A 56,837-nucleotide genomic window follows, 5' to 3' on the forward strand; every position below is an offset into this window, starting at 1 on the left:
GGTTGGTTAAGATCTTTCGTCTCAACCGAGGCGCGCATTCTACAGCAGCCTCATTTGCTGTCAAGTGATTATTTTCATTTAAATTCAATCACTTGCGCTAGAAGCAACTCAAGTTGCTCGCTAGCGGGAGGCGAATAATACAGGATCAAAACAGGTGGTCAACCCCCGCGTGAAAATTCTTTTGGTCGCGCCTGCGAAAACTACCAAGCTCTGTACCGGCTATATAAAGAAGCAATCACCCAATCACCCCCGCATAGATCGCTCGATCAACATTCCCCCCAGACAGAATCACGCCGACCGTTTCCCCCTCCCTCCCTTCACGCTCCTGCATCAACGCCGCCAGCGCGGACGCGCCCGCGCCTTCAGCAAGGTTATGGGTATCGGTGTAATACACGCGCATGGCTTCGGCGATTTCGCTTTCGCTGACCGAGACAATCCTCGCCGCACCCTCCTTATAGATGTCGAACGCCTCGGCAATCGGCTTGCGCACGGCCAGGCCGTCGGCAAAGGTATTGGCTGACGCAGTTTCACAGATCGCTTTTGCTTCGAACGACAGCTTGGCGGCCATCGCTTCCGTGGACACCACTCCCACCACCTCGGTGCTCAGGCCCAACGCATCACGGGCAGCGATCACGCCGCAGATCCCTGAACCACAGCCGATGGGAACGTAGACGGTGTCCAGATCCGGCACTGCACTGAACAGTTCCAGCGCATAGGTCGCAACCCCCTTGACCAGCTCGGTATGGAACGGCGGCACCAGGTACAGGTCATGTTCATGCGCCAGACGAGCCGCCTCCTCACGAGCTTCATCGAAATCACGCCCGAACTCGACCACCTCACCGCCAAACCCGCGCATGGCGTTGTTCTTTTCCAGCGAGTTGCCCTGCGGCACCACGATCAATGCCCTCAGCCCCACTGCACTGGCTGCCAGCGCAAGACTTTGGCCATGATTGCCACGCGTTGCAGAAACGATGCCTTTGACATTCGGGTGCTCACGGCGCAGCCAGTGCATGAAGGTAATGCCACCGCGCACTTTGAACGCTCCGGTCGGTGTGTGATTTTCGTGTTTGACCCAAACCGTGCATCCCAACCGCTCGGCCAGCAAAGGCCAGCGATACTGGGCGGTGGCCGGCATCACCTGGTAAACCTGGCGGGCTGCGTGTTCGATATCATCGCGACTGAGTGTATGCATGAGCGTCTCCTTGGCTTTGTCCCAGTCTAGGCACGCAGGCGTCACGTCGGCTTTCAAAAAACCGACCTGACTTTTATGCCACCCCTTCACTACTATGACGCCCATGAGCCATCGAAACCGTCAGCACACCACACCCCTTGCGGAACCGGTCCGTCGTATCCAGGCAGGTTCGTGGACGATCGAGCTGCTGCCCGGCGCAGCTTACTCGGCACGCTACGTGGCGCCCCAGTCAGCCATTGGCTTTGCCTTCGACAGCCAACGCGGGCTGCATGCCATCGGCACTGACCGGATACGTCCCTTCGACGCGATGCCCAATGGCCTGGCGTTCGTCCCGGCCGGCTGTGATGTGTTGTCCGAGTCCCCCTTGGGCGGTGAATACCTGCGATTAATCCGTACCAAAGGTGTTGCGCTGGCCGGTGATCGGCCATTCAACAATCGCATCGACCCGCAAGCCATTCTCCTCGCCCAGCGAATGCGCAGCGCGCTCTTGCAGCCCAAATGGGACGATGACTGGGAAACCTGGGCGATGGCGCTGGCTGAACGAGCGGAAGTTCAAGATGTGCCAGTGACCTGCGGCTCGATCACCGACAGCCGAATGCGACGGCTGGATGAGTTCATTGACGCAAGTCTCAACGGCCCGCTCGATGTTCTGTCGATGGCACAACTACTCGAATTGTCCGAAGGCTATTTCACTCGTGCCTTCAAACAAGCCACAGGCAAAAGCCCCCATAGCTATCTGATCGACCGGCGCCTGTCCAAGGCTCGGGCGATGATATGCGATGGAAAAACGGCCTTGTCGCAGGTCGCCCTGGCCTGCGGCTTCAACTCACAGGCGCACATGACCAGTGCTTTCAAACAGCGTATTGGCGTAAGCCCGGCGCAATTGCGCACAGCCACGCACCAAAGCGCCAATGCCGACAACCAGCATTCGATGCAATGACTTACGTCCCCTCTTGCCCCTGATCCAGAGAACCCTACTCAAACCATCGGCCGTGTTCTGCATTACCGATTGCACGCCACTCATGCAGGCTGCACGAGCCCCCTCGCCTCTGCAATTTTCATCCGCCCGCCAGTGGCATTCAAACGCCTTTCTATGGTGTCCTTTCAGTCAGGAGCCCGTTGCTCCCTCACAGGCTCACAACATTCCAGCCATTAACCGAAGAGGTTCGTTTCATGAGCAATCCGTCTTACGTACCACCCAAGGTCTGGAAACACAGTGCACCTTCCGGTGGCCAGTTCGCCAGTATCAATCGCCCGATTGCCGGGCCGACCCATGAAAAAGAACTGCCCGTCGGCAAGCACCCGCTGCAGCTTTACTCGCTGGCCACGCCCAATGGTGTGAAGGTAACCATTCTGCTCGAAGAGTTACTGGCGCTTGGCTACACCGACGCTGAATACGATGCCTGGCTGATCCGCATCAACGAAGGAGACCAGTTCTCCAGCGGTTTTGTCGGGATCAACCCCAACTCGAAAATTCCGGCGCTGGTGGACCGCAGCGTGGAGCCGGGCATTCGCGTGTTCGAATCCGGATCGATCCTGCTGTATCTGGCGCAAAAATTCGGCGCCTTCCTGCCCTCCGATCCGGCGGGTCGCACCGAAACCCTGAATTGGCTGTTCTGGCAAATGGGTGCAGCGCCCTACCTGGGCGGCGGTTTCGGGCACTTCTATGCGTATGCGCCGGAAAAACTTGAATACCCGATCAACCGATTCACCATGGAAACCAAGCGTCAGCTGGATGTACTCGATCGCCGCCTGAGCGAAAGCCCCTACCTTGCAGGCAACGACTACACCATCGCCGACATCGCGGTCTGGCCGTGGTACGGACAACTGGTGCGCGACAACGTGTACTCCGCCGCCGAGTTTCTTTCCGCCCATGAATACACCCACGTGCAGCGCTGGGCGCAAGAGATTGCCGAACGTCCTGCGGTGATGCGTGGCCAGCGCGTCAACCGGACGTGGGGCGATGAGGCGAGCCAGGTTGCGGAGCGACATCAGGCGAGCGATCTCGATTGACATTGGCCTGATCCGATTCAGCGCCTGTAGCCTTCGGCATCAGGCGCTGTGTCTGATAAATCGCTCCCACCGCCCCACGGACCGCTACGCTTTATTTCCAGGTGTCAGCGGCCCAATGATGCAAGTGCGACACCCGACCTCGAACAACAACGGAGGGTCGTCCACCCGCATGAACATTCTTTACGACGAACAGGTCGACGGCGCCTTGCCAGGCGTTGACAAGGCCGCGCTTCTGCAAGCCCTGCAGCACCAGTGGCCAGACCTGGAAGTGCTGCATCAGTGCGAAGAATTGAAACCGTACGAGTGCGATGGCCTCTCGGCCTACCGCACCACCCCGCTGCTGGTGGTGCTGCCACGGCACATCGATGAAGTTCAGGGTGTGTTGCGGATCTGCCACGAACGGCGGGTGCCGGTGGTCGCCCGAGGCGCCGGGACCGGTTTGTCCGGCGGTGCCCTGCCGCTGGAGAAAGGCGTGTTGCTGGTGATGGCGCGTTTTAACAACGTCCTGCACATCGATCCCGCCGCCCGTACAGCAAGGGTTCAGCCTGGCGTGCGCAATCTGGCGATCTCCCAGGCTGCCGCGCCGTTCGGGCTGTATTACGCGCCTGACCCTTCCTCGCAAATCGCCTGCTCGATCGGCGGCAACGTGGCGGAGAACGCCGGCGGCGTGCACTGCCTCAAGTACGGCCTGACCGTGCACAACCTGCTCGAGGTCGAGATTCTCACTGTCGATGGCGAACGCCTGACGCTGGGCTCGCAGGCACTGGATTCGCCCGGTTTCGACCTGCTGGCGCTGTTCACCGGTTCCGAAGGCCTGCTCGGGGTCATCACCGAAGTCACGGTCAAACTCTTGCCCAAACCGCAGACGGCCAAAGTGCTGCTGGCGGCGTTCGACTCCGTGGAAAAGGCCGGCCGCGCAGTGGCCGACATCATCGCGGCCGGCATCATTCCCGGTGGCCTGGAGATGATGGACAACCTGGCAATCCGCGCCGCCGAAGACTTCATCCACGCCGGTTATCCGGTGGACGCTGAGGCGATTCTGCTCTGCGAGCTCGATGGCGTTGAAGCCGATGTGCACGATGACTGCGCGCGGGTCCGACAAGTGCTCGAACACGCCGGCGCCACCGAACTGCGTCAGGCCCGGGACGAAGCCGAACGCGTGCGATTCTGGGCCGGGCGCAAGAATGCCTTCCCCGCCGTGGGGCGGTTGTCGCCGGACTATTACTGCATGGACGGCACCATCCCGCGCCGCGAGTTGCCCGGCGTTCTGCATGCGATCGCACAGCTTTCAGCCGAATACGGCTTGCGGGTCGCCAACGTATTCCATGCCGGCGACGGCAACATGCATCCGCTAATACTGTTCGACGCCAACCGACCCGGCGAGCTGGAGCGTGCCGAAGCGCTGGGCGGCAAGATCCTCGAGCTGTGCGTGAAGGTCGGCGGCAGCATCACCGGCGAACATGGCGTGGGTCGGGAAAAAATCAACCAGATGTGCGCACAGTTCAACAGCGATGAGCTGACCCTGTTCCATGCCGTCAAGGCCGCGTTCGATCCCGGCGGCTTGCTCAACCCCGGCAAGAATATTCCGACCCTGCATCGCTGCGCCGAATTCGGCGCCCTGCACGTGCACCACGGGCAATTGCCCTTCCCCGAGCTGGAGCGGTTCTGATGGGTGAAACGAAGGATTTCGATGACAGCGCCGCGCTGCTCGAACAGGTCAACCGGGCACTGGAAAACGCCACGCCGCTGCGCATTCAAGGAGCCAACAGCAAGGCGTTTCTCGGACGCATCGTCGGTGGGGAAATTCTCGACACCCGCGCCCATCGGGGCATCGTCAGCTACGACCCGACAGAGCTGGTGATCACCGCGCGCTGCGGCACTCCACTGGTAGAACTGTTGGCCGTGCTGGACGCCTCACAACAGATGCTGGCGTGCGAACCACCGGCCTTCGCCGACGATGCCACGGTCGGCGGCATGGTCGCCAGTGGCCTGTCCGGGCCACGTCGGCCCTGGTCGGGATCGGTGCGCGACTTCGTGCTGGGTACGCGGATCATCACCGGCCATGGCAAACACCTGCGCTTCGGCGGCGAAGTCATGAAGAACGTCGCCGGCTACGACTTGTCGCGTCTGATGGCCGGCAGTTATGGCTCGCTGGGTGTCATCACCGAAGTCTCGCTCAAGGTGCTGCCCAAACCGCGAGCGTGCCAGAGCATCGGCCTGGAAATGACCGGCGAACAAGCCCTGCTGCGTCTGGCCGAATGGGGCCAGCAGCCGTTGCCGATCAGTGCTGCGTGTCACACTGGCCGGCAACTGCACTTGCGTCTTGAGGGTGGCGAAGGCTCAGTGGCGGCCGCCCATGATCGCCTGGGTGGCGAGCTGATCGACCGTTCGTTCTGGGCCGATCTCAACGAGCAGCGCCTGGGCTTCTTCGATGACGATCAACCGCTCTGGCGCCTGTCCGTGCCGCTGAACACCCCGCCGCTGAACCTGCCCGGCCAGCAGTGGCTCGACTGGGGCGGAGCGCAACGCTGGCTCAAGTCCACGGCCGAAGCTGCGGTCATTCGCAAAGCGGTCGGCGACGTCGGCGGGCATGCGACCTGTTACAGCCACGGCCTGATCGACCAGCCATTCCAGCCACTGGCGCCCGCCCTGCTTCACTATCACCGCCAACTCAAACGACAACTCGACCCCCGGGGCATTTTCAACCCCGGGCGTCTGTACGCGGAGCTTTGAGCCATGCAGACCACCCTCAGCCCGCAAGCCCGACAACTGCCCCGCGCCGAAGAGGCCGAAAGCATCCTGCGCACGTGCGTGCATTGCGGATTCTGCAATGCGACCTGCCCGACTTATCAATTGCTCGGCGATGAACTGGACGGCCCGCGCGGGCGCATCTACTTGATCAAGCAAGTGCTCGAAGGCAACGAAGTCACGGCAAAAACCCAGCAGCATCTGGATCGCTGCCTGTCGTGTCGCAACTGTGAAACCACCTGCCCTTCCGGCGTGGACTATCACAACCTGCTCGACATCGGCCGGGCGGTGGTGGACGCCGCCGTCCCGCGGCCGCTCGGGCAGCGTCTGTTGCGTGAAGGACTTCGACGCGTCGTGCCCGATCCACGGTTGTTCAAAGGGCTGATCAACGCCGGCCAGACGTTTCGGGCGCTACTGCCCCATACCCTGCAAGACAAACTGCCACGCAACGTGGCGCTACCTGCCCCGCGCCCCGCCATCCGTCATGCGCGGCAAGTGCTGATGCTCGAGGGTTGCGTGCAGCCGGGATTGTCCCCCAACACCAATGCCGCAGCGGCGCGGGTGCTGGCTCGTCTGGGCATCAGCGTGATTCCTGCCCGCGAGGCTGGCTGTTGCGGCGCGGTGGATTATCACCTCGACGCCCAGATCACCGGCCTTGAGCGCGCCCGCCACAACATTGATGCGTGGTGGCCGGCCATCGAACAGGGTGCCGAGGCGATCGTGCAGACCGCCAGCGGTTGTGGGGCGTTCATCAAGGATTACGGGCATTTGCTTCGCGCGGACCCGGCCTATGCCGAAAAGGCCAAAGCCGTCAGCGCGCTGGCAAAAGATCTGGTTGAGGTGCTGCGCGAAGAGCCGCTCGAATCCTTCGGCATCCGCGCCAATCAACGTGTGGCTTTCCATTGCCCCTGCACCTTGCAACACGCGCAGAAACTCGGCGGTGCGGTGGAGTCGGTGCTGACACGACTGGGCTTCGACCTGACTGCCGTCCCCGACGCTCATCTGTGCTGCGGCTCGGCGGGTACTTACTCGATCACCCAACCGGCGCTGGCCAGGTCACTGCGCGACAACAAACTCGATGCGCTGGAGAGTGGTCATCCCGAGATCATCGTCACCGCCAACATCGGCTGCCAGATACACCTCGACGGCGCCGGCCGTACGCCCGTCAGGCACTGGATCGAGCTGGTGGGACTCACCGGGGCACCCGGTCGGTGATGCGGTCCTGCAGGAAGTCGACAGGCTCTGCACACGCCTGATCGGCAGCCTGCATCAACCGGTGATGTTCGACAAGGCGGCTTTCGCGCGTCGCTTGCAGGCCACGGGGCGCCTTTGACAAGTCAATCGGCGCCCGTTTTCGCTTCATCCGCTCACCCTCGTCTCGTTGCGGGTAAACATGTTGCCCGCATCGCGCACCAACTGTCGCCACTCGGTGTTGCTGATGAGCCCCTGTTCCAGCATGTCGTCGGCCCCCTTGAGCAAATCATCGTAGTGGTCCTGCGGATCGAACTGTCCCTGCGGTTGTGTCGCCAGCTTGCGCCAGGCCGACAGTGACTCTTTCTTGCGCTGATCGTACATTTCGAATGTCTCGCGAAGATGACATCCGGTAGAGCCGTCATTCCTCTGCGTCGTTCTACGCACTCGACGAATGGAAGCCGACCGGGTGGCACAAGTGAACCTGTACACCGCGCTGGGCGGTGGCTGGAGCCCGGTCGAGTCGCCACCGCCAGCACCTTGAGTCATGTTTTCTTACACCTTTTGTCGCCTGTTCCGACATTGACAGGTGATCAAAAACCGACCTGCCGGATCATTTTGGTATCATGCGCCGCTTTTACGGTTAACCCGCCCGCCTGTCCTGCCGACTGGCGGGCTCCAAAGGGCGGTATGAAATGACGGCTTTGTTGACTCGCCGCAAGGTGCTTGCGGGAATGGGCGTACTCGGTCTCGGCCTGCTCGCCGGCTGCGACACCCGCGGCGAACTGTCGTACAAGTACGGCAAGGATCTGAGCGACAAGATCCTCGGACGCACCTTCAAACTGAAGGACACCGAAGGCAACACCGTGACGTTGTCGAGCTTTCGCGGCCTGATGCCGATGATCTTCTTCGGGTTCACCCAGTGTCCGGCGATCTGCCCGACGACCCTGGCCCGCGCCGCAAAAATCAAGAAGCTGATGGGCAAGGACGGTGACATCCTGCAAGTGGTGTTCATCACCCTCGACCCGGAACGCGACACACCGGAAATCCTCGACGCCTACGTCAAGACCTTCGATCCAAGCTTCGTCGCGCTGTACGGCACCCTCGAAGAAACCAAGGCCACCGCCAAGGAATTCGACGTGTTCTACGAAAAAGTCCCGGCCGGCGACACCTATACCCTTTCCCACACCGCCACCAGCTATGTCTACGACACCCGGGGCACGTTGCGTGTGGGTCTGTCTCAATCGCTTTCTGCACAAGAGTGCACGGAAGATTTGCTTACCGTCATGGAGGTCTGCTGATGAACCCTTTTCTGAACCACATCAAACGCGCCGCACTGGGCCTGTCCCTGCTGGGCCTGGCGTTCCAGGCATCGGCGCAGACCAAGGTCGACGACGCCTGGGTGCGCGCGACCGTGCCGAACCAGTCGGCCAGCGGCGCGTTCATGACCGTTACCGCCGACAGCGACAGCAAGTTGCTCAGCGTTGCCTCGCCGGCGGCCAAGGACGTGCAGATTCACGAAATGACCATGAAGAATGACGTGATGAGCATGGGTCCGGTGAAGTCGGTCGACCTGCCGGCGGGCAAAGCCGTTCACTTCGATCCGAATGGCTACCACGTGATGCTGATGGGCCTGACCGCTCAGTTGAAGGAAGGCGACAGCGTGCCGCTGACCCTGACCGTCGAAAACGCCAAGGGCGAAAAGGAAACCGTTGAAGTAAAGGCGCCGGTCAAGGCGCTGACCATGGAAGGCCACGATCACAGCAAGATGCATTGATCGACTGATCGAGCCGGCCTGCCCGCACCATGCGGGCAGGCCGGCGCTGTTTCAAACCAGCTTCACCTCAGCCTGGATGTTATTGCGCGTCGCCTTCGAGTACGGGCACACCTGATGCGCCGCTTCCACCAGTTTCTGCGCCGCTGCGCGCTCCATCCCCGGCAGACTCACATTGAGTCGGGCCTGTAGCAGATACCCGCCCGCATTGGTGCCCAGGTCCACCTCGGCATCCACCGCCACGTCGGCGGGCAGACTGATTTTCTCCTGCGCCGCCACCGCTTTCATCGCGCCGATGAAACACGCCGACCAGCCTGCCGCAAACAATTGTTCCGGATTGGTCCCGCCGCCACTGGAGCCGGGCGACGACAGTTTTACATCGAGGATCCCGTCGGAACTGCGCGATGCACCGTCACGCCCACCGGTGGTGTGGGTCTTCGCGGTATAGAGGACTTTTTCGATCTGACTCATGGCGTTCTCCTGAATGAAATACAGCAGATTGTCCACTCGGCGCCTCCCGTCGCAGCTTGAGGTGCGCCACCCGTTTCACACAGCCCTCTCACTATAGACGCGGGTTTGCCGGTCACCCGGCCGACGGACGTGCGGGCACTTAGACCGTCGACGGCCTCAGCAAAAAGCCGTTTCTGGAATCCAGCGTCCACACCTCGACTCCATGGAAAGCACGCTTTACACCAGCAAAGGCTTCAACGAATATGTAAAGCGTCTTTTACATAGGAGTTTAGACATGAACCGATTCAACCGAGAGATGGCAGCGGCCATGGTCCTGTACGCAGTGGTGCTGCTGGCATCGCAATTCGCGCTGATTTATCTGGCGGATGCCAACGCTTACCTGCGCGGCGTCATCGTCCTGATGCCGATGATTCCGGTCGGCTTGTTCTGCTGGACAGTCGTACGCGACATGCGACGTCTCGACGAAATGTATCTGCGTATCCAGTTCGAAGCCCTCGGCTTTGCATTCGCCGCATCGGCCCTGCTGACCTTCACTTACGGCTTTCTGGAAACGGTGGGTGCCCCGCACATCCCGTGGCTTTGGGTCTGGCCGGTGATGGGCGCGATGTGGATGATCGGCCTGCGCATCGCGCGGCGCCGCTACCAATGAAGAACCGCCTCAAGGAACTGCGCGCCGAACGTAAATGGTCCCAGGTGGATCTGGCCGAACGTCTGAACGTTTCGCGCCAGACCATCAATGCGATTGAAAACGAACGCTACGATCCGAGTCTGCCTCTGGCGTTCCAGATTGCCCGGGCGTTCGAGATGCCGATTGAAGACATCTTTGATGATGGTATGGGTTAAGCAACACCTTCGCCCACCGCATCGACGCACTCGGCGCAGATTACGATCGCGCCAGTGCTCTTTTGACCATGCGATGACTTTGATACTGCTTATCGAGTTTGTGTAAATGAGCCTCGATTCGGGCAGCGAAGAGCTTGCGACGTCGCCTTCCGTCCATGTGCAGAGCGCCGAAAAGGACGATGGCGGAAATCAATCCACCCTCTCCAGCGATCCAGGTCGCGATCGCGCCATACACCAACGAAATCAGGAAGATGGTGAGCTTGGGTAGTTTTATACCCAGCTCCTTGAAAAGGAATTCGCCATCAACCAGCAATGCGGACTGAGACAAGCAGTCATTACGCAACAAGGCAAAGACGCTGTAGTCGATGGCCGCCGTGGTGGCATTGAAGACGCTGACGCGATGGTTTCGTTTCAGGTCGAACTCAAGGCCGGAAACATCGACTTCCTCGATCTCGCCATTATCGTTTTCGATTCGCACGACCGTTTCGACATACCCGTCGTCATCAGTGAGCTTTTGGATTTTACGTACCGTGCCACTCCAGACAATAAAATCGACATTCATTTTGCGGTACAGAAAATCGAGCATGGCCGTCCTTGTAGATTCAGAGCATTGCGCGATGGAGTCAGAGCGCGCTGCCAGCAAATGCTACTAAGAGGCCACCACGCTGTCCAGAACGCCCCGGGATTCAACTCCGCGCCCCACCATGCGCCTCTTCAAAGAAATAAACCTTCCAGTTGTCCGCCTTGTTCTTCAGCACGCCCAGTTGCTGCAATTTCTCTGCATAGATAAAGGTGCGTTGCGGCACCACGGTGAAATCGATTTCCGGATCGATGACGATTTTCTCGACCAGCGCCAGCGGCAGCTTTGACTGTTCAACCCGAATGTAGGCCTGAGCCGCCGCAGGCTTGTCGGCCTTGATAATCTGCTCAGCCTCGGCCAGCGCATCGTAGAACGCCTTGTAGGTTTTCGGGTTTTCGTCGTGGAATTTTTCCGAGGTGTAGAGCACGTTGAACGTGGCCTGCCCGCCGAGCACGTCGTAGGAACTCAGCACTTTATGCACGTTGGGATTCTGCAACCCCTGATACTGGAACGGCGGGCTGGAGAAATGCGTGTTGATTTCCGAGCCGCTGGCAATCAACGCGGCCGTGGCATCCGGGTGCGGCAGGCTGACCGAGATATCGTCGAATTTCTTGTATTGGTCGTTGCCGAATTCCCTGGCCGTTTCGATCTGCAACGTGCGTGACTGGAAGCCCACACCGGCCGCCGGTACGGCGATGCGATCCTTGTCGCTGAAGTCCTTGAGGGTTTTCACGTTCGGGTTATTGGTCAACAGGTCGTTGGGCATCGAGCCCAGCGAAGCGATGGCCTTGACGTTCTGCTTGCCTTTGGTGCGATCCCACACGGTAAGCATCGGCGGCACGCCCGCCGAGACCACGTCCAGCGCTCCGGTGAGCAACGCTTCGTTCATCGCGGTGGCGCCGGAACCGATATTGCATATTGATATCACCTGAATTCCAGTCCTCCAGCAACGTCTGCAAGTCCGCCCCCGCGTCATCGAACACAGCTGATGAAACCCGCTGCCCGCCGATGCCCTGCCGCTTTGTAAACCGCACAGGTACGCCAATGCCAAACGAGCGATCAAATGTCGTTTTAACAGCCTGAAACAATAAAACCGTCGCCTCCCTCAAGCCGGAAAACCGCCAGGAAGTACGCCGGTCAAGGTTCAGCCCCTTGCGGATGGATCACAGCGTTCTTCGGGACCGGATGACCCAACCGTTTAAAAAGGCGATCAGACAGCCGACGCTTGGTATCATCGCCCACACTTTTATGACGATTTAATGGCTGGAAGGTCTTTTTTTGTGAGTGCTCTTTTTCAACGGGTTCGGCGCCTGGATGCCCGCCTTCTTTCTCTGGTTTTTCTGGTACTGATCGTGCCGGTCTGTCTGCGGACGGCACTCGGCTGGTCGAGCCTGTTCGGCTATCTGTCGGATCTGGCCATCGGCAGTCTGCTGGTGGTGGTGTTGCACCGCCGTCCCTGGTGGCTGGCGCTGCCGGTGCTGCTGTTTTGGGGATTGCTGGCGGTGGCGACTGCGGAACTGGTCAGCGCGGTCGGTCGCCTGCCGACCGTGGCAGACCTGCATTACCTGATCGACCCGCAGTTCGTGGAAAACTCCACCGGCGGCGGCTTCGCCCATCCCGGCGTGGCTGCTGCATTGCTGATGGCTCTGGTCCTGTGGCTGCTGAGTCACTGGACTCGACGCGCGAAGACGGCCCCCGCTCTGCCCCGTGCAGCCTGGGCGACGCCGGTGCTGCTGTTCTCCGCGTACTGGGGCGCGCAACACCTGGACCCGAGCGATGCCGATCCGTGGCGCCTGTACAACCTGCCGCATCAGTTGTTGGCCGCGCAGTTCGCCGACGCACAGATGCAGGCTGAAGAATGGCTGGAAGGCGATACTCCGGTGGCTCCCCCACCGATGGCCGGTCTCACCGATCTGGATCTGAACGGGCGTCCGTTGCTGGCAGCCAAGGGCCAGGCGCGCAATGTGCTGATCGTCGCCCTCGAAGGCATTCCCGGCGCCTACATCGCCGCCAATCGCCGGGCCATCGGCAGCCATTATCAGGAAGACCTGATGCCCCACCTCAGTCGCTGGGCCGAGCGCGGCATGAACACCCCGGATTACGTGCTGCACACCCACCAGACCATTCGCGGTCTGTACGCCATGCTCTGCGGCGATTACGACAAGCTCGACAACGGCACGCCCAAAGGCGTGGAAATGCTGACCCAGCACGAGCGCAATCAGGCCTGCCTGCCGGCCCAGTTGCGCCAGCACGGTTTTGCCACTCATTACCTGCAAGGCGCAGGGCTGCGGTTCATGGCCAAAGACAAGATCATGCCGCACATCGGTTTTGACGCGACCCATGGCCTGGAATGGTTCACCAACGCCAATTACCTGGAATTCCCGTGGGGCAAGGACGACAAGGCGTTCTTCGAAGGTGCGCTGAAATACGTCGGCGAACTGAAAAAACAGAAGCAGCCGTGGATGCTGACCCTGCTGACCGTCGGCACCCACCAGCCCTACTCCGCGCCAGAGGACTACCTGCAACGCTACGACACGCCGAAGCAGGCCGCCGTCGGCTATCTGGACGATGCACTGGAACAGTTTCTCAGCGGCCTCGAACGCCAGGGCGTGCTGAAAGACACGCTGGTGGTGATCACCTCGGACGAATCCCACGGCATCGACGGCGTACGCCTCGCGTCGTCGTGGGGCTTCAACCTGACCCTCGCGCCGGAGCAGGCGCAACTGCCGCGCCTGAACGCCGGGGTCTATGGTCACGTCGATCTGAGCGCGTCGATTCTGGATTACTTCGACTTTCCGGTGCCCTCCGCCCTCAGCGGTCGCTCGCTGTTTCGCGATTACGATTCGGGCCGTGAAATCATGTCATTCACCAACGGCAAGCTGCGCTATCACGACGGTCGCGGCCTCCTGACCGAGTGCGACATGCCACGCCGCTGCCGCAATTACGCCAGCAATGGATTCATCGCCGAAAGCGCCACGTTCAAGGGCAACACCAGCGGCCAGAATGCCCGGGACATCGCCGCCCGCGCTTCGGCCCTGGACCTGTCGCTGCTGCGTACCCCGCTCAATCAGCGCTATCAGTTCGGCAGTACCAACGTCATCCCGCTCCAGGCGCAGATCAAGGACGACTGGGCCGACAACCTGATCGGCGCGCAATACCTGGAAATGCCCAAGGGCTCCCACACCCGCGTACGCCTGACCGTACGTTCGGTCGATCCGCAGCAGGCGGCGTACATTCAGCTCAAGGCCAAGGAGTTCGAACAGGACGTGCAACTGGGCCTGCCGACCGAGATGGTCGCCACGGCGGATCAGCCGCTGGAGATGGATTTCAGTTTCGACAACCCGCAACCGCGCAAGGCGTTCTCGTTCCACTTGTTGGGGTACGGCCTGGGCGCGGTGGAAGTCAGTGACTTCAGCGTGATCACCGAACTGCCGGGGCAACAGGATCTGCTGGACGAGATCCCGGAAGAAGACACCGCTCAATCGAGTTGAGGTCGACGCCAGCGTCGCAACGACGCTGGCGTCCATCCGGCGTCAGCGATCAGAACGTGGTGCGCAGTCCGACCTGAATGCTGCGCCCTTGTGCCGGCGCAATATCCCGCAGGATCGAGCTGGCGTAACGCACGGTCTGGTTGGTCAGGTTCTCGGCATTGACGAAGGCCAGCCATTTGCTCTGGCCAACATCAAAGTGATAACCCACATTGGCCCCCAGCGTGGTGTAGCCGTCGGTGCTGCTTTCGTTGTCCGGCACTCGATGCTGGGAACTGGCGTGTTCCACATCGATCCGCGCCTGCCAGCGATCCAGCTCCCACAACAACCCCGTGTTCAACCGCAGCGGTGCGATGCGCGGCAAGTCCTGGCCGTTGTCGAGGTTCTTGGCCCGGGTGTAATCGCCCGACAGCTCCAGCGCAAACTTGCCGTAGGCGTTTTCGCCGAGGGTCCAGCGATCCTGCGCTTCGATGCCACTGAAGCGCGCCCGCACGCCGGAGTAGGTGTATTCAGGAATGCCGTCGGCGTCCTCCTCGCCTTCGTCGTTGAGCGTGCGCCCGGTCCCGAGCAGGCCGATGTAGTTGGAGAAATGGCTATAGAAGACGCCGACGCTGCCCTTGTGGGTGCCGTTGTCAAAACGCAGCGCCAGGTCACTGGAGACGGCTTTTTCTTTCGACAGCCCCGCGTCCCCGACTTCATAAGTGCCGGTGGCGACGTGGGTGCCGTTGGCGTAAAGCTCATAGAACGTCGGCGCCCGTTCGGTGTAGCCCAGCGTAGCGGCGACCGACCAGACCGGCGTCAGCGTGTACACCGCGCCGGATGACAGGCTACCAGCGGTGAAGCTGCTGGAGCGATCGGCATTGGCGAAGCGCTCGTTGCCTTTGGCGTCCGGGTCGACCGTGGTGTGCTCGAGGCGTCCACCGAGGGTGAACAGCAGACGATCCGTGGCTTGCAGCTCTTCGAGAATAAACAGTGCGCCGGCGTCGGTATCGGTGTGCGGCACGAACGCTTCCTCGCCCAGCGCCGAGAACTCGTTGCGACTGACCTGCGCGCCAATCACCCCGTTGAACGGGCCCAGCGGCTGATGCCGGGCTTCAACCCGCGCCTCGTAGCCCTTGTTCTTGAACGTGGTGCCGACCTCGCCGCCCTCGATTTCGCGGTGCTGGTAATCGGTGTAGCCAGCGTCGAACTTCATCGAGCTGAACGGGCCGTCGAGGTTGCGGATTTCCGAGGCGAACGCGTAGTGCTCCTGCTCCATGCGGATGCGCACATCGTCTTCGGCCGGCGAGCCGTAGTTGGAATCGTAATTGCTGTACGACAGCCCCGCGTACCCGTCATCCCAGGTGTACGACCCGCCCACCGCACCGCCGTCCTGGCGACCGTCGCTGTTGGCCAGCCGATGCTTCTTCGAATCACCTTCGTCGTTCGCCCGCTCACGGCCGGTTTTGGCGTAGCCCGGAATCTTCAGGTCATTGAACTCACGGGCGCTGGCGTCCAGGTGCAAGGCGAACTGGCCGTTACCGGCTTCAAGCTTGCCAGCGCTGCTGCGGGTGGTGTCGGCGCCGCCGTAGCGCAACTCGCCGGCACCGTGAATACCTTCGATGGCTTCGGTCGGGATGCGGTTGTCGAAGGTGTTGACCACCCCGCCGATGGCGCTGCCGCCGTACAGCAAGGCCGCCGGACCACGGACGATTTCAATGCGTTCGACGTTGACCGGATCCAGCGGCACCGCGTGATCGTAGGACAGCGACGAGGCGTCCAGCGCGCCAACACCGTTGCGCAGAATGCGGATGCGATCGCCGTCCTGCCCGCGAATGATCGGGCGACTGGCACCCGGGCCGAAGTAGGACGACGACACACCCGGCTGCTTGTTCAGGGTTTCGCCGAGGCTGCCCTTTTGCTGCAGCGTCAGGCTGTCGCCGCTCAACACGGTCGAGGGCGAGGCCAGGGTCTGACTGCCCAGCGGATTGCCGGTGATGACTTGCGGTTGCAGTTCCAGCGGGTCGGCGGCAAATGCGGGCGAAGCGATCAGCAGCGCCGAGGCCATGAGTGTCAGGCGGGGTTGGAAGGCGGGGAAACGGGAAGGCATTTCAGGAATCCGTCAGGCAGAAAAGTGAGGATCGATGCCAGCGCTACACAGGGTGTATTACCGGCACCGATCAGATGAAATCATTTTTATGTTATACAATAACATTTCTAATGACCATCACGTTTCTTCCACAAAATTGCAAACCATCGCTCAAGCACGGGCGTTTCAGCGCCCTGCCCGGCGCCGGCACCCAACACTTCGCGTAAGAGACTGCGCCTATCAGGCACCAATAGTCGGCCTATTAGCTGACTCGCCAAGTCGGGTCTAGCCTTACTATTCCGAAGTCGGCACGCGCCGGCCGCAGAAGACCTGATAAGGACCCGAACATGGCAAATGAATCGAAATGCCCGTTCAATCACGCCGCCGGCGGTGGCACGACGAACCGCGATTGGTGGCCGAATCAACTGAACCTGAAAATCCTGAGTCAGCACTCGCCCGCATCCGATCCGATGGGCAAGGACTTCGACTACGCCAAGGCTTTCAAAAGCCTGGATTTCCAGGCCCTCAAACAAGATCTGACGGCGCTGATGACCGACTCCCAGGAGTGGTGGCCAGCGGACTTCGGCCACTACGGCCCGCTCTTCATCCGCATGGCCTGGCACAGCGCCGGCACCTATCGCACCGCTGACGGCCGTGGTGGCGCAGGCTCCGGCCAGCAACGCTTCGCCCCGCTCAACAGCTGGCCGGACAACGTCAGCCTCGACAAGGCCCGTCGCCTGCTGTGGCCGATCAAACAGAAATACGGCCGCAACATTTCCTGGGCCGACCTGATCGTGCTCACCGGCAACGTCGCGCTGGAATCGATGGGTTTCAAAACCTTCGGTTTCTCCGGCGGACGCGCGGATGTCTGGGAACCGGACGAAGACGTGTACTGGGGCTCGGAAAACAAATGGCTGGGCGGCGATAACCGCTACGGCAAGGATCCGGAATCCATGCAGCCGCCGGGCGACGGCACCCTGGTGGCCGAACCCGCCGAGCACGGCAATGAGGAAAGCCGTACCAATCAGGGCGAACGCAATCTCGAGAACCCGCTGGCCGCGGTGCAGATGGGCCTGATCTACGTGAACCCGGAAGGCCCCGAAGGCAATCCCGACCCGGTGGCCTCAGCCAAGGATATCCGCGAAACCTTCGGCCGCATGGCCATGAACGACGAGGAAACCGTCGCCCTGATCGCCGGTGGACATGCCTTCGGCAAGACTCACGGCGCAGGCCCCGCCGATAACGTCGGCCCGGAACCGGAAGCCGCCGGCCTCGAAGAACAAGGCCTGGGCTGGAAAAACAGCTTCGGCACCGGCAAGGGTGCCGACACCATCACCAGCGGCCTGGAAGTGACCTGGACCACCACTCCTACGAAGTGGAGCAACAACTATCTGGAAAATCTGTTCGGCTTCGAATGGGAACTGACCAAGAGCCCGGCCGGTGCCCATCAGTGGAAACCGAAAAACGGCGCGGGTGCCGGCACCATTCCCCACGCCCACGACCCGAACAAACGCATCGACCCGACCATGCTCACCTCCGACCTGGCCCTGCGTTTCGACCCGGCCTACGAGAAGATTTCGCGGCGCTTCCTGGCCAATCCCGATCAACTGGCCGATGCCTTCGCTCGGGCCTGGTACAAGCTGATCCACCGCGACATGGGCCCGTTGTCACGCTACCTCGGCCCGGAATTGCCCCAGGAAGAATTGCTCTGGCAAGACCCGATTCCCGAGGTCACACATCCACTGGTGGACGACAGCGATATCAGGGCGCTGAAAGGAAAAGTGCTGGCGTCCGGGCTGTCCGTCTCGGAACTGGTCTCCACCGCCTGGGCGGCCGCATCGACCTTCCGGGGTTCGGACAAGCGCGGCGGCGCCAATGGCGGGCGTCTGCGTCTGGCGCCGCAGAAATTCTGGCAGGCCAACCAGCCTGAGCAACTGGACAAGGTGCTGAAAGTTCTTGAAGGCATTCAGAACGAGTTCAACGCCGGTGCGACAGGCAAGCAAGTCTCGCTGGCGGATCTGATCGTGCTGGCCGGTAATGCCGGGGTCGAGCAAGCGGCGCAAAATGCCGGGCACACAGTGACCGTTCCGTTCAATCCGGGGCGCACCGATGCAACTCAGGAGCAAACCGACGTCGAATCGTTTGGCTTCCTCGAGCCGCACACCGACGGCTTCCGCAATTACGCCGCCAACACGTACCGCGTGCCGGCCGAAGCGTTACTGATCGACAAGGCGCAACTGCTGACCCTTTCCGCCCCGGAAATGACCGTACTGATCGGCGGCCTGCGTGTGCTGGACACCAACGTCGGCAAAACCCGACACGGGGTATTCACCGACAAACCCGGCACCCTGACCAACGACTTCTTCCGCAACCTGCTGGACATGGGCGTGGAATGGAAACCAACGTCCAAGACCGAGTTCGAAGGTCGCGACCGTAAAACCGGCAGCGTGAAATGGACGGCGACCCGGGTCGATCTGGTGTTCGGCTCCAACGCGGTACTACGGGCGCTGGCCGAGGTGTATGCCAGCTCCGATGCGAAGGAACAGTTCGTCAACGACTTCGTTGCGGCGTGGGCGAAGGTGATGGATCTGGACCGGTTTGATCTGCGCCAATAAGCCTTTTTCATCCCCCCACAAAAACGCCGCTCATCGAGCGGCGTTTTCTATTGCCCTGAAACAGCGTCAGGCAAGGCTTTTGCTGACCACTTCATACACATCGCTGGACAACTGACCGGACGCGAGAATCCGCTCCAGCTCCGCCTTCATCAGCGCCTGACGAGCGCTGTCGTACTTGCGCCAGCGGGTCAGCGGCGCCAGTTGGCGCGAAGCAATCTGCGGGTTGAAGCCGTTCAGCTCGATCACCAGATCCGCGAGGAAACGATAGCCCGAGCCATCCGCCGCGTGGAAGTTGATCAGGTTCTGCCCGGCAAAGGCGCCGACCAGGGCACGCACCTTGTTCGGGTTCTTGATGTTGAACGCCGGGTGCTGCATCAGCGCTTTCACGCGCTCCAGTCCGCCCGGCAAGGTGCTGCCGGCCTGCACGCTGAACCACTGATCCATGACCAGCGGATTGTCCTTGAAGTGCTCGGCGAAACTGGCCAGAGCCTTGGCTTTCTGCTCGTCGAACGGCGAGTTGACCAGCACCGCCAGCGCGGTCAGGCGCTCGGTCATGTTGTCGCAGGTGTCGAACTGTTCCAGCGTTGCCGCCAGCACTTGCGGCTTGCCGCTGAGCATCAGGTACGACAGCGCGATGTTCTGCAACGCGCGACGGGCGAAGTGCTCGGCTTCGGCCACGTACGGGGTTTGCTTCGACAGGTCGCGGTTGGCCTGATAACGCAGCCACAGCGCCTCGAACAGGTTGTCCGCCAGTTGCTGACGGGCGAACTCGCGGGCGGTGTGGATCGCGTCCACGTCAGCGATTTCGCTGATTTCGGTCAGGTACGCCTCACTTGGCAGCGAGAGCATTTCCGCGACCATCGCCTGATCCAGCGTCTCGTCCGACAGCACAGTGCGCAGGGCCGAAACCAGACGCGGATCGAGCACCAGGCTTTCGCCCTTCTGCTGCTGGCCGATCAACTCTTGCAGCACCTGCACCGACAGTTGCTGGCCGGCATCCCAACGATTGAAACCGTCGGTGTCGTGCTGCATCAGGAACATCAGCTGATCGCGGTTGTACGGGAAGCTCAGTTTCACCGGCGCCGAGAAGCCGCGCAGCAAGGACGGCAGCGGCTGTTCGGCGATGTCGACGAAGGTAAAGGTCTGCTCGGCTTCGGTTACCGAGATCACTCGAGTGGTGCCTTGAGCTGCGCTTTCACCGGCCAGACGCAGGGCGATTTCGTTGCCTTGGCTGTCGAGCAGGCCCAGTTCCACCGGGATCACGAATGGCAGCTTTTCAACCTTGTCCGGAGTTTCCGGGCAGCTCTGGCGGAAGGTCAGGCTGTAGGTTTTCGCAGCGGCGTCGTAAGACTCGCTCACCGCCAGACGCGGCGTGCCGGCCTGACTGTACCAGCGCTTGAACTGGGTCAGGTCGACGCCGTTGGCATCTTCCATGGCCTTGATGAAGTCATCGCAGGTCACGGCCTGACCGTCATGGCGTTCGAAGTACAGGTCGCTGCCCTTGCGGAAGCCTTCGGCGCCCAACAGGGTGTGGATCATGCCGACCACTTCCGAGCCCTTTTCGTACACGGTCAGGGTGTAGAAGTTGGAAATCTCGATGAAGCTGTCCGGGCGCACGGCGTGGGCCATGGGACCGGCATCTTCGGCGAACTGGTGGGTACGCAGGTACGCCACGTCTTGAATGCGCTTGACCGTGGCCGAGTTCATGTCAGCGGAGAAACCGGCATCGCGGAACACCGTGAAGCCTTCCTTGAGCGACAGCTGGAACCAGTCGCGGCAGGTCACGCGGTTGCCCGACCAGTTGTGGAAGTACTCGTGGGCGACGATCGCTTCGACCCGCTGGTGCGCGGCGTCGGTGGCGGTTTCGGCGCGGGCCAGCACGGCGCTGGAGTTGAAGATGTTGAGGCCCTTGTTCTCCATCGCACCCATGTTGAAGTCGTTCACGGCAACGATCATGAAGATGTCCAGATCGTACTCGCGACCATAGACCTCTTCGTCCCAGCGCATCGATTTCTTCAGGCTGTTCATGGCGTGCTGGCACTTGTCGATGTTTTCCGGCTCGACGTAGATGCGCAGCGCCACATTGCGGTTGGTCATGGTGGTGAAGGAGTCTTCAACGCACCACAAGTCACCGGCCACCAGCGCGAACAGGTACGCCGGCTTCATGAACGGGTCTTCCCAGGTCGCCCAGTGCCGGCCGTCTTCGCCGGGGCCGCTGGCGATCGGGTTGCCGTTGGACAGCAGCACCGGATAGCTGTGCTGCTCGGCGACCACGGTGGTGGTGAACTTGCTCATCACGTCCGGGCGGTCGAGGTAATAGGTGATCTTGCGAAAGCCTTCGGCCTCGCACTGGGTGCAGAACATCGTGCCGGACTTGTACAGGCCTTCCAGCGCGGTGTTGGTTTCCGGATGAATCTTGACGCTGGTGTCGACCGTGAAGGTTTCGCTGGCCGGTTGCAGGGTCAGGTGATTCTCCGTCAGCTGGTAGTCGGCGGCGCTCAGTTCCTGGTCGGCCAGGGTCACCGAAAGCAGCTCCAACTGCTGGCCATCGAGCACCAGCGGCGGCAGGCCCGGGCCACGGGCCGGGTTGCGGCGCATCACCAGTTGCGCGTGGACCAGACTGTGGTCCTCGAACAACTCGAAGGTCAGGTGTGTTTCGTCGATCAGGTACTCGGGCGCCTGATAGTCCTTCAGGTAAATCATCTTCGGTTGTTCGGTGCGCATGCTGAAGTCCTTATTGATGCACGGCGAGCTGATAGGCCGTGTATTTGCGAATGTTGATCACGCCGGTGTCGAAGATCAGGTACTGGCCCTTGATCCCCAGCAGCGTGCCTTCGGCAATCGGGTTCTTGTCCAGGTTGAAGCTGACGATCTTGGCCGGGTACTGCTCGACCGGGTAGCGGATTTCCAGCGGCTCGACATCGGCGATGGTCTGAATGGCCTGCAGGCCGAATCGCTCCTGCAAACCCTGCAGACCTTCGGCGCAGCTTTCGAACAATTGATCGCGCACCTGCGCCAGGTCCACCGCCGCCGCGTCGCCCTTGAGCAAGGCGCGCCAGTTGGTCTTGTCCGCCACTTGGCTGCGGAACAGGTCTTCGACGAAGCCCGACTGTTGGCGCGTGGACACGCGAATGATCGGCAAGGCCTGACTGGCGCCCTGATCGAGCCAGCGGGTAGGCAACTGGGTCGCGCGAGTGATGCCGACCTTGATCCCGGACGAATTGGCCAGATAGACGATGTGGTCGGTCATGCAGAACGTCTCGCCCCACTCCGGCTCACGGCAGGTGCCGGCCTCGAAATGGCAGCGCTCCGGGCTCATGATGCACACGTCGCACTGGGCCAGTTTGGTCATGCACGGGTAGCAGTAACCCTGACTGAAACTGGTCTTGGTCTTGCGCCCGCAATGGGTGCAGTGGATCGCCCCCAGGTATTCCAGACGCACCGTGCTGCCGATCAACGGGTTGACCGGCACCTCGACGTCATCCAGACGAAACGCATATTGCACGTTCGGCCCGTCCAGGCGCGCCGACATTTTGCTGATTGCACCGCGGCCGATCTCGATCAATGGAGGGCGTCCGACTTGAACAGGATGTTCGGCACTTCGATCGACTTCGACGCACATTCCTGCGGGCCCATGTAACCGGTGCGCTCTTCCTCGGGCAGGTTCTGCATTTCCCAGGCGATCATCGCCTGCAACGACAGCTCGCGCTGTTCGGCGGTGAGCTTGCCACCGTCGGACCATTTGCCGATCTCTACGGCCAGTTTCAGGCTCTGGTAGATGTCCGGTGTGATGTTTTTGATCAATTCGTTAAAAGAGGACATCAGGGTCTCCGTGCTCTTCAATTCAAAAAATTCAGGCAGCCAGTTTACGGCGGTTGTACAAACCGCCCAACAAACCGGTCAAGCATCCGATGAGTAACCCGCTGACGTGAGCGGCGTTGGCGATTTCGCCGAAGCCGATCATCGAGATCAGTCCCGACATGCAGATCACCAGCCACACCAGCATCATCACCAGCACGCCGCGCGGCAGGCGATAGGCCGGGTTCGGCGCCAGCAGCTGGAAGATCCAGCAGTGGCCGAGCAGGCCATAGAGCACGCCGGACAAACCGCCGAACAGGCTCGGGCCGCTCCACGCGAATTGCGCATAGTTGGAAACCAGGCCGAACAGCAATGTCAGGCCGATCAGGTTGATGCTGCCCTGGCGCGACTCGATGCGCCGCCCCAGTTCCCAGTACCACATGCCGTTCATGGCCAGGTGCAGGATGCCGAAATGAATCAGCATCGGCGTGAACAGGCGCCACCACTGCCCCGCCGCCAGGCTGTCGGCCAGTGGTGTGAAGTGGATGTAGTCGCCGACCACCCGGAAATCGAGGAAGGTCAGCCAGCGCATCGTCTCGAGGTTATCGCCAAGGAAGGTCAACCCGCCGACGATCAGGCTCAACAGCAGAATGAACCCGGTGGCCCTGGCGTGTTTCAGTTGCTCGGCGAAGCTCGGACGCTTGAACGTCGGCGCCGCTGGAATTTCCAGTTGCTGATCGGGATCGCCCGCCGGGAAACGCTCGTACAGCGAGCGCACGTCATCACTGATTTCCGACGGCACCCACAACACCTGCTCGCCCGCCTCTTCACTGACGCGATGGGGCACTTGCATGCGTTGCAGCAGTTTGACGAAACCACTCAGGTCCGCCGCCAACGGCACGCGCAGGACAGCTATGGCACTCATCGCAGCACCTCCGGCCGCTCGACGTCGACCCAGACAAATTTATGCGGATCGAGGCGGGTTTCCTGATCCAGACGATAGGCCACCAGTTTGCCGTACAGCACCGCGCTGTAATCCAGGCACGCGAGGTTCGGGCGGATCGGCGCCGGTTTGCCGCTGCGCCAGTAGTGGCCGACGAACAGCAACGGCTCATCGACGCCGTAGCGCAGCAGGGAATTCTTTTCGCTGGAGGTCAGCGGTTTCTGCGCCACCGGCTCCGGCAGTGCGTCGGGCTGGAACACGATGTCGCCGTAGGTCTGCGGATCGTCTTCCCAGAACTTGGTGCGGAAAAACGAACGCACCAGGCCATCGCCGCTGGTCATGGTCAGGCCATCCGGCAGGCGCATGTCGGTGCCGCGCAGCAGGCGATCGAACACGGTACAGGCGAAACTGCCCGGTACCGCCGAGGCCTGGAGGAAGTGCTCATCGATGCAGCCATCGGGGAATAGCGCGCGCAGCGGCTCGATCAGGCCGGCATCCCAGCAGGCATGCACCACGCGGAAGCGTCCGGCGTCGACGAACAGTGGCAGTTGGTAGAACCACTGCTGGAAGTCGTGCCAGTCGCCCGGATGGTCTTCGAACTGGGTCAGGGTTTCCTGCAGCAGACGGGCATGGCGCGGCGTGTGTTCACGAACGAACTGCTTGCCGCTGCCCGGAGGCGCCGGGGTGCTCCAGCCGAGCGCGTTGAATTCGTGGTTGCCCATGATGCACAACGCCTGACCGGCCTCGACCATGTCGTGGACGATATGCAGCGCCTCGCGAATCCGCGGGCCGCGGTCGATGATGTCGCCGACGAACACGGCCATGCGCGACGGATGCCGCCACACCCCGCCCTGCTTGTGGTAACCGAGACGGTCCAGCAGGTGTTCCAGGGTCAGGGCGCATCCGTGCACGTCACCAATCAGGTCATAACTGCGCGCGGGATCGAGCATCAGTCGCCTCCACCACCCAACTTGCTGCCCCAGCCGAGCTTGGTCCGGCAGACTTCGTAGTAGTTGTGGTCGAGCGGATGGATCAGCCGCAGCTTCTGCGCTTTCTTGCTGACGGTGATGGTGTCGCCCGGCGCGCAGGTGAAGTGGTTCTGCCCGTCGCAGGAGACCTGCGGGTAAATCTGCATATCTTTGGACACGACGATTTTCAGCTCACTGTTGCCATCGACCACGATCGGTCTGCCCGACAAGGTATGGGGGTACATCGGCACAATCACAATAGCGTCGAGCTTGGGATGCATGATCGGGCCGCCGGCAGACAGCGCGTACGCGGTGGAACCGGTCGGAGTGGCGACGATCAGGCCGTCGGCCTTCTGGCTGCAGACGAACTGGCCGTCGATGTACAGCTCGAACTCGATCATCCGCGTCGATTTGCCCGGGTGCAGCACCACGTCGTTCAGCGCATCGCCCTGGCCGATGGCCTCGGCGTGGCGACGGACTTCAGCCTGCAGCAGGAAGCGGTTTTCCACCAGATAATGGCCGTCGAGCACTTCCGCGACCTTGATTTCCAGCTCGTCGGGGCGAATATCGGTGAGAAAGCCGAGGCTGCCACGGTTGATCCCGAGCACCGGAATATTGTGCTTGGCCAGTGCCCGCGCCGCGCCGAGCAGGCTGCCGTCACCGCCGACCACGATGACCATGTCGCAGACTTCGCCGAGCATCTTGCGCGACGAAGTTTGCAGGCCATGGCCCGGCAGGACTTCGGCGATGGTGTCTTCGAGAATCACATGCAGGTGACGATCGAGCAGGAAGCGTTTCAGTCGGCGGACGGTATCCAGCACCTGGGAGCTGCCCAGGCGACCGATGATGCCGATATTACGAAATTGCTCCATGGGACTCCTGCGGGGGACTGAGACGGCGAAAAGCACGATTATGGGCGAAAGCGCCGGATAGACAAAATCCTTTCAGCCCCGAGGCTGCGCCGGTGTTTGAGGCTATGCTCGCAAGATGATCCTATTTCCCGATTTGCTGCAGTTGCCCCACCAGTTACGCCATCCCGAGGTGCGTGATCTGGCGTGGGTGATCCTCGCCCCGCCGATGCTCGCCGCTACCCCGTGGCCGCAGCGTCATCCGCTGGCGGGCAGCGACTGGGTCAGCGACCCCGAGCGGCTGGAACACTGGTTGCGCCAGCTCGACCGCGACAGTTACGGCTTGCTGCACTGGCTGTCCCAGGCCCGCACCCGGCGCCTGGGTCTGTATTACGAGCGGTTGTGGCAATTTGCGGTGGAACACGCGCCGGGCATCGAACTGATCGCCGCCAACCTGCCGATCCGCCGCGAAGGCCACACCCTCGGCGAGCTGGACATGCTGCTGCGCGACCGCGACGGCGTGCATCACCTGGAACTGGCGATCAAGCTCTATCTCGGCCCGCAGAACGGCGACGGCCATGATCCGGCGTCATGGCTGGGACCGGGCTGTCATGATCGCCTGGATCGCAAACTGGCGCATTTGAGCGAGCATCAACTGCCGATCTCCGCTCGCCCGGAAAGCCGCGAAGTGCTGGCGACGCTGGATGTCGAATCGTTCAGTGCGCAACTGTGGCTTGGCGGGTATCTGTTGTATCCGTGGCCCGGTCGATCGGTGCCGCCCAGCGGCGCCCACCCGCAGCATTTGCGCGGCAGTTGGCTGCATCAGAAAGACTGGCCGGCATTTGTCACCCAGCGCCCGGCCGGACGCTGGCAACCCCTGCCCCGCCACGCCTGGCTGGCGCCGGCGCACTATCCGGCGGATCAGACCTGGAGCAACGGCCACTTGCAGGCCTGGCTCGATGAACTGGAACCCCTGGCCCCGGCGCAACTGATGGTGCGTCTGACCGAAAATGCCCGGGGCGAGTGGGAAGAAGCCGAGCGGCTGTTTCTGGTGTCGGACCTGTGGCCGAACGTGCCGGGACAGAATTAAACCGACAACCGCACAGCCAGCGCGGCCAGCGTTACCAGCAACACCGGCACCGTCAGCACGATCCCGACCCTGAAGTAATACCCCCAGCCAATCCGGATGTTCTTGCGCTCCAGCACATGCAGCCAGAGCAAGGTCGCGAGACTGCCGATCGGGGTGATTTTCGGGCCCAGGTCGCTGCCGATCACGTTGGCATAGATCATCGCTTCCTTCACCACACCGCTGGCCTGGCTGGCATCGATCGACAGCAGGCCGACCAGCACCGTCGGCAGGTTGTTCATGATCGACGACAACAAAGCCGTCAGCACCCCGGTGCCCATGGCCGCGCCCCACACGCCGTAACCGGCGAACACGTCGAGCCACACGGCCAGATAATCGGTGAGCCCGGCATTGCGCAGTCCGTAGACCACCAGGTACATGCCCAGGGAGAAAATCACGATCTGCCACGGCGCCTCTTTCATCACCTTGCGCGTGGAGATCTTGTGCCCGCGCGCGGCAATCGCCAGCAACAGCGCCGCGCACACCGCCGAGATCGCACTGATCGGAATCCCCAGCGGCTCCAGCGCGAAACAACCGATCAGCAGAATCAGCAACACCACCCAACCGGCGTAGAACGTGGCCTTGTCGTGAATGGCTGTTTCCGGATGTTCAAGCTGTTCCGGGTCGTAGGCCTTGGGGATGTCGCGGCGGAAGAACCACAGCAACATGCCCAGCGTGGCCGCGACGCTGACGAAGTTGACCGGCACCATCACCGCCGCATACCGGTTGAAACCGATGTGGAAGAAGTCGGCCGAGACGATGTTCACCAGGTTCGACACCACCAGCGGCAGACTCGCGGTGTCGGCAATGAACCCCGCGCCCATGACGAACGCCAGGGTCGCCGCCGGAGAAAAACGCAGGGCCAGCAGCATGGAAATCACGATGGGCGTGAGAATCAGTGCCGCGCCATCATTGGCGAACAGCGCCGACACCAGCGCACCCAGCAGCACCATGAAGGCAAACAGCTTGCGCCCGCTGCCCCGCCCCCACCGCGCCACGTGCAGCGCGGCCCAGGCGAAAAACCCGGCTTCGTCGAGCAACAGACTGATGATGATCAGCGCCACGAACGTGCCGGTGGCGTTCCAGATGATTTGCCACACCAGCGGGATGTCGCTCAGGTGCACCACGCCGAAAATCAGCGCGACGATGGCGCCGAACGTTGCACTCCAGCCGACCCCGAGGCCTTTGGGTTGCCAGATCACCAGGGTAATGGTCAGCAGGAAAATCAGTGACGCAGCGAGCATTCGCGACAGCCTTCAATAGGAGGGAAAAATTCAGACCACAAAAAACCTGTGGGAGCTGACTCCCACAGGTTCGTTATCTTGTCAGAAAAGTTGCCGGATCACTTCTTGTGCTGCGCCACCCACTCACCAAAGGCGTTGATGAAGCTTTGCAGGAACGGCTTCACCGACTCGTTCAGCTTGCCCGCGTCATCGAACGCCGTGCCCGCGCCGCCCAGGTAGGCTTCCGGCTGCTGCATGCACGGCACATTGAGGAAAACAAAGGACTGACGCAGATGCTGGTTGGCGCCAAAACCGCCGATGGCACCCGGCGAAACGCTGATCACCGCCCCCGGCTTGCCGCTCCAGACGCTTTTGCCATACGGCCGGGAGCCGACGTCGATGGCATTCTTCAAAGGCGCCGGCACCGAGCGGTTGTACTCCGGGGTGACAAACAGCAGAGCGTCGGATGAACCCACTTTCTGACGGAAAGTGCTGTAGGCTGCCGGCGGTGAATCGCCGTCGATGTCTTCGTTGTAGAGTGGCAGATCGCCAATTTCGACAATGTTCAGCTTGAGATTGGCCGGTGCCAGTTCCGCCAGCGCCAGGGCGACCTTGCGGTTGATGGACGCCTTGCGCAGGCTGCCGACCACTACGGCGACGTTATAGACATTGCTCATTGGAAGACTCTCGACTGTGCGTGGGAGAAGCCAGTAGTTATAGATGATCCGGCGACGATTCCACCAGATGCCGAAGGTTATTTCCCGCGTCTGGAATATTTTTTTCCTGTAGGAAAACTTACCAGGCTCGATGACGGTCTACCAAGCCGCAAATCAAGCGTTTTATCTCCAGAGGTTCTAAGCAGATGGCAGCAGTACTCGTCGGTCAGTTCCATGCAAGAGATGCGGAAGGCCGCGTTTATTCCGTGCATGAGTTCCAGGAATCCAACCCGTCGGCAGACGGTTTTACCGGCACGGAGCCCGTTACCACCTACAAACTGGCGATTGGCGACCGCGTCAACAAAATCGACGACAACGAGTTTCTGCTGGTTCAGTCGGGCATCACCCTGATCCGCGAAGCCGAGCCATCGGTCGCTTCATAACCGATCGTTATGAGCAGAAGTCATCCGCGCCGAGTTGGGGTAGGATTCAGCCACTGACCCCAACGGCCGGACATGGACTTCACGCATGCGTTTACGTCATATCGAAGTGATTCAGGCGCTTTTGCAGACCGGTCACATCGGCACCGCCGCCGAATGGCTGCAACTACCGGCGCCCGAGGTCGAGGAGCGTTTGCGCGAAGCCGAGAGTCAGCTCGGTTTCATGCTGTTCGCCAGCGTACGCGGACGACTTCAGCCGACCCCGGAGGCCCGGGCGCTGCAAGTCGAGATCGGCCACATCTATGAAGCGCTGGAGCCGGTGCAACGGCTGGCCAGCAGTCTCAAACAATACCTCGCCCCGCCCCTGCGGATCATCGGCACCCCACCGCTGGCCCAGCAACTGCTGCCGCAAAGCCTCGCCGCCCTGCGCCGGCGCCTGCCCGACGTACCCTGCACCCTGCTCAGCGAACCGACCCGCGACATCGTCCGACATCTACTGCTGCGCGACAGCGACCTGGGTCTGAGCCTGCACGATCCACAACACCCCGACATTCATTGCCAGCCGCTGGCCCAGGGCAAGTTGCAATTGCTCGCGCCCCACGGCTGGCTGCAACCGAAGCAGAAATACATTTCCCTGCAGGATCTGGCCGGCCAGGCGATGGTCGGTCTCGAAGGCCAGGACCCGCTGAGCCCGGCCCTGGAAAACAAACTTCAGGCCCTGCGCCCCGCACCGACCGTCCAGACCCGGGTGCAGACCCACCAGATGATGCGCAGCATGGTCGAGGCCGGCGAAGGCCTGGCGATCGTCGACCCGTTCACCGCCCTCGGTGCACGGGCGACCGGACTCGACGTCTGCCCGTTGTCGCCGGCAGTGCCGATCAGCCTCTATGCCCTGACCTTCAGACACGCCACGCCGTCCGCGGCGATTCAGACGCTGCTCGGGATCGTCACGGAACAAGCCGAGGCGATGCTGGCGAACTGATCGGGTTCTCCAGCGGGTTATCGAACAATCGATACCAGAACAGCGCCACTTCGGCGGTGTTCGGATCGATGCCGCGATAACGCAGGTGGTCGATGCCGCCGACCACATACCCGCAACGCTCATACAGACGACAGGCGCCGAGGTTGTTGTTCTGGGTTTCCAGCATGATCCCCGGCAGCTTTTTTTTGCGGCTCCAGAACTGCGCCACATCCAGCAAGGCCTTGGCCACACCATGGCGCCGCGCCGGAGCGTGCACCGCCAGTTCATCGATATGGGCGAAGCCGTTCCAGTTGGTGCTGATCACCAGGTGACCGACCGGCTCGTCTTCCAGATACGCCATGAAAATCGCGCTGTCGGCAGCATCGCGAAAACTGCTGAACTCCTCCGGATCGATGCCGTAGCACTTGCGATACGGCACGATGGGCGTCACAGCCCACTGCGCCACGGGTTTGCCGATTTCGGCCGCGCCGTAGGCGGCCACCTCGAAACTGAAATCGCTGCCCCAGATATACGCGGCAAAACCGTCGTCGGCGACCCGCACCGACAACCCTGGGTATTTCGGATTCATGACCGGTTGCATACTCGGAAAAGCCCTCATTCCTTGACGCAATCGACGGTGTATTGCCGTCCATTGCCCTCATCTTCGTGTTGCAGACCGTGTACATCGACCACGAACCCCGGAAACGTTGCATCGAACGTGCGGGCAAACCTGAGGTATTCGATGATCGAGCGCGTGGATTCGGTAAAGCGTTCGCCCGGCATGATCAGAGGAATGCCCGGCGGGTACGGCACCAGCATCACCGCCGCCACCCGACCTTCCAGCGCGTCGATTGGCACCGCCTCGACTTCGCCGCGCACCAGCTGATCGTAGGCGTGGGCCGGTTTCATCGCAATTTCCGGCAGCACCGTGTACATGCGCTTGAGGTGTTTGGCGGTGGCATTGCTGCGGTAGCAGGCGTGGAGTTGATCGCACAGATCGCGCAGGCCCATGCCGCGATAGCGCACAGGATCTTCCTGGGCGACACATTTCAGGCAGGTGTCGAGACTGACGTTGGCGTCGTAGCTGCGCTTGAACTCCAGCAGTTCGGTGAGCAGCGTGCTCCACTTGCCCTTGGTGATGCCCATGGAGAACAGCACCAGAAATGAATACAGGCCGGTTTTCTCCACCACCAGCCCGCGCTCCCAGAGGAAACGGCTGACCACTGCCGCCGGAATACCCTTGTCACTTAAGGCGCCGCCAGCGGTCAGGCCCGGCATGACCAAAGTGACCTTGATCGGATCGAGCAGTACGTAGTCGTCGCCGACCTCGCCGAAACCGTGCCAGTCCGCGTCGGGTTGCAGCAGCCAGTCCTCGGTCTGCACCCGGTCGATGCCCTCCACACCCGGCGGCTGCCAGATCGAGAACCACCAGTCGTCAGCGGCGATGTGCTGGCGCAGATTGGCCAGGGCCCGGCGAAAGCTCAGGGCTTCATCGAAAGTTTCCTGCAGCAGCGAACGCCCGGCCGGTCCTTCCATCATCGCCGACGCCACGTCCAGCGAGGCGATGATGCTGTACTGCGGCGACGTCGAGATGTGCATCATGAAGGCTTCGTTGAACCGGTCGCGATCCAGTTGCCGCGCGCCACCATCCTGCACATGAATCATCGAAGCCTGACTGAACGCCGCCAACAGTTTGTGGGTGGAATGGGTGGTAAACACCAGCGGACTGTCCTCGCTGCGCGAGGTGGCCATGCCGTAGCGGCCGGCAAAAAATTCGTGAAACGCCGCGTAGGCGTACCAGGCTTCGTCGAAATGCAGGACTTCGACGCTGTTGCCCAGGCTCTGCTTGATCAGTTCGGCGTTGTAACAGAGGCCGTCGTAGGTGGAGTTGGTGATCACCGCCAGTTTGACTTTCGGTTCGCGGCCCTTGGTCAACGGGCTGGCATCGATCTTGGCCTGGATCGATTCGCGACTGAATTCACTGAGCGGAATCGGGCCGATGATCCCCAGTTCGTTGCGCTCCGGGCACAGATACAGCGCAATCGCGCCGGTCATGATGATCGCGTGCAACACCGACTTGTGGCAGTTGCGGTCCACCAGCACCAGATCATCGCGGCCAACCATCGAGTGCCAGACGATCTTATTGGCGGTCGAGGTGCCATTGATCACGAAAAAGGTGTGATCGGCGCCGAAATTGCGCGCGGCCCTCGCTTCTGCCTCGGCCAGCGGCCCGGTGTGATCGAGCAGCGACCCCAGCTCCGGCACCGAAACCGACAGGTCCGAACGCAGGGTGTTTTCCCCAAAAAACTGGTGAAACGCCTGCCCCACCGGACTCTTGTGATACGCCACCCCGCCGCCATGCCCCGGGGTGTGCCAGGAATAATTGGAATCGGCGGTGTGCTGCACCAGCGCCTTGAAGAATGGCGGCAGCAGGCCGTCCAGGTACTTGCGCGCCGCCCGCGCCACTTGCCGGGCGAGAAACGGCACCGTGTCTTCGAACAGGTAGAGAATGCCGCGCAACTGGTTGAGCTCGGCCATGGCATCGGCCGGGGCGTTTTCCAGGGTGACTTGCTCACCAAGGGCAAAGATCGGCAGATCCGGCGCCCGTACCCGGGCCAGACCGATCAGTTCGGCCATGTTCTGCAACAGATGGGAGTTGGTGCTGGCATCTTCGGCGGCGATCAGCATGCACGCCAGACCATGGTGGGTCGACGCCACGAGCCGGCCTTCGGTGTAGTCCGTGGCCGAAACGATACTGAAACCTTCCAGCTCCAGCTCTCGGGCGATACCGCGAATGCGTTCACCGGCAACCGTGTCGGCCTTGATGTCGCGGTGGACGATCAACACCGGGAACTTCAAATCTTTGTACATGAGGCTCAGTGTCCTGAGGCGGCGGAGAGTGATCTGCCAATGTCCTCAGGGTAGAGGGTCGGAGCGGATGTGGCGAGGGTGGCCAGTTGTCAGTACTGCCAAAAAAAGGATCGTCCGAACACGGACTGGGTGTGCGGACGATCCTTCTGTGCCTTACGCCTGGGCTTCGGCTTCCAGCAGCTGAGTCCACAGCGCTGGCGCGCCGGCCGACTTGGCGATGATTTCCAGGCGCACCTGATGTTCGGCCAGCTCGGCTTCAGTGGCGCGAATGATCCGCCCCGGTTTGCGATCCGCCGGCAGACGGCGGATTTCGGTGGCCGAGTTGTCCGCGCCCTCGCCCGTGCCATTGCCGTCGGAGGCGTTGCCGGCCAGGGACAGACTGGTCTGGCCACCGGTCATGGTCAGGTAGACGTCGGCGAGAATCTCCGAGTCGAGCAACGCGCCGTGCAGCTCACGGCCGGAGTTGTCGACGCCGTAGCGTTTGCACAAGGCATCGAGGCTGTTGCGCTGACCCGGGTGACGTTCCCGGGCCATCATCAGGGTGTCGAGGATCGTGCAGTGCTGCGTGATGTCCGCGCGATCCTGCTGGCCCATCAGGGCGAATTCGTTGTTGATGAAGCCGACGTCGAACGCCGCGTTATGGATGATCAGCTGCGCGCCGTTGATGAACTCGAAGAACTCGTCGGCCACTTCGGCGAAGCGCGGCTTGCCGACCAGGAATTCGTTGGTGATGCCGTGAACGGCGATCGCGCCTTCGTCACTCTCACGATCCGGTTGCAGGTACACGTGAAAGTGCCGGCCCGTCAGGCGTCGACCGATCAGCTCGACACAACCGATTTCGATAATCCGGTGGCCGTCGGTCACCGGCATGCCGGTGGTTTCGGTATCGAGTACAACGGATCTGGTGGCCATCAGTGTTCAGCTCTCAACGGGGTCAATCGTACAAAAGCGGCGATGTTAACACGCTCGCCGGGAGTGTTTCAGTCGCAAGGACTCAGCTCTGCTTGTAACCGCGAACTTCATCCACCCCTCGGTTGGCCAACTGGTCAGCCCGCTCGTTGCCGTGGTGGCCGATGTGGCCGCGAACCCATTTCCAGGTAACCTGGTGGCGGTTGACCTGCTCGTCGAGCGCCTTCCACAGGTCCGCGTTTTTGACTGGCTCCTTGGCAGCGGTTTTCCAGCCGCGCTTTTTCCAGTTGGCCATCCACTCGTTGATGCCTTTCATCACGTATTGCGAGTCGGTCACCAGCAGCACTTCGCACGGACGCTTGAGGGCTTCCAGGCCGCGAATCGCGCCGAGCAGCTCCATGCGGTTGTTGGTGGTGTTGGCTTCGCCGCCCCACAGTTCCTTTTCGACGCCCTTGCACACCAGCAAGGCGCCCCAGCCGCCCGGGCCGGGGTTGCCCTTGCAGGCGCCGTCAGTGAACAGTTCTACGCTATCGACGCTTTCGCTCATGCCAATCTATCCAGAAAAATGCGTGGCCTCGCCGATCACGGATCGACAATGACCGAGGCCGGGATACACCCGGCCACAAATAAAAGAAGGTTTACGGTTCGATACGCCGACGATTGACCTTGGCCATCGGCAGCGGGATCAGCTTGCCCATCGGCTCGCGACGTTCCTGACGCACCGGACGCAGACCGACCACGATCTTGCGCGCGACCAGTAAATAGAAGCCGCCGCCCGACAGTTGCCAGTCGCCGGCCTTGCGTTCCCAGCCGGCCAGGCGGGCCTGCCACTTGGGTGACGCGAGCGGCGGACGATAGCACCCGAAGCGGCGTTTCTCCAGCGCAAAGCCCAGCAGGTTGAGCCAGTCCGCCACCCGTGACGGCGAGATGCAGCGCGCCCGACGCAAGGCGTCATGGGCGAACACATGGCGCAGTCCCCAGGTGCTCCAGGGGTTGATGCCGACGATCAGCAGATGCCCGCCGGGGCGCACGCTGCTGGCCGCTTCGCGCAGAAGACCATGGGGCGACAGGCAGAAATCCAGGCCATGCTGCAACACCACCACGTCGGCGGCGTGCTCGCTCAACGGCCAGGCCTGTTCTTCGCAGACGATCTCCACGCCCGGCAACGGCGCGCCGAGCCGCACATTGCGCTGCACCTGCGGCGCCGACGGCGGTGTTTCGGCGGACGGGCCGTAATGCACCAGATAGCCGCCGAAGAACCGCCCCAGCTCGTCTTCGAGCATGCGCCGTTCTTCATCCAGCAGAAATTGCCCGAGGGGGCCGGACAGCCATTCACGGGCGGCCCCGATCAGGGCCAGCCAGTCAGGATCGGCCTGAGCGAACGCTTTATCGATCATTGCATTCTCCAACACGCCAGGAACCTCTAAGATGCGCCAATGTTACCCGCTTGGCGAATTCGACGATGATACAGATCAGTGCCCTGCCCGCCTTCACCGACAACTACATCTGGTTGTTACAGGATCATGCCACCCAGCGATGCGCGGTGGTCGATCCGGGGGATGCCGCCACCGTGCAGGCGTGGCTCGACGCGCATCCGGGCTGGGTGCTGGGCGACATCCTCATCACTCACCATCACCACGACCATGTCGGCGGCGTCGAGACGCTGAAAAAGGCCACCGGCGCCACGGTCTATGGACCAGCCAGCGAAAACATTCCGGGGCGGGACGTGGCCCTCAAGGACAACGACACGGTGCGCGTGCTCGGCTGGGACTTCGACGTCCATGCCGTGCCCGGCCACACCCTGGGACACATCGCCTACTACCATCACGGCCTGCTGTTTTGTGGCGACACCCTGTTCGCTGCCGGCTGCGGCCGTCTGTTCGAAGGCACGCCGCAACAGATGCACCAGTCGTTGAGCCGACTGGCGGCGCTGCCCGAGGACACGCTGGTCTACTGCACCCACGAATACACCCTGAGCAATCTGAAATTCGCCGCCGCCGTGGAGCCGGACAACCGGGACATTGCCGCCCGTCTGGAAAAAGTCAGCCAGCAACGTGCAAGCGGCGTCATGACCCTGCCCTCGACCCTCGCCCTGGAAAAACTCACAAACCCGTTTTTGCGCACCGGTGAAATATTAGTTACACAAAAAGTGGACGAACGGAACGGCCCTCAAAACCGGGCGCCGAGTGAGGTTTTTGCAGCTCTGAGGGCATGGAAAGATACGTTCTGAGCGGCTCGCCGCCTGGTACAAAAATTCTGAATGGTTGACCGCAGGGGGTGCGCTTTCTAGAATCGCCCGACATTTTTGCCCGGAACTTACTTCCAGCCAATGTCGTCATCCATACGTAAGTCCGTCAATTCAGATGCATTGACCCGCCTGGCGCAAGTCATCGCGGTGGCTGTGTCCGCCACGCTGGCGGGCTGTTCCAGCCATGCTCCGCAGACTGAAGCGACGCATACGCCGAACATGGCTGCGCGAGCCAAGCAGAAGCCCATCTGGTTGTCGGAAAAGCCCAGCCCGCAGGTGCCTCAGGACATCTGGGAGCGCATGCGCAACGGTTTCCAGCTGCAAGAAGGTCTGGGCGTGAACCCGCGCATCGAGCAACAGCGCCTGTGGTTCGCCAGTAACCCGTCCTTTCTCGAAAACGCCGGCGAACGCGGCAGTCTCTACATTCATTACATCGTCGAGCGCCTCGAAGAACGCAACATGCCGCTGGAACTGGCGCTGCTGCCGGTCATCGAAAGTGCCTACAACCCGATGGCCTATTCCCGCGCCAACGCAGTGGGCCTCTGGCAGTTCATCCCGTCCACCGGGCGCTACTTCAACCTGCGCCAGACCCGTTTCTACGATGGCCGTCGCGACATTACCGCCTCGACCACGGCCGCAATGGACTACCTGACCCGCCTGCACGACATGTTCAACGGTGACTGGCTGCTGGCACTGGCCGCGTACAACGCCGGTGAAGGCACGGTCAGCCGCGCCATCGAGCGCAACGAAAAGCTCGGCCTGCCGACCGATTACTGGAACCTGCCGCTGCCGGCGGAAACCCAGGCTTATGTGCCGAAACTGCTGGCGCTCTCGCAAGTGGTCCTGACACCTGAAGCCTATGGCGTGAACCTCAACCCGATCGCCAACGAACCGTATTTCCAGGTCGTCGAAATCAACCAGCGCATGGACCTGTCCAAGGTTGCAGCGGTGGCCAACATCGACGAAGACGAGCTGTTCCAGCTCAACCCGGCGTTCAAGCAGCGCACTACCATCGACGGCCCGCAGCACCTGCTGGTGCCGACCTCCAAGGCACAGTTGCTGACCGCCAGCCTGCAGACCATGCGTCCTGAAGAGCTGATCAGCCCGCGTTCGCTCAAACCGGTATTCGAAGGCGCCGATCCGAGCGAAATCGCCCAGGCCAAGCGCGCCTATCGGGTCAAGCGCGGCGACAACCTCGGTTCCATCGCCAAGGCCAACAAGGTCGCGGTCAAGGACCTGCAACGCTGGAACAAGCTGACCGGAAACAACCTCAAGGTGGGCCAGACCCTGGTCATGCAGGACACCACCAAACGCAAACCGGCGCGTAACAGTAGCGGTCGCATCAATACGGTCATCGCGGCCAACAGCAAGACCAGCAGCAAGACCAGAGAAAAGGACGACGGTAAACAGACCCAGTACAAAGTCAAACGCGGCGACACGCTGTACGTGGTGGCCAAGCGTTTCAACGTCGAGATGCAGCACCTCAAGCGCTGGAACCCGAGCGCCGGCAAGGCGCTCAAGCCTGGGCAGATGCTCACGGTCTACCAGCCGCACTGACAAGGAGCCCCTGAAATTCAGGGGCCTTTTTTTCGCCTGTCATTTTTTGATATTTCCTTAGATTGGCGCAGACAGCTCCCGCAATTAACCGCGCATTAAGCCCCTGTCTTTTTCCTGTCCATACAAGCTGTTACTGTACGGCCCACAAAGCCCAAGCCGCCTGGATCGGATCTGACTTGAAGCGTCCCCTCCTCCTGCTCCTGATCAGCCTGGCCTTGAGCTCCCCCGTCAGCGCGACGATCACCGAAAGCCACGGTTATGCGCAGTTCGGCACGCTCAAGTACCCGGCCAGATTTACCCACTTCGACTGGGTCAACCCGCAAGCGCCCAAGGGCGGTACGTTGCGGGTGATGGCGTTTGGCACCTTCGATACGCTCAATCCCTACACGTTCAAGGGCACCAGCCCGGTCACCACGGCGAATTTCCTGCAATACGGCATCAACGAGCTGAACGAGCCGCTGATGGTCGGCACCGGGCAATACGCGCCGTCCGGTGACGAACCGGCGTCCAGTTACGGTTTGATCGCCCAGTCGGTGGAGTACAGCGAAGATCGCAGCTGGGTCGTGTTCAACCTGCGCCCGCAAGCGCGCTTCCACGACGGCACGCCGATCACCGCGTACGACGTGGCGTTCTCCTATCGCCTGCTGCTCAAGGAAGGTCACCCGCTGTACCGCACCGCCCTTCAGGAAGTGCTGCGGGTCGACATCCTCAACCCGCAGCGCATCCGGTTTGTGCTCAAGCGCAGCGGCAATCCGTTGCTGATCCTGCGTCTGGGCGAATTGCCGGTGCTGCCCCAGCATTACTGGAAGGGCCGTGACTTCAAGGCCACCACCTTCGAACCGCCGCTGGGCAGCGGGCCGTACCGCATCACCTCGGTCACGCCGGGGCGGCAGTTGATTTTCGAGCGGGTCAAGGACTACTGGGGCAAGGACCTGCCGGTCAATCGCGGCAAGTACAACGTCGACCGCATGGAAGTCGAGTTCTACCGCGACAGCGATGTGGCCTTCGAAGCGTTCAAGGCCGGCGAGTTCGACATCTATATCGAGCATCAGGCCAAGAATTGGGCCAACGGCTACAACTTTCCGGCCGTGCGTCGTGGTGACGTGATCAAGGCGCAGATCCCGCACCAGATCCCGACCCAGAGCCAGGGTCTGTTCATGAACACCCGGCGCCCGGCCTTCGCCGATATCAAGGTGCGCGAAGCGCTGGGCCTGATGTTCGACTTCGAATGGACCAATCGCGCGCTGTTCAGCGACGCCTACAAGCGCACCACCAGCTACTACCCCAACAGCGAATTCAGCGCCGTCGGCCTGCCGGTCGGCCATGAATGGCTGATGCTAAAACCCTACAAGGATCAACTGCCAGCGCGGCTGTTCACCGAGCCGTTCACGCTGCCGCAGACCGACGGCCGCGGCATCCCGCGGGAAACCCTGCGCAAAGCCTTGGCGTTGCTGGCCGAGGCCGGCTGGAAGCTCAACGGCCAGCGCCTGCAGAACGCCGCCGGCCAGCCGCTGCGTTTCGAACTGCTGCTGGTCAATCCGAATCTGGAACGGATCCTCCAGCCGTATATCGAAAATCTCAACCGCATCGGCATCGACGCGCGTCTGCGCACGGTGGATCGCGCCCAGTACAAACAGCGTCTGGATCAGTTCGATTTCGACATGATTCTGATGACCCTCAGCCAGACCCTCAGCCCCGGACTGGAACAGTGGCAGTACTTCCACTCCAGCCAGGTCGGGGTCAAGGGCAGCAAGAATTACGCGGGCATCGCCAACCCGGTGGTCGACCACCTGCTCGAGCAACTGCTCGCCGCCCGCACCCGCGATGAACAGGTCGCCGCCGGCAAGGCGCTGGATCGCGTGCTGCTCTGGCAGCACTACAGCATTCCCAACTGGTACCTCAATTATCACCGTCTGGCGTACCGCAACCGGTTCGCCTTCGTCACCACGCCGCCCTACACCCTGGGCCTGAGCGCGTGGTGGCTGAAATCTTCGGAGAAAGATCGATGAAACCTATCCGCGCCCTGCTCGTGCAGGCCAGCGGTCTGCTGTTCGCCGGGCTGGCCTGTGCCGCTCCGCAACACGCCGTGACCCTGTACAACGAGCCGCCGAAATACCCCGCCGACTTCAAGCACTTTGATTACGTGAACCCCGACGCGCCCAAGGGCGGGATCTTCCGTCAGGCCGGCTTCGGCGGTTTCGACAGCCTCAATCCGTTCATCAGCAAGGGTGTGCCGGCAGATGATATCGGCATGATCTACGACACCCTCGCCAAACAGGGCCTGGACGAGCCGTTCACCGAATACGGTCTGATCGCCGGCAAGATCGAAAAGGCCCCGGACAACAGTTGGGTACGCTTCTACCTGCGCCCCGAAGCGAAGTTTCACGACGGCCACCCGATACGCGCCGACGACGTGGTGTTCAGCTTCCAGACGCTGACCAAGGAAGGCGCGCCGATGTATCGCGGCTACTACGCCGACGTTGAGGAGGTAATCGCCGAAGACCCGCTCAAGGTGCTGTTCAAGTTCAAGCACACCAATAACCGCGAACTGCCGCTGATCCTCGGTCAATTGCCGGTGCTGCCGAAACACTGGTGGGCCGAGCGTGATTTCAACAAGGGCAACCTGGAAATCCCGCTGGGCAGCGGCCCGTACAAGGTCACCCAAGTGAAGGCCGGGCGCTCGGTGCGTTATGAGCGGGTCAAGGATTACTGGGGCAAGGACTTGCCGGTCAATCGCGGCTTCTACAACTTCGATGTGATGACCACCGACTATTACCGCGACAACACCGTCGCACTCGAAGCCTTGAAGGCCGGGCAGTTCGATTACTGGCTGGAAATGGCCGCGAAAAACTGGGCCAATGCCTACAACGTGCCGGCAGTGACCGAAGGGCGACTGATCAAGGAGCAGATTGCCAACAGCAACCCGACCGGCATGCAGGGCTTCGTCTTCAATCTGCGTCGTCCGGTGTTTCAGGACGTGCGGGTACGCCAGGCCCTCGGCCTGCTGTTCGACTTCGAATGGACCAACAAGCAACTGTTCAACGGCGCTTATGCGCGCACCCGCAGTTACTTTGAAAACTCGGAAATGGCCGCCACCGGCCTGCCGGATGCAGAACAGGTGGCAATCCTCGATCCGTTCCGCCGCCAGCTGCCGGCGCAGGTGTTCAGCGAAGCCTTCGAAAATCCGAAAACCGACGCCAGCGGCATGATCCGCACGCAACAGCGCGAGGCGTATCAGTTGCTGCAAGAGGCCGGCTGGAAAATCGTCGACGACAAGATGGTCGATGCCACCGGCAAACCGGTGGTCATCGAATTCCTGCTGGCGCAGACCGAATTCGAGCGCGTGCTGTTGCCGTTCAAGCGCAACCTCAGCGACCTCGGCATCGATCTGGTGATCCGCCGCGTCGACGTCTCGCAATACGTCAATCGCGTGCGTTCACGGGACTTCGACATGATGGTCGGCAGCTTCCCGCAGTCCAACTCGCCGGGCAACGAGCAGCGCGAGTTCTGGATGAGCGCCGCCGCCGACAAACCCAGCAGCCGCAACTCCATGGGCCTGAAAGACCCGATCGTCGATCAACTGGTCGAAAGCCTGATCAACGCCGATTCGCGCAAAAGCCTGGTGGCCCACGCCCGTGCACTGGACCGTGTGCTGCAATGGGGCTACTACGTGATCCCCAACTGGCACATCAAGACCTGGCGCGTGGCGTACTGGAACCACATCGGCCACCCGAAAGTCTCCCCCAAGTACGACATCGGCATTAACACCTGGTGGGTCAAACCCGATACTCCACCTGCGGTAGAAGTCGAAACCCAACTGCAAGTCGACCCTGCGGGCACGGAGTAATCAGATGCTGGCGTACATTTTTCGGCGACTGCTGCTGATCATCCCGACCCTGTTCGGCATTCTGCTGATCAACTTCGTGATCATTCAGGCCGCGCCCGGCGGGCCGGTGGAGCAGATGATCGCCAAGCTCGAAGGCTTCGAAGGCGCCACCAGCCGCATCGCCGGCGGCGGTGCCGAGGTGTCGGTGGCCGGCTCCTCCTATCGCGGCGCGCAGGGCCTGGACCCGGCGCTGATCAAGGAAATCGAGAAGATGTACGGGTTCGACAAGTCGGCCCCGGAACGTCTGTGGATCATGGTCAAGAACTACGCGAAGCTGGATTTCGGCGACAGCTTCTTCCGCGACGCCAAGGTCATCGACCTGATCAAGGAAAAGATGCCGGTGTCGATCTCCCTCGGGCTGTGGAGCACACTGATCATGTACCTGGTGTCGATCCCGCTGGGGATCGCCAAGGCCACACGGCACGGCAGCCATTTCGACGTCTGGACCAGTTCGGCGATCATCGTCGGTTATGCGATTCCGGCGTTCCTGTTTGCGATTCTGCTGATCGTGGTGTTTGCCGGCGGCAGTTATCTGGACTGGTTTCCGCTCAGGGGCCTGACCTCGAACAACTTCGATGAGCTGAGCCTGGGCGGCAAGATCCTCGATTACTTCTGGCACCTGGTGCTGCCGGTGACGGCACTGGTGATCGGCAACTTCGCGACCATGACCCTGCTGACCAAAAACAGCTTCCTCGACGAAATCAACAAGCAGTACGTGGTCACCGCCAAGGCCAAGGGCCTGACCCGTCACCGCGTGCTCTACGGTCACGTATTCCGCAACGCGATGCTGCTGGTGATCGCCGGGTTTCCGTCGGCGTTCATCGGCATCTTCTTCACAGGTTCCCTGCTGGTGGAAGTGATCTTCTCCCTCGATGGCCTCGGGCTGATGAGTTTCGAAGCGGCGATCAACCGCGATTACCCGGTGGTGTTCGGCACCCTGTTCATCTTCACCCTCCTGGGGCTGGTGGTGAAACTGATTGGCGACCTTACCTACACCCTTGTCGATCCGCGCATCGACTTTGCCAGCCGGGAGCATTGAGATGAACCTGTCCCCTCTCAACCGCCGGCGCTTCGAACTGTTCAAGGCCAACAAGCGTGGCTGGTGGTCGCTGTGGCTGTTCCTGATCCTGTTCGGCCTGAGCCTCGGTGCCGAACTGATCGCCAACGACAAGCCGCTGGTGGTGCACTACGACAACAACTGGTACTTCCCGGCGATCAAGCGCTACCCGGAAACCACCTTCGGCGGCGAATTCCCGCTGGAAGCCAACTACAAGAGCCCGTACATCCGCGAACTGCTCAAGGCCAAGGACGCATGGGTGCTATGGGCGCCGATTCCGTTCAGTTACCAGAGCATCAACTACGACCTGAAAGTCCCGGCCCCCGCCCCGCCCTCGGCGGACAACCTGCTGGGCACCGACGATCAGGGCCGCGATGTGCTGGCGCGAGTGATCTACGGCTTCCGGATCTCGGTGCTGTTCGCCCTGACGCTGACCGTGCTCAGCTCGATCATCGGCGTGATCGCCGGCGCCTTGCAGGGCTTCTATGGCGGCTGGGTCGATCTGGCCGGCCAGCGTTTCCTGGAGATCTGGTCGGGTTTGCCGGTGCTGTACCTGCTGATCATTCTTGCCAGTTTCGTCCAGCCGAACTTCTGGTGGCTGCTGGGGATCATGCTGCTGTTCTCGTGGATGAGCCTGGTGGACGTGGTGCGCGCCGAGTTCCTGCGCGGGCGCAACCTCGAATACGTACGCGCGGCAAGAGCGCTGGGCATGCAGAACGGCGCGATCATGTTCCGCCACATCCTGCCTAACGCCATGGTGTCGACCATGACCTTCATGCCCTTCATCCTGACCGGCGCCATCGGCACCCTCACCGCCCTGGACTTCCTCGGTTTCGGCTTGCCGGCCGGCAGTCCGTCACTGGGTGAACTGGTGGCCCAGGGCAAATCCAACCTGCAGGCGCCGTGGCTGGGCATGAGCGCGTTTGCGGTATTGGCGCTGATGTTGAGTTTGCTGGTGTTCATCGGCGAGTCCGCTCGCGATGCCTTCGACCCGAGGAAGTGACATGAATCAGGACAATCTGATCGAAATCCGCGACCTGGCCGTCGAATTCGGCATCGGTGATCGCGTGCAACGGGTGGTCGAAGGCGTGAGTTTCGACATCAAGCGCGGCGAAACCCTGGCGCTGGTGGGCGAAAGCGGCTCGGGCAAGTCGGTGACGGCGCATTCGATCCTGCGCCTGCTGCCCTACCCGCTGGCGCGGCATCCGGCCGGCAGCATCAATTATTCCGGACAGAACCTGCTGGAGCTGAGCGAGAAGACCATCCGGCACATTCGTGGCAACCGGATCGCGATGATCTTTCAGGAGCCGATGACCTCGCTCAACCCGCTACACTCGATCGAGAAGCAGATCAACGAGGTGCTGGGCATTCACAAGGGCCTGACCGGCAAGGTCGCGACCCGGCGCACGCTGGAGTTGCTGGAAATGGTCGGCATCCCCGAGCCGCACAAGCGCCTCAAGGCCCTGCCCCACGAATTGTCCGGCGGCCAGCGTCAGCGGGTGATGATCGCCATGGCCCTGGCCAACGAGCCGGAATTGCTGATCGCCGACGAACCGACCACCGCGCTGGACGTGACCGTTCAGCTGAAAATCCTCGACCTGCTCAAGGAATTGCAGGCCCGATTGGGCATGGCGCTGTTACTGATCAGTCACGATTTGAACCTCGTGCGAAGAATTGCGCATCGTGTATGTGTCATGCAGCGCGGTTGCATCGTCGAACAGGCATCGTGCGCAGAGCTGTTCCGTTCGCCGCAGCATCCGTACACTCGGGAACTGCTTGGCGCGGAGCCCAGCGGAGGCCCGGCGAGCAATAAAATCGGGGCGCCGCTGCTTGAAGTCGAAGATCTGAAAGTCTGGTTCCCGATCAAGAAAGGCCTGCTCAAGCGCACGGTGGATCACGTCAAGGCAGTGAACGGCATCAACTTCAGCCTGCCTCAGGGGCAGACCCTGGGGATTGTAGGCGAAAGCGGTTCCGGCAAATCCACCCTGGGTCTGGCGATCCTGCGGTTGATCGGCAGCCAGGGCGGGATCCGTTTTGAAGGCAAGCAGCTGGACTGCCTGACGCAGAGCGAAGTCCGGCCGCTGCGCCGGGAGATGCAGGTGGTGTTTCAGGACCCGTTCGGCAGCCTGAGCCCGCGGATGTGCGTGAATGACATCGTTGGCGAAGGCTTGCGGATCCACAAGATGGGCACCGCCGCCGAGCAGGAAGCGGCAATTGTTGCGGCATTGAAGGAGGTAGGTCTGGATCCGGAAACCCGGCACCGCTACCCCCATGAATTTTCCGGTGGGCAACGGCAGCGGATTGCCATCGCCCGGGCCCTGGTGCTCAAACCGGCGCTGATCCTTCTGGACGAGCCGACTTCGGCCCTCGACCGGACGGTGCAGCGGCAAGTGGTGGAGCTGTTGCGTTCACTGCAAGCCAAATACAACCTGACGTATTTGTTCATCAGCCATGACCTGGCTGTCGTCAAAGCGCTGAGCCACCAGCTGATGGTGGTCAAGCATGGCCAAGTGGTCGAACAGGGAGACGCGCAAAGTATCTTTGCCGCCCCCCAACATCCGTATACACAGCAGTTGCTGGAAGCCGCTTTTCTGGCACCAGCCACTGCGCAATAACCTGAAAGAGGAGCAACACATGGGTTTTCTCGCCGGTAAGCGCGTACTGATCGTCGGTGTCGCCAGCAAGCTGTCCATCGCATCCGGCATCGCTGCCGCCATGCATCGCGAGGGCGCTGAGCTTGCCTTCACTTATCAGAACGACAAACTGAAAGGTCGTGTGGAAGAGTTCGCACAGGGCTGGGGTTCGAGCCCTGAGCTGTGCTTCCCGTGCGACGTGGCCAGCGATGAAGAAATCGCCAAGGTCTTCGAAGAACTGAGCAAGAAGTGGGACGGCCTGGACTGCATCGTGCACTCCGTCGGCTTCGCTCCGGGCGACCAACTGGACGGCGACTTCACCGAAGCCACCACCCGTGAAGGTTTCCGCATCGCTCACGACATCAGCGCCTACAGCTTCGTGGCCCTGGCCAAAGCCGGTCGCGAAATGATGAAAGGCCGCAACGGCAGCCTGCTGACCCTGTCCTACCTGGGCGCCGAGCGCACCATGCCGAACTACAACGTGATGGGCATGGCCAAGGCTTCGCTGGAAGCCGGCGTGCGTTACCTGGCCGGTTCCCTGGGCCCGGACGGCACCCGCGTCAACTGCGTATCGGCCGGTCCGATCCGCACCCTGGCCGCTTCCGGCATCAAGAACTTCCGCAAGATGCTGGCCGCCAACGAAGCGCAAACCCCGCTGCGTCGCAACGTCACCATCGAAGAAGTCGGCAACGCCGGCGCCTTCCTGTGCTCCGACCTGGCGTCGGGCATCAGCGGTGAAATCATGTACGTGGACGGCGGCTTCAACACCACCGCCATGGGCAATATCGAAGAGTAATCTTCGCGCTGCCGTTAAAAAGCCCGCCCATCATTGGCGGGCTTTTTCATGCCTGCGATTTGATTGACACCGCTTTTCCTGTGGCAACCAGCCTGCTGGTGATCGCGGTGTGTCAATCAACGCCGCGAGTGCGCCTGATAACGTCATCGCGAGCACGCTCGCTCCCACAATCGAAAAGCACAGCGCTAGACTCGGTTCACCTCAACTGTTGATAGAGATCGCGCCATGTCACTCAGCCCTTTCCATCTGGCCATTCCCGTGTACGACCTCGCCGCCGCCCGGCATTTTTACCGTGAAGTGTTCGGGCTCGAGGAAGGTCGCTCCAGCTCTCACTGGGTCGACTTCAATTTCTTTGGCCATCAACTGGTGATTCACCTGGCGCCGAAGAGCGCTTCGCAGGAAGCGGCGCACACCAACGCCGTGGACGGCCATGACGTACCGGTGCCGCATTTCGGCGTGGTGCTGGGCATGGAGCAATGGCATGCGTTGGCCGAGCGTTTGAAGTCACTGGACACGCGGTTCGTGATCGAACCGGGGATTCGGTTTCAGGGACTGGTGGGCGAACAGGCGACGATGTTTCTGTTTGATCCGTGCGGCAATGCGCTGGAGTTCAAGGCGTTCAAGGATATCGGGCAGTTGTTTGCCAAATAACAGCGCCTGTGAAAGCGCCGTGGGAGCGAGCTTGCTCGCGATGAGGTCAGCACTAGCAACGCTTCAACGCCTGCTTATGCTCATACATCGCGGCATCCGCATCCGCCAGCAACTTATCCACGGTGTCATGGCGCTGCGGTTTGTATTCGATCTGGCCGACGCTGAAGCGAATCGCGTAGCCGCGGTGCAACGTGGCATTGCGCTCTTCGAGGATTTCCTTGAGTCGCGCCATGATCGCCGTGGTTTCGACATGGCTTGAGCCGGTCAGCAACGCCACGAACTCATCACCGCCCAACCGTCCCACCACATCGCTCTCGCGAAAGGCGATACGCAACACATCGGCGAAAGTCTTGAGCGCACTGTCGCCCTCGGCATGCCCATAAAGGTCGTTGATCTGCTTGAAATCATTGAGGTCGAAAAACAGCAGCGTCGCCGGCTTCTCCAACCGTGCGCAGGCATCCAGCGCGTGCTGGGCCAGCATCTTGAAGCCGCGACGGTTGGACAGCAGCGTCAGCTCGTCCATGCTCGCCATCTGCACGGCCATCAATTCCTGCTCGGCCATGCCGGCCAGATCGCGCAACAGGGCACGCTCCTCATCGTCGAGATCGCGAGGTTTGGTGTCGATCAGGCACAAGGTGCCCATCTTGTTGCCGTTGGGCACGGTCAGCGGATACCCGGCGTAGAACCGGATGTTCGGCTCCCCGGTAACCAAAGGGTTGTCGTGGAAACGCTCGTCCTCTCGGGCGTCAGGTACAAGCATGAGCTCGTCCCTGAGAATCGCATGGCCACAGAATGAAACAGAGCGTGGCGTTTCGGTCGTGTCCAGACCCACGCAGGACTTGAACCATTGCCGCTCCTTGTCCACCAGCGTGACCAGTGCGATCGGCACGTTGAACAGACGCTTGGCCAGTCGCGTCAGCCGGTCGAAGCGCTCCTCCGGTGCGGTGTCGAGCAGCTTCAGGTCCTGCAGCGCTTGAATGCGCGCAGCTTCATTGGCGGGTTTGCCGGGTACCAGCATCACACACTCCTTTGTCGTCGATGCCCTTGAGCGTAGCCCGAATCAGCGATGACTCAACCTCTCATCCGCCGGCCACCGGACACGGCCCGCCCGCATCGGCCCAGAGTTTGAACTGGGTCACGAAGATGTCGTGCGGCACCGGCACCGGCGCGCGCCCTGCCCCGGGATTCCAGCCCCAGAGCACCAGTTTGTCCTCGTTGACGTGCTTGATCAGCGCGGCAAAATCCCGGTCACCGTTGCTGGCGCGGTCTTTGATCATCGCGCACAACCGATCCGGCGGCAGGCCGATCCAGGCCATTTTGTGGGCGGCCGGCGGCAGGCTCCAGTGCGGCGCCCCCGGTGGCGCATGAGGGCCGTAACTGGCCGGCGGATTGCTTTCGGCGTGACAGGTAGCGCAGGGCAAACCGGCCGCGCCCTTGCCGTCCATGCCGCGCACCACGCTCATCGCGTGAGGAATGCCAGCGTCCAATTGCAACGGCGAATCGCCGGGAATGTGACAGTTCTGACAGCGCGGGCTCTGGAAGACTTTCTGCACCGTGCCGAAGGCTTTCAAGGCTTCCTGATCGTCGGCAAACAGATCCGAGGCGTAACCGCCCAACCCAAGCAGCATCACCGTGCCCAACAACAGATGTCGTTTCATCTCACACCCCCGACAGTTGCAGCGGCAGTTCCCGCAGGCGCTGCCCGGTCAGGGCGAACACCGCGTTGGCCACCGCCGGCGCCGTGGGCGGCACACCGGCCTCGCCGATGCCACCGGGTTTCTCGCTGCTGGGCACGATGTGCACCTCGACCACCGGCATTTCATTGAGGCGCAAGACCTGATAGTCGTGATAGTTGGACTGCACGACTTGGCCGTCCTTGAGGGTCAGTTTGCTGTGCAGCGCCATGCCCAGGCCGAAGGTGATGCACGACTCCATCTGCGCCGCAATGCTCTGCGGGTTGACCGCAATCCCGCAGTCCACCGCGCAGACCACGCGATGCACGCGAATCGCCAGATTGTCCTGGGACACCTGCGCCACCTGCGCCACGTAACTGCCGAACGACTCGTGCACCGCCACGCCCAGCGCATGGCCGTCCGGCAGCGGGGCTTTCCAGTTGGCTTTCTCCACCGCCAGATTCAGCACACCAAGATGCCGGGCGTGCTCCTTGAGCAACGCTCGTCGGTATTCCACCGGATCCTTGCCTGCCACCGCAGCCATTTCATCAATCAGCGACTCCATGACAAATGCGCTGTGGCTATGGCCCACCGAACGCAGCCACAACACGTTGATCCCGGTGGTCGGCGAATGCAGATCGACCTGATGATGAGCCAGACCCTTGATGTACGGGCTGTCGGAAACGCCTTCGACCGAGGTCTGGTCAACGCCGTTCTTGACCATGGTTTTCTCGAGCATGGTGCCGGCCATGATCGACTGCCCCACCAGCACATGCTGCCAGGCCAGCGGCAGGCCGTCGGCGCCGAGGCCGATCTTCGCCTGATGCAGGAACATCGAGCGGTAGTAACCACCGCGAATATCGTCTTCACGCGACCACACGGTTTTCACCGGCATCGCGGCAGCCTTGGCCACTTGCACCGCTTCGGCGACAAAGTCCGAGGTCGGGTTGGCCCGCCTGCCGAAGCCGCCGCCGAGGAATTCGGTGTGGATCTCGACCTGCTCCGGTTTGAGCCCGGTGATCTTGCCGGCGACCATCTGATCCAGGGTCTGGAACTGGGTACCGGTCCAGATCTCGCACTTGTCGGCGCTGATCTTCACCGTGCAGTTGAGCGGTTCCATCGGCGCGTGGGCCAGGTACGGCACGCTGTATTCGACGTCGATTTTCTTCGCGGCCTTGCCGAAGTTACCCTTGGCATCGCCGGCCTGCGCCGCCGAGGTGCCCGGTGTGGCCGCCAGTTTGCGGAAGCTCGCCAACAATTTTTCACTGCTCAGATCAGCGTTCGGCCCCAGATCCCAATCGACCTTCAGCGCATCGCGACCGAGTTTCGCCGCCCAGTAGTGCTCGGCGACCACCGCCACACCGGTCGGCACCTGCACCACTTTGTGCACGCCGGGAATCGCCAGGGCTTCTGCGCCTTCGAAGGATTTCACCGTGGCGCCAAACACCGGCGCCCGGGCGACCATCGCCGTCATCAATCCGTCGAACTGCACGTCCATGCCGAATTTGGCGCGACCGGTGATTTTTTCCGGGGTGTCGAGGCGTTTGGTGGGTTTGCCGATGACTTTCCAGTCCTTGGCTTCCTTGAACGTAATCGACTTCGGATCCGGCACCGGCAGTTGACCGGCGGCGTCCGCCAGTTCGCCGTAGGTGGCGCGGCTGTCGCCGGCAATCACCACGCCGGATTCGGTGCGGATCGTCGACGGCGCCACATTGAAGCGCTTGGCCGCAGCCTCGATCAGCATCTGCCGCGCCGTGGCGCCGGCAAGTCGGTAGCGGTCGAACTCCATCCAGGTTGAAGTGGAGCCGCCGGTAATCTGCATCCCGCCAAACGCCGGCATGCCGTAATCGGCGGCCGAGGCTGGGGAGTGCTCGACACGGATCTTCGACCAGTCAGCGTCCAGCTCTTCGGCGATCAACATGGTCAGGCCGGTCCAAATGCCCTGGCCCATTTCCGAATGGCCGAGCAGCACGGTAACGCTGTTGTCCGCCGCGATGCGCAGGAACGCGTTCGGCGCAAACACTTTGCCTTCATTCTCGGCCGCCATGGCGAACCGGTTGCCGCCGGGCACCACGAACGCCACCACCAGACCACCGCCAAGCACAGCGCTGCCCTTGAGAAATCCACGACGGGATACAGGACTGTTCATCACTCACTTCCCCCGCTCAGCCGATGTCGGCGGCACGTTTGACCGCCGCGCGGATTCTTGGATAGGTGCCGCAGCGGCAGATGTTGCCGGAGAGCGCCTGATCGATATCGCTGTCGGTGGGTTTGGGAATTTTCGCCAGCAATGCGGCGGCGGACATGATTTGCCCGGACTGGCAATAACCGCACTGCACCACGTCCAGTTCGGCCCAGGCCTGCTGCACCGGGTGCGAACCGTCGCTGGACAAACCTTCGATGGTGAGGATTTTCTGGCCATGGGCGACGGCCGTGGCCGGCGTGATGCACGAGCGCAGCGGTGCGCCATCGACGTGTACGGTGCAGGCACCGCACTGGGCCATGCCGCAGCCGAATTTGGTACCGGTCAGGTGCGCGACATCGCGCAGAACCCAGAGCAACGGCATGTCCGCGGGGACATCGAGCTCTTGATCCTTGCCATTGATGTTCAAGGTCAGCATCGGGGACTTCCTCAGACTCACGGTGTTCTGAAGGGCGCTGCGACGGCCATCGTTGGCGGTGCGCGCCTCGGCTTATCCCTTTCAGCTAAGCGCATTTTGACCCGACGACCAGCCGTCGCGACCACCGGTCATCCGCCACCGTTCGGAAAATCATCGATCAGGGTGCCGGGTTTGCTCCTACAGTTGATACCGCTTGTCATCGCAAGACCTGCCCTTTCACACTTTCCAGGAGTCGCGAACATGGGATTTGTCACAACGAAAGACGGCGTCGAAATCTTCTACAAGGACTGGGGCCCCAAGGACGCCCCGGTCATTCACTTCCACCACGGCTGGCCGCTGAGTGCGGACGACTGGGATGCGCAGATGCTGTTCTTCCTGGCGCAGGGTTTCCGGGTTGTCGCCCACGATCGGCGGGGGCACGGGCGTTCCAGCCAGGTCTGGGACGGCCACGACATGGATCACTACGCCGACGATGTGGCGGCGGTGGTCAATCATCTGGGGACGCAGAAAGCCGTGCATGTCGGCCATTCCACCGGTGGCGGCGAAGTGATTCACTACATCGCCCGGCATGGCGAGGATCGGGTATCGAAAGCCGTGATCATCAGCGCCGTGCCGCCGCTGATGGTGAAAACCGAGAGCAACCCCGGCGGCCTGCCCAAATCAGTGTTCGACGATCTTCAGGCGCAACTGGCAGCCAATCGTGCGCAGTTTTATCGCGACGTGCCCAGCGGGCCGTTCTACGGCTACAACCGCCCTGGCGCCACGCCATCGGAAGGGATCATTGCGAACTGGTGGCGCCAAGGCATGATGGGCGGCGCCAAGGCCCACTACGACGGCATCGTTGCCTTCTCGCAGACCGACTTCACCGCCGACCTGAAAAGCATTTCGATCCCGGTGCTGGTGATGCACGGCGATGACGACCAGATCGTGCCTTATGAAAACGCCGGCGTGGCCTCGGCGAAACTGCTGAAAAACAGCACGCTGAAGATCTATCCGGGCTTCCCCCACGGAATGCCGACCACCGAGGCGCCCACAATCAACGCGGATCTGCTGGCATTTATTCGCGGCTGATAGTGGCCGGGGTCAGGCGCCCTGCCTGATCCCGGCTATTCTTCGGTTCGCCCCGTTCGCTCACGATCACGCTCGTAGTGTCTGGCCAATGGAAAGGCCGGCAGCCACGACTCGCGACGCACCGTCCACAGCTCGTAGGTGGGCTGGAATTGATCCGGTGCATCCAGCGCACCCAGACTCACCTCGACTTCATCGCCACTGCGGCCGAACACCGACGAGCCACAGCGCGGGCAAAAATGTCGCCCCGCGTAGTCATGGGTCTCGCCGCTGATCGTCACCGCCGCCTCGGGAAAGATTGCCGATGCAGCGAACAGCGCGCCCTGGTGTTTGCGGCAGTCAAGACAATGGCAAACGCCCACCCTGTAGGGTCGCCCTGACGCCTCGATCCGTACTTCGCCGCACAGACAACCGCCGGTCAATCGGTCCATGGGACACCTCGCCTGAAAATGGAATATCCGGTGAGTGAAAATAGCAGCCCACTGGGGGAACGCTTACAATCGTGGCCCATTAACACTCTCCAGGCAGACCTGCTCTTTCATGGCGCTCGATCCTCTCACGATGCTCACCATTTCCACCGCCCTGGCCGCGGCGGCCGCCCTGTATCTGGCGGTCGAATGGCGCAGCATCCGCGAACCTTCCCTGCTGTTCTGGAGCGCCGGTTTCGCCACCATCACCGTCGGCTCGAGCCTGGCCCTGCTGCGCGCCAACGGTTATCCATTGATCGGCATCTGGTTCGCCAACGGCTTGCTGGTGGTCGCGCACTGGCTGTTTCTGCTGGGGGTCGCGCGGTTTACCCAGCGGCGGTTGTCGCGGGCCTGGTACTTGATGTTCCTGCTCTGGCTGTCGTTGCTGCTGTTACCGGAAGATCCGTCGTGGTCGAAGATCATGTTGATGGCCAACTCGCTGCTGGTGGCCGCGTTGATGCTGCGGGCCAGTCTGTTGCTGCGCCCGCACGGCAAATCGTTGAGCGTCGGCGCGGTGCAATTGCGTTATGTGTTGCTGATCCACGGCGCGTTCTATTTCACCAAGGCGATCATTGCGGTGATTCCGGGCACGCTGATCGATCTGGCGTCGCTGCGTGGCGAGATCATTCAGATTTCCCTGGTCGAGGGCGCAATGGCGATCATGTTGATCGCGCTGTCGATGACCGGCACCGAGCGCTACCGGCGGGAAAAGCAGATTGCCGAACTGGCCGCCCGGGACCCGCTGACTGCGCTGTACAACCGCCGCGCTCTGGAAGTCCGTGCTCCGCGCCTGCTCGACCAAGTCTCCAGCACCCGCCCCGGCGCGCTGCTGCTGATCGACATCGACAACTTCAAACTGATCAACGACCTGTACGGCCACACCGCCGGCGACCGGTTGCTCATCGCCCTCAGCGAAATGGTCCGCGCGGTACTGCCCAAAGGCGCACTGGCGGCACGCCTGGGCGGCGACGAATTCGTGATGCTGCTGGGCGATGCGTCCCACGCCCAGATCATGGATCTGGGCAGTGCGCTGCGCGAGCAGTTCCAACAGATGACTTCCCAGACCTACACCACCCCGCAGGCCGTCACCCTGAGTATCGGCGCCAAGGTGTTCGATCAGCCGCCGGCAAGTCTCGCGGCGTTGATCGAACAGGGTGACAGCGCGCTCTATGCATCCAAGCGCGGCGGTCGCAACCGGATTCAGCTGGCCGACTACACCTGACCTATCCTTGCCTGCATCCCGCAACGTTGGAGTTCGCCATGTCCTCGCCGGAATCCGCCCTCCTCCAGAGCTGGCACCACAACGCCCGGGTCTGGACCGAAGCCGTGCGCAGCGGCGCCATCGAGAGCCGCCGGCAGGTGACCGATCAGGCGATGCTGCTGGCGGTGATGGGACGCCAGCCGGAGCGCGTGCTCGATCTGGGTTGCGGCGAAGGCTGGCTGTTGCGGGCGCTGGCCGAGCGCGGGTTCGACGCGGTGGGTGTGGACGGTGATGCAACGCTGGTCGAGGCCGCGCGCGAGGCAGGCTCATCGCCCGTGGAGGTCGCCAGCTACGAAGATTTGGCTGAGGGGAAGGTCGACATCGGCCGCGATTTCGACTTGATCTGCGCCAACTTTTCCCTGCTGCATCAGGACATCATTGCGCTGCTCGCGGCCATGAACGCCCTGCTCGTGCCCGGCGGAGCACTGGTGATCCAGACGCTGCATCCGTGGTCGGTGGCAGCGGGTGATTATCAGGACGGCTGGCGGGAGGAAACCTTTGACGGATTCCAGGGCAAGTGGTCGCCGATGCCATGGTATTTCCGAACCTTGTCCAGTTGGCTGAATGCGCTGGACATGGCCGGCCTTCAGTTGACCGGCCTGCGCGAGCCGCAGCATCCGCAGAGCCCGGTGCCACAGTCGTTGTTGATGATTGCCGAACGTCGCAGGTAAACCCCTGGAGCCTCGGCTTGATTCGCAGCAACCGACCATTCGGCCCGTTGCGCTGCCAGCCGACCACAGACTGACTACGCTATTAATCCAGCGTGTCCAACCTGCCGAGGATGACTGCCATGCAACGCTTTCAAAAGCTGACTCCGTGCCTATGGTTCGACGATCAGGCGGAAGCGGCGGCGAAGTTCTACTGCTCGATCTTCGACCACTCGAAAATCACCGCCCTCACCCACTACAGCAAGGTCGGCGAGGAATTCCACGGCCGCCCGGAAGGCTCGGTGATGACCGTCAGTTTCGAACTCGACGGCCAGAGTTTCACCGGGCTCAATGGCGGGCCGGTGTTCAAGTTCAATGAAGCGATTTCGTTTCAGGTCAATTGCCAGAACCAGGAAGAGGTCGACCATTTCTGGGGCAACCTCGGTTCCGGCGGGCCGGTAGAGGCGCAGCAATGCGGCTGGCTCAAGGACAAGTTCGGCGTGTCGTGGCAGATCGTGCCGGTGGCGTTCATGCACATGATGACCGACCCCGACCAGACCAAGGCCCAACGGGCGATGCAGGCCATGTTCGGGATGAAAAAACTCGACATCGCCGAACTCGAGCGGGCCTTCGCCGGCCAGAACTGAACCGCTGACCCAGTCAACCGCCCATCGGGAATCCTCGTGACCTGTCAGATATGACAGGTGTTTTTGTCCTGAGGCTGCTCGACCATGGCTATTCCTCCATTTGAAGGTATGCCGCCATGAACAACCTCACTACAGTGGATTTCGAAGATCAGACCTCACAGGATTTTGCGCCTGGACAGACGTTCACCAGCAACGAGGTACATTTTCGCCTTTTGCCAGGCACTGAAGCGCCCATGTCCATCAGGAGCTCAAGTGGTACGCACGTCAACGGGCAAGTCCTGGTCGTTCGCTCAGGCACCGTGGACATCCATCCGAGCCAGGCCCCAAAGAGCTTCAGTTTTTGGTATACAAACGCAGATAAAGGCTTGATTGTGAGTTTTCTTGCGCAAGATGGCTCAATAATCACCGAGATTCATGTCCCCCCTCGTGAGGGTGGCGAGAAAGAATTCAATCACACCCTTGAACGTACGTTTACAACGGCTCGGGTCAAAGTCCCCGCTAACGACGTACTCATCGATCGTCTGCAGTTCAGCGAATCGCGTTGACTGGCCAACGGCAGTCCAAGCTCGCTAAACTCAGGCCCGACTGCCGGACACCACAACGATGAAGAGCGCTGCCGCCAAGACCCCCGAACAAGCCCCGCGCTTCTGGCGCAACGACGCCCTGCCCTTCATCGAAGCACGGGGCATCGCCGATGGGCGTGAGGTCTGCTATTCACGACATTCCCACGCGCACTTTTCCATCGGCGCGATCACCGCCGGCCGTAGCACCTATGTGCATGAGCAATCCTCGTTCGAAGTGGCGGCCGGCACGGTGGTGCTGATGAATCCGGGGGACGTGCACGCGTGCAATCCGATTGATGATCAGCCGTGGTCATATTTGATGTTGTATGTGGAAACGCCTTGGCTGACGGATCTGCAGCATCAGTTGGGATTCAGTGCGGAGCTTGAGTTTCGGCGATTTTCCGATACCCATTTGAATGATGCTCGACTGTTTCGCGACCTGAATGCGTTGTATGGCGTGCTGGTCGACGAACAGCAAGACGTATTGCGCAAACAGAGCGCGGCCGTGGAGTTTTTCAGCGAGCTGCAACTGCGCCTGGACCCCATCGAACAACCGTTGCGAGAACCGAACTTCAAACTCGAACGCGCCGCCGACTTCATCCGCCAACACTGCACCGACCTGCTCAGCCTCGACGACATCTGCGCCGCCGCCGAACTGTCACCGTCCTACCTGATCCGCGCCTTCAAACAGCATTACGGCATGACGCCCCATGCGTTTGTGGTCAACCAGCGCATTCAGTTTGCCCGCGAGTGTCTGCGGCGCGGGCAGTTGATTGCGGATGTGGCGCTGGAGGCGGGGTTTGCTGATCAGGCGCATTTTCAGCGGGCGTTCAAGCAGCATCTGGCGGCTACGCCGGGGCAGTACCGGGGGTGAAAAACAGAACGGCCCGCGTTGGTGCGGGCCGTTGGGGTAATCGACGAAGTCATTCACCATGACTTTGCCGCCGGTAAATAAATGCGTCCCCATTTATCTCGATGTATAGGGCGGCCCCGGAGCAAAACGGTCGGTCAGTTGAGTCTTATCCTGATTTGATCAATGACAAAGCCGGTATCAGCGCCTCCTGGCTCTTTAAAAGCATCGACCCTGAACGAACGGATATCTGGCGCAGTAAACGTAGTCATTTGGGGCCCCACCGCGCCGCCACTGGTGGGGAGCGTCAGGCTACCAATGGGTTGGGATGCACTGTTGTAAAAGACAACACGATTGCCGGGCACACTCACCCCGTGACTCAGAAACTCGACGCTGTATCCACTTGCCCCCCAACTGAATTCGCAGTCGGATCCGCTTCCCAACAGAAAGGTCCTGTAGATTCCTGGCACCTCATAGCCTGATAGA

Annotated in this window: 53 protein-coding genes and 1 pseudogene (1 of these 54 running past the window's edge); 29 read left to right on the forward strand and 25 right to left on the reverse strand. The window is 61.5% G+C overall.

All coding sequences use genetic code 11. The annotated features are described in order from the left end of the window. Positions 1 to 235: 235 nt before the first annotated feature. Positions 236 to 1,192: a threonine dehydratase gene (locus ACKJSM_RS24520; RefSeq protein WP_236182844.1), complete on the reverse strand. Its 957-nt coding sequence runs from the start codon at positions 1,190 to 1,192 to the stop codon at positions 236 to 238. A 103-nt stretch (positions 1,193 to 1,295) separates the two neighbouring features. On the opposite strand from ACKJSM_RS24520, the gene ACKJSM_RS24525 reads away from it, so the two are divergent. The 5 genes from ACKJSM_RS24525 to glcF all read left to right on the forward strand — a co-directional run bounded on the left by ACKJSM_RS24525 (position 1,296) and on the right by glcF (position 7,168). Next, the gene (locus ACKJSM_RS24525) at positions 1,296 to 2,132 is read left to right on the forward strand and encodes a helix-turn-helix transcriptional regulator (RefSeq protein ID WP_410239129.1); all 837 of its coding nucleotides are present in this window, start codon (positions 1,296 to 1,298) and stop codon (positions 2,130 to 2,132) included. Between the two features lie 233 nt (positions 2,133 to 2,365). Beyond that, positions 2,366 to 3,205 (forward strand): glutathione-dependent disulfide-bond oxidoreductase, encoded by an 840-nt coding sequence (yghU, locus tag ACKJSM_RS24530; protein ID WP_236182841.1) that lies wholly within the window; start codon positions 2,366 to 2,368, stop codon positions 3,203 to 3,205. A 169-nt stretch (positions 3,206 to 3,374) separates the two neighbouring features. Next, positions 3,375 to 4,874, forward strand: a complete 1,500-nt coding sequence (gene glcD, locus ACKJSM_RS24535) for a glycolate oxidase subunit GlcD (protein WP_410239130.1) — start codon at positions 3,375 to 3,377, stop codon at positions 4,872 to 4,874. Further along, a complete protein-coding gene (gene glcE / locus ACKJSM_RS24540; protein ID WP_410239131.1) occupies positions 4,874 to 5,938 on the forward strand; it encodes a glycolate oxidase subunit GlcE in 1,065 nt (354 codons plus the stop codon). Before glcD ends, glcE begins: the two co-directional genes overlap by 1 nt. 3 nt (positions 5,939 to 5,941) lie before the next feature. Beyond that, a complete protein-coding gene (glcF, locus tag ACKJSM_RS24545; RefSeq protein ID WP_410239132.1) occupies positions 5,942 to 7,168 on the forward strand; it encodes a glycolate oxidase subunit GlcF in 1,227 nt (408 codons plus the stop codon). A gap of 144 nt (positions 7,169 to 7,312) precedes the next feature. On the opposite strand, the gene ACKJSM_RS24550 is transcribed toward glcF, so the two are convergent. Continuing rightward, on the reverse strand, positions 7,313 to 7,528 hold the full coding sequence (locus ACKJSM_RS24550) for a hypothetical protein (RefSeq protein ID WP_236182836.1): 216 nt from the start codon (positions 7,526 to 7,528) through the stop codon (positions 7,313 to 7,315). 311 nt (positions 7,529 to 7,839) lie between these two features. On the opposite strand from ACKJSM_RS24550, the gene ACKJSM_RS24555 reads away from it, so the two are divergent. Beyond that, complete coding sequence (locus ACKJSM_RS24555) at positions 7,840 to 8,445, forward strand: SCO family protein (RefSeq protein WP_039770777.1); 606 nt, start codon at positions 7,840 to 7,842, stop codon at positions 8,443 to 8,445. Next, positions 8,445 to 8,921, forward strand: a complete 477-nt coding sequence (locus ACKJSM_RS24560; RefSeq protein ID WP_410239133.1) for a copper chaperone PCu(A)C — start codon at positions 8,445 to 8,447, stop codon at positions 8,919 to 8,921. Before ACKJSM_RS24555 ends, ACKJSM_RS24560 begins: the two co-directional genes overlap by 1 nt. Before the next feature lie 51 nt (positions 8,922 to 8,972). On the opposite strand, the gene ACKJSM_RS24565 is transcribed toward ACKJSM_RS24560, so the two are convergent. Next, positions 8,973 to 9,389 (reverse strand): organic hydroperoxide resistance protein, encoded by a 417-nt coding sequence (locus ACKJSM_RS24565; RefSeq protein WP_236182834.1) that lies wholly within the window; start codon positions 9,387 to 9,389, stop codon positions 8,973 to 8,975. Positions 9,390 to 9,663: 274 nt separating this feature from the next. Here ACKJSM_RS24565 and ACKJSM_RS24570 point away from each other — a divergent pair, with 274 nt between their 5' ends. Together ACKJSM_RS24570 and ACKJSM_RS24575 are read left to right on the forward strand one after the other, a co-directional pair. Further along, a complete protein-coding gene (locus ACKJSM_RS24570) occupies positions 9,664 to 10,038 on the forward strand; it encodes a hypothetical protein (protein WP_096820558.1) in 375 nt (124 codons plus the stop codon). Then, complete coding sequence (locus tag ACKJSM_RS24575) at positions 10,035 to 10,232, forward strand: helix-turn-helix transcriptional regulator (RefSeq protein WP_375746789.1); 198 nt, start codon at positions 10,035 to 10,037, stop codon at positions 10,230 to 10,232. The genes ACKJSM_RS24570 and ACKJSM_RS24575 overlap by 4 nt, the downstream gene beginning before the upstream one ends. Before the next feature lie 40 nt (positions 10,233 to 10,272). On the opposite strand, the gene ACKJSM_RS24580 is transcribed toward ACKJSM_RS24575, so the two are convergent. Next, on the reverse strand, positions 10,273 to 10,818 hold the full coding sequence (locus ACKJSM_RS24580) for a hypothetical protein (protein ID WP_410239134.1): 546 nt from the start codon (positions 10,816 to 10,818) through the stop codon (positions 10,273 to 10,275). Positions 10,819 to 10,918: 100 nt separating this feature from the next. Next, a pseudogene (locus ACKJSM_RS24585) lies at positions 10,919 to 11,725 on the reverse strand (ABC transporter substrate-binding protein); the annotation flags it as partial. Positions 11,726 to 12,092: 367 nt separating this feature from the next. Here ACKJSM_RS24585 and ACKJSM_RS24590 point away from each other — a divergent pair. Beyond that, entirely contained in the window at positions 12,093 to 14,303 is a 2,211-nt protein-coding gene (locus tag ACKJSM_RS24590) for an LTA synthase family protein (RefSeq protein ID WP_410239135.1), read from the forward strand. A gap of 49 nt (positions 14,304 to 14,352) precedes the next feature. Here the strand turns inward: ACKJSM_RS24590 and ACKJSM_RS24595 are convergent, their stop codons facing one another. Then, entirely contained in the window at positions 14,353 to 16,389 is a 2,037-nt protein-coding gene (locus ACKJSM_RS24595; protein WP_410239136.1) for a TonB-dependent receptor, read from the reverse strand. A 326-nt stretch (positions 16,390 to 16,715) separates the two neighbouring features. On the opposite strand from ACKJSM_RS24595, the gene katG reads away from it, so the two are divergent. Beyond that, positions 16,716 to 18,983, forward strand: coding sequence for a catalase/peroxidase HPI (gene katG, locus ACKJSM_RS24600; protein ID WP_410239137.1), 2,268 nt, complete (start codon positions 16,716 to 16,718; stop codon positions 18,981 to 18,983). Between the two features lie 66 nt (positions 18,984 to 19,049). Here katG and pepN read toward each other — a convergent pair whose 3' ends face one another. The 6 genes from pepN to ACKJSM_RS24630 are packed head-to-tail and all read right to left on the reverse strand — an operon-like array spanning position 19,050 to position 25,564. Further along, a complete protein-coding gene (gene pepN, locus ACKJSM_RS24605; protein WP_410239138.1) occupies positions 19,050 to 21,707 on the reverse strand; it encodes an aminopeptidase N in 2,658 nt (885 codons plus the stop codon). A 10-nt stretch (positions 21,708 to 21,717) separates the two neighbouring features. Further along, positions 21,718 to 22,548, reverse strand: a complete 831-nt coding sequence (locus tag ACKJSM_RS24610) for a DUF2797 domain-containing protein (protein ID WP_236182827.1) — start codon at positions 22,546 to 22,548, stop codon at positions 21,718 to 21,720. Further along, complete coding sequence (locus tag ACKJSM_RS24615) at positions 22,545 to 22,805, reverse strand: YeaC family protein (protein ID WP_236182826.1); 261 nt, start codon at positions 22,803 to 22,805, stop codon at positions 22,545 to 22,547. Before ACKJSM_RS24615 ends, ACKJSM_RS24610 begins: the two co-directional genes overlap by 4 nt. Before the next feature lie 31 nt (positions 22,806 to 22,836). Continuing rightward, on the reverse strand, positions 22,837 to 23,706 hold the full coding sequence (locus tag ACKJSM_RS24620) for a rhomboid family intramembrane serine protease (RefSeq protein ID WP_236182825.1): 870 nt from the start codon (positions 23,704 to 23,706) through the stop codon (positions 22,837 to 22,839). Then, positions 23,703 to 24,677 carry a metallophosphoesterase gene (locus tag ACKJSM_RS24625; protein WP_236182843.1) on the reverse strand — a complete coding sequence of 325 codons (975 nt, stop codon included), beginning with the start codon at positions 24,675 to 24,677 and terminating at the stop codon, positions 23,703 to 23,705. The genes ACKJSM_RS24620 and ACKJSM_RS24625 overlap by 4 nt, the downstream gene beginning before the upstream one ends. Beyond that, positions 24,674 to 25,564: an NAD(+) kinase gene (locus tag ACKJSM_RS24630; RefSeq protein ID WP_011333623.1), complete on the reverse strand. Its 891-nt coding sequence runs from the start codon at positions 25,562 to 25,564 to the stop codon at positions 24,674 to 24,676. The genes ACKJSM_RS24625 and ACKJSM_RS24630 overlap by 4 nt, the downstream gene beginning before the upstream one ends. Positions 25,565 to 25,679: 115 nt before the next feature. Here ACKJSM_RS24630 and ACKJSM_RS24635 point away from each other — a divergent pair, with 115 nt between their 5' ends. Continuing rightward, entirely contained in the window at positions 25,680 to 26,630 is a 951-nt protein-coding gene (locus ACKJSM_RS24635; RefSeq protein WP_410239139.1) for a DUF1853 family protein, read from the forward strand. Here the strand turns inward: ACKJSM_RS24635 and ACKJSM_RS24640 are convergent. Both ACKJSM_RS24640 and ACKJSM_RS24645 read right to left on the reverse strand, forming a co-directional pair. After that, positions 26,627 to 27,910: an arsenic transporter gene (locus ACKJSM_RS24640; RefSeq protein WP_410239140.1), complete on the reverse strand. Its 1,284-nt coding sequence runs from the start codon at positions 27,908 to 27,910 to the stop codon at positions 26,627 to 26,629. The genes ACKJSM_RS24635 and ACKJSM_RS24640 overlap by 4 nt on opposite strands. A 98-nt stretch (positions 27,911 to 28,008) precedes the next feature. Then, the gene (locus ACKJSM_RS24645) at positions 28,009 to 28,566 is read right to left on the reverse strand and encodes an NADPH-dependent FMN reductase (protein ID WP_410239141.1); all 558 of its coding nucleotides are present in this window, start codon (positions 28,564 to 28,566) and stop codon (positions 28,009 to 28,011) included. 185 nt (positions 28,567 to 28,751) lie between these two features. Between ACKJSM_RS24645 and ACKJSM_RS24650 the strand changes: the two genes are divergently transcribed. Further along, a complete protein-coding gene (locus ACKJSM_RS24650) occupies positions 28,752 to 28,988 on the forward strand; it encodes a hypothetical protein (RefSeq protein ID WP_236182821.1) in 237 nt (78 codons plus the stop codon). An 85-nt stretch (positions 28,989 to 29,073) separates the two neighbouring features. Further along, positions 29,074 to 29,967: a LysR family transcriptional regulator gene (locus tag ACKJSM_RS24655; protein ID WP_236182820.1), complete on the forward strand. Its 894-nt coding sequence runs from the start codon at positions 29,074 to 29,076 to the stop codon at positions 29,965 to 29,967. On the opposite strand, the gene ACKJSM_RS24660 is transcribed toward ACKJSM_RS24655, so the two are convergent. The 5 genes from ACKJSM_RS24660 to ACKJSM_RS24680 all read right to left on the reverse strand — a co-directional run bounded on the left by ACKJSM_RS24660 (position 29,933) and on the right by ACKJSM_RS24680 (position 35,123). After that, entirely contained in the window at positions 29,933 to 30,547 is a 615-nt protein-coding gene (locus ACKJSM_RS24660) for a GNAT family N-acetyltransferase (protein ID WP_236182819.1), read from the reverse strand. The genes ACKJSM_RS24655 and ACKJSM_RS24660 overlap by 35 nt on opposite strands. 14 nt (positions 30,548 to 30,561) lie before the next feature. After that, the gene (locus tag ACKJSM_RS24665; RefSeq protein WP_236182818.1) at positions 30,562 to 32,817 is read right to left on the reverse strand and encodes an Orn/Lys/Arg decarboxylase N-terminal domain-containing protein; all 2,256 of its coding nucleotides are present in this window, start codon (positions 32,815 to 32,817) and stop codon (positions 30,562 to 30,564) included. A gap of 153 nt (positions 32,818 to 32,970) precedes the next feature. After that, complete coding sequence (gene dnaQ / locus ACKJSM_RS24670) at positions 32,971 to 33,729, reverse strand: DNA polymerase III subunit epsilon (protein ID WP_039770804.1); 759 nt, start codon at positions 33,727 to 33,729, stop codon at positions 32,971 to 32,973. Between the two features lie 82 nt (positions 33,730 to 33,811). Further along, positions 33,812 to 34,273 (reverse strand): ribonuclease HI, encoded by a 462-nt coding sequence (gene rnhA, locus ACKJSM_RS24675; protein WP_236182817.1) that lies wholly within the window; start codon positions 34,271 to 34,273, stop codon positions 33,812 to 33,814. A gap of 91 nt (positions 34,274 to 34,364) precedes the next feature. Continuing rightward, positions 34,365 to 35,123, reverse strand: a complete 759-nt coding sequence (locus ACKJSM_RS24680) for a methyltransferase domain-containing protein (RefSeq protein ID WP_236182816.1) — start codon at positions 35,121 to 35,123, stop codon at positions 34,365 to 34,367. Between the two features lie 65 nt (positions 35,124 to 35,188). Between ACKJSM_RS24680 and gloB the strand changes: the two genes are divergently transcribed. The 9 genes from gloB to ACKJSM_RS24725 all read left to right on the forward strand — a co-directional run bounded on the left by gloB (position 35,189) and on the right by ACKJSM_RS24725 (position 46,554). After that, entirely contained in the window at positions 35,189 to 35,956 is a 768-nt protein-coding gene (gene gloB / locus ACKJSM_RS24685; RefSeq protein ID WP_410239142.1) for a hydroxyacylglutathione hydrolase, read from the forward strand. Between the two features lie 99 nt (positions 35,957 to 36,055). Continuing rightward, complete coding sequence (locus ACKJSM_RS24690) at positions 36,056 to 37,531, forward strand: transglycosylase SLT domain-containing protein (protein ID WP_410239143.1); 1,476 nt, start codon at positions 36,056 to 36,058, stop codon at positions 37,529 to 37,531. Between the two features lie 176 nt (positions 37,532 to 37,707). Beyond that, positions 37,708 to 39,540: an extracellular solute-binding protein gene (locus ACKJSM_RS24695; protein ID WP_410239144.1), complete on the forward strand. Its 1,833-nt coding sequence runs from the start codon at positions 37,708 to 37,710 to the stop codon at positions 39,538 to 39,540. Beyond that, the gene (locus ACKJSM_RS24700) at positions 39,537 to 41,378 is read left to right on the forward strand and encodes an extracellular solute-binding protein (protein WP_339490440.1); all 1,842 of its coding nucleotides are present in this window, start codon (positions 39,537 to 39,539) and stop codon (positions 41,376 to 41,378) included. The genes ACKJSM_RS24695 and ACKJSM_RS24700 overlap by 4 nt, the downstream gene beginning before the upstream one ends. Before the next feature lie 4 nt (positions 41,379 to 41,382). Next, a complete protein-coding gene (locus tag ACKJSM_RS24705) occupies positions 41,383 to 42,456 on the forward strand; it encodes a microcin C ABC transporter permease YejB (RefSeq protein ID WP_236182917.1) in 1,074 nt (357 codons plus the stop codon). Position 42,457: 1 nt separating this feature from the next. After that, positions 42,458 to 43,477, forward strand: coding sequence for an ABC transporter permease (locus ACKJSM_RS24710; protein WP_085698849.1), 1,020 nt, complete (start codon positions 42,458 to 42,460; stop codon positions 43,475 to 43,477). 1 nt (position 43,478) lies between these two features. After that, the gene (locus tag ACKJSM_RS24715; protein ID WP_236182918.1) at positions 43,479 to 45,089 is read left to right on the forward strand and encodes an ABC transporter ATP-binding protein; all 1,611 of its coding nucleotides are present in this window, start codon (positions 43,479 to 43,481) and stop codon (positions 45,087 to 45,089) included. A 19-nt stretch (positions 45,090 to 45,108) separates the two neighbouring features. After that, positions 45,109 to 45,903: an enoyl-ACP reductase FabI gene (fabI, locus tag ACKJSM_RS24720; RefSeq protein ID WP_003202751.1), complete on the forward strand. Its 795-nt coding sequence runs from the start codon at positions 45,109 to 45,111 to the stop codon at positions 45,901 to 45,903. A 225-nt stretch (positions 45,904 to 46,128) separates the two neighbouring features. Further along, a complete protein-coding gene (locus ACKJSM_RS24725) occupies positions 46,129 to 46,554 on the forward strand; it encodes a VOC family protein (protein ID WP_410239145.1) in 426 nt (141 codons plus the stop codon). Positions 46,555 to 46,606: 52 nt separating this feature from the next. On the opposite strand, the gene ACKJSM_RS24730 is transcribed toward ACKJSM_RS24725, so the two are convergent. The 4 genes from ACKJSM_RS24730 to ACKJSM_RS24745 form a co-directional block, all read right to left on the reverse strand. Further along, positions 46,607 to 47,572: a sensor domain-containing diguanylate cyclase gene (locus tag ACKJSM_RS24730; RefSeq protein ID WP_410239146.1), complete on the reverse strand. Its 966-nt coding sequence runs from the start codon at positions 47,570 to 47,572 to the stop codon at positions 46,607 to 46,609. A gap of 61 nt (positions 47,573 to 47,633) precedes the next feature. Then, positions 47,634 to 48,212: a hypothetical protein gene (locus tag ACKJSM_RS24735; protein WP_339490431.1), complete on the reverse strand. Its 579-nt coding sequence runs from the start codon at positions 48,210 to 48,212 to the stop codon at positions 47,634 to 47,636. Between the two features lies 1 nt (position 48,213). Beyond that, the gene (locus tag ACKJSM_RS24740; RefSeq protein WP_410239147.1) at positions 48,214 to 50,376 is read right to left on the reverse strand and encodes a molybdopterin cofactor-binding domain-containing protein; all 2,163 of its coding nucleotides are present in this window, start codon (positions 50,374 to 50,376) and stop codon (positions 48,214 to 48,216) included. A 16-nt stretch (positions 50,377 to 50,392) separates the two neighbouring features. Continuing rightward, a complete protein-coding gene (locus ACKJSM_RS24745) occupies positions 50,393 to 50,848 on the reverse strand; it encodes a (2Fe-2S)-binding protein (protein WP_007956954.1) in 456 nt (151 codons plus the stop codon). A gap of 240 nt (positions 50,849 to 51,088) precedes the next feature. On the opposite strand from ACKJSM_RS24745, the gene ACKJSM_RS24750 reads away from it, so the two are divergent. Then, a complete protein-coding gene (locus ACKJSM_RS24750) occupies positions 51,089 to 51,919 on the forward strand; it encodes an alpha/beta fold hydrolase (RefSeq protein WP_410239148.1) in 831 nt (276 codons plus the stop codon). A gap of 35 nt (positions 51,920 to 51,954) precedes the next feature. On the opposite strand, the gene ACKJSM_RS24755 is transcribed toward ACKJSM_RS24750, so the two are convergent. Then, positions 51,955 to 52,347, reverse strand: a complete 393-nt coding sequence (locus ACKJSM_RS24755; RefSeq protein ID WP_236182924.1) for a GFA family protein — start codon at positions 52,345 to 52,347, stop codon at positions 51,955 to 51,957. A 109-nt stretch (positions 52,348 to 52,456) separates the two neighbouring features. Between ACKJSM_RS24755 and ACKJSM_RS24760 the strand changes: the two genes are divergently transcribed. From ACKJSM_RS24760 to ACKJSM_RS24780, 5 genes are all read left to right on the forward strand, one after another. Next, complete coding sequence (locus ACKJSM_RS24760; RefSeq protein ID WP_339490422.1) at positions 52,457 to 53,605, forward strand: GGDEF domain-containing protein; 1,149 nt, start codon at positions 52,457 to 52,459, stop codon at positions 53,603 to 53,605. A gap of 38 nt (positions 53,606 to 53,643) precedes the next feature. Beyond that, complete coding sequence (locus ACKJSM_RS24765; protein WP_410239149.1) at positions 53,644 to 54,315, forward strand: class I SAM-dependent methyltransferase; 672 nt, start codon at positions 53,644 to 53,646, stop codon at positions 54,313 to 54,315. Between the two features lie 119 nt (positions 54,316 to 54,434). Next, positions 54,435 to 54,938 (forward strand): VOC family protein, encoded by a 504-nt coding sequence (locus tag ACKJSM_RS24770; RefSeq protein WP_410239150.1) that lies wholly within the window; start codon positions 54,435 to 54,437, stop codon positions 54,936 to 54,938. 116 nt (positions 54,939 to 55,054) lie between these two features. Continuing rightward, complete coding sequence (locus tag ACKJSM_RS24775; protein ID WP_339490416.1) at positions 55,055 to 55,483, forward strand: hypothetical protein; 429 nt, start codon at positions 55,055 to 55,057, stop codon at positions 55,481 to 55,483. Between the two features lie 58 nt (positions 55,484 to 55,541). Next, positions 55,542 to 56,375: an AraC family transcriptional regulator gene (locus ACKJSM_RS24780; RefSeq protein ID WP_410239151.1), complete on the forward strand. Its 834-nt coding sequence runs from the start codon at positions 55,542 to 55,544 to the stop codon at positions 56,373 to 56,375. Between the two features lie 134 nt (positions 56,376 to 56,509). Here the strand turns inward: ACKJSM_RS24780 and ACKJSM_RS24785 are convergent, their stop codons facing one another. Beyond that, a protein-coding gene (locus tag ACKJSM_RS24785; RefSeq protein ID WP_410239152.1) for a hypothetical protein crosses the window boundary here: on the reverse strand, positions 56,510 to 56,837 show its 3' end. The gene runs 431 nt beyond the window's last position; 328 of the gene's 759 nt are visible here — the last part of the coding sequence; the start codon falls outside the window, past its right edge — the gene reads right to left on this strand; its stop codon occupies positions 56,510 to 56,512.

Source organism: Pseudomonas sp. PHC1, assembly GCF_046487845.1.
GTDB classification, from domain to species: domain Bacteria; phylum Pseudomonadota; class Gammaproteobacteria; order Pseudomonadales; family Pseudomonadaceae; genus Aquipseudomonas; species Aquipseudomonas sputi.

Coding starts and splice junctions, on each gene's coding strand:
- katG (WP_410239137.1), top strand. CDS start 16,716: ATGGCAAATGAATCGAAATGCCCGTTCAATCACGCCGCCGGCGGTGGC.
- glcD (WP_410239130.1), top strand. CDS start 3,375: ATGAACATTCTTTACGACGAACAGGTCGACGGCGCCTTGCCAGGCGTT.
- ACKJSM_RS24615 (WP_236182826.1), bottom strand. CDS start 22,805: ATGTCCTCTTTTAACGAATTGATCAAAAACATCACACCGGACATCTAC.
- ACKJSM_RS24570 (WP_096820558.1), top strand. CDS start 9,664: ATGAACCGATTCAACCGAGAGATGGCAGCGGCCATGGTCCTGTACGCA.
- ACKJSM_RS24710 (WP_085698849.1), top strand. CDS start 42,458: ATGAACCTGTCCCCTCTCAACCGCCGGCGCTTCGAACTGTTCAAGGCC.
- ACKJSM_RS24700 (WP_339490440.1), top strand. CDS start 39,537: ATGAAACCTATCCGCGCCCTGCTCGTGCAGGCCAGCGGTCTGCTGTTC.
- ACKJSM_RS24715 (WP_236182918.1), top strand. CDS start 43,479: ATGAATCAGGACAATCTGATCGAAATCCGCGACCTGGCCGTCGAATTC.
- ACKJSM_RS24520 (WP_236182844.1), bottom strand. CDS start 1,192: ATGCATACACTCAGTCGCGATGATATCGAACACGCAGCCCGCCAGGTT.
- ACKJSM_RS24770 (WP_410239150.1), top strand. CDS start 54,435: ATGCAACGCTTTCAAAAGCTGACTCCGTGCCTATGGTTCGACGATCAG.
- ACKJSM_RS24760 (WP_339490422.1), top strand. CDS start 52,457: ATGGCGCTCGATCCTCTCACGATGCTCACCATTTCCACCGCCCTGGCC.
- ACKJSM_RS24645 (WP_410239141.1), bottom strand. CDS start 28,566: ATGAGCAATGTCTATAACGTCGCCGTAGTGGTCGGCAGCCTGCGCAAG.
- fabI (WP_003202751.1), top strand. CDS start 45,109: ATGGGTTTTCTCGCCGGTAAGCGCGTACTGATCGTCGGTGTCGCCAGC.
- ACKJSM_RS24755 (WP_236182924.1), bottom strand. CDS start 52,347: ATGGACCGATTGACCGGCGGTTGTCTGTGCGGCGAAGTACGGATCGAG.
- ACKJSM_RS24575 (WP_375746789.1), top strand. CDS start 10,035: ATGAAGAACCGCCTCAAGGAACTGCGCGCCGAACGTAAATGGTCCCAG.
- gloB (WP_410239142.1), top strand. CDS start 35,189: ATGATACAGATCAGTGCCCTGCCCGCCTTCACCGACAACTACATCTGG.
- ACKJSM_RS24550 (WP_236182836.1), bottom strand. CDS start 7,528: ATGTACGATCAGCGCAAGAAAGAGTCACTGTCGGCCTGGCGCAAGCTG.
- ACKJSM_RS24680 (WP_236182816.1), bottom strand. CDS start 35,123: ATGATCGATAAAGCGTTCGCTCAGGCCGATCCTGACTGGCTGGCCCTG.
- ACKJSM_RS24580 (WP_410239134.1), bottom strand. CDS start 10,818: ATGCTCGATTTTCTGTACCGCAAAATGAATGTCGATTTTATTGTCTGG.
- ACKJSM_RS24650 (WP_236182821.1), top strand. CDS start 28,752: ATGGCAGCAGTACTCGTCGGTCAGTTCCATGCAAGAGATGCGGAAGGC.
- ACKJSM_RS24630 (WP_011333623.1), bottom strand. CDS start 25,564: ATGGAGCAATTTCGTAATATCGGCATCATCGGTCGCCTGGGCAGCTCC.
- glcF (WP_410239132.1), top strand. CDS start 5,942: ATGCAGACCACCCTCAGCCCGCAAGCCCGACAACTGCCCCGCGCCGAA.
- ACKJSM_RS24735 (WP_339490431.1), bottom strand. CDS start 48,212: ATGAAACGACATCTGTTGTTGGGCACGGTGATGCTGCTTGGGTTGGGC.
- ACKJSM_RS24750 (WP_410239148.1), top strand. CDS start 51,089: ATGGGATTTGTCACAACGAAAGACGGCGTCGAAATCTTCTACAAGGAC.
- ACKJSM_RS24655 (WP_236182820.1), top strand. CDS start 29,074: ATGCGTTTACGTCATATCGAAGTGATTCAGGCGCTTTTGCAGACCGGT.
- glcE (WP_410239131.1), top strand. CDS start 4,874: ATGGGTGAAACGAAGGATTTCGATGACAGCGCCGCGCTGCTCGAACAG.
- rnhA (WP_236182817.1), bottom strand. CDS start 34,273: ATGAGCGAAAGCGTCGATAGCGTAGAACTGTTCACTGACGGCGCCTGC.
- pepN (WP_410239138.1), bottom strand. CDS start 21,707: ATGCGCACCGAACAACCGAAGATGATTTACCTGAAGGACTATCAGGCG.
- yghU (WP_236182841.1), top strand. CDS start 2,366: ATGAGCAATCCGTCTTACGTACCACCCAAGGTCTGGAAACACAGTGCA.
- ACKJSM_RS24620 (WP_236182825.1), bottom strand. CDS start 23,706: ATGAGTGCCATAGCTGTCCTGCGCGTGCCGTTGGCGGCGGACCTGAGT.
- ACKJSM_RS24740 (WP_410239147.1), bottom strand. CDS start 50,376: ATGAACAGTCCTGTATCCCGTCGTGGATTTCTCAAGGGCAGCGCTGTG.
- ACKJSM_RS24660 (WP_236182819.1), bottom strand. CDS start 30,547: ATGCAACCGGTCATGAATCCGAAATACCCAGGGTTGTCGGTGCGGGTC.
- ACKJSM_RS24565 (WP_236182834.1), bottom strand. CDS start 9,389: ATGAGTCAGATCGAAAAAGTCCTCTATACCGCGAAGACCCACACCACC.
- dnaQ (WP_039770804.1), bottom strand. CDS start 33,729: ATGGCCACCAGATCCGTTGTACTCGATACCGAAACCACCGGCATGCCG.
- ACKJSM_RS24765 (WP_410239149.1), top strand. CDS start 53,644: ATGTCCTCGCCGGAATCCGCCCTCCTCCAGAGCTGGCACCACAACGCC.
- ACKJSM_RS24640 (WP_410239140.1), bottom strand. CDS start 27,910: ATGCTCGCTGCGTCACTGATTTTCCTGCTGACCATTACCCTGGTGATC.
- ACKJSM_RS24690 (WP_410239143.1), top strand. CDS start 36,056: ATGTCGTCATCCATACGTAAGTCCGTCAATTCAGATGCATTGACCCGC.
- ACKJSM_RS24745 (WP_007956954.1), bottom strand. CDS start 50,848: ATGCTGACCTTGAACATCAATGGCAAGGATCAAGAGCTCGATGTCCCC.
- ACKJSM_RS24595 (WP_410239136.1), bottom strand. CDS start 16,389: ATGCCTTCCCGTTTCCCCGCCTTCCAACCCCGCCTGACACTCATGGCC.
- ACKJSM_RS24730 (WP_410239146.1), bottom strand. CDS start 47,572: ATGCTGGTACCCGGCAAACCCGCCAATGAAGCTGCGCGCATTCAAGCG.
- ACKJSM_RS24635 (WP_410239139.1), top strand. CDS start 25,680: ATGATCCTATTTCCCGATTTGCTGCAGTTGCCCCACCAGTTACGCCAT.
- ACKJSM_RS24560 (WP_410239133.1), top strand. CDS start 8,445: ATGAACCCTTTTCTGAACCACATCAAACGCGCCGCACTGGGCCTGTCC.
- ACKJSM_RS24780 (WP_410239151.1), top strand. CDS start 55,542: ATGAAGAGCGCTGCCGCCAAGACCCCCGAACAAGCCCCGCGCTTCTGG.
- ACKJSM_RS24775 (WP_339490416.1), top strand. CDS start 55,055: ATGAACAACCTCACTACAGTGGATTTCGAAGATCAGACCTCACAGGAT.
- ACKJSM_RS24525 (WP_410239129.1), top strand. CDS start 1,296: ATGAGCCATCGAAACCGTCAGCACACCACACCCCTTGCGGAACCGGTC.
- ACKJSM_RS24665 (WP_236182818.1), bottom strand. CDS start 32,817: ATGTACAAAGATTTGAAGTTCCCGGTGTTGATCGTCCACCGCGACATC.
- ACKJSM_RS24705 (WP_236182917.1), top strand. CDS start 41,383: ATGCTGGCGTACATTTTTCGGCGACTGCTGCTGATCATCCCGACCCTG.
- ACKJSM_RS24555 (WP_039770777.1), top strand. CDS start 7,840: ATGACGGCTTTGTTGACTCGCCGCAAGGTGCTTGCGGGAATGGGCGTA.
- ACKJSM_RS24725 (WP_410239145.1), top strand. CDS start 46,129: ATGTCACTCAGCCCTTTCCATCTGGCCATTCCCGTGTACGACCTCGCC.